Consider the following 57,671-nt stretch of genomic DNA (forward strand, 5'->3'; position numbering starts at 1 on the left):
ATTTACGGAGATTTCTCCCATACCGCGAATATCGTTATTCTGACCATCACCGCTGTCATTCAGGCTTCCCTGCAGCTGTTCCTGTTCATGCACATCGGGGAATCGGCCGATACGAAAAAAGAGCTGTACATCAACATCGCCTACGCGCTGTTCGTCGGTCTGGTCACCATCTTCGGCACACTTTACATCTTCGTTTGGGGCTGGTACAGCTAAGATCAAACGATAGGCGCGAAGCTTATAAATTCTTATATTTTGAAAAAAACGCCTTCGGCCGCTGCGGCGGACGAGGGCGTTTTTTATTTGCTTCCGCATATTTTGCCGCCCTCCGGCAAAGCCAAGCGGAGCGGAGCAAGACCAAAAAAGGCGGCGATCATAGCCCTGTGTGGGCCTGATCGCCGCCTTTTCATTTGAGGCTGTAAAGCCTCTGTTAGCCTTACAGCTTGAACCCGGCAAGATTCTTCTGCAGCTCCTCCGCCAGCGTGGCCAGATAGCGGGCCGAGCCCGACATTTCTTCCATCGCCGACATCTGCTCCTCGCTGGACGCGCTGACATCCTCGACGCCCGCCCCGCCTTTTTGCGAAATTTCGTTCACCATTTCCATAACGGCAACCAAATCTCCGGATTCTTCGGCCACATGCTTCACCGATTTACGGATCGATTCGGTCTGCCGGATGGCATCCTGTATGGATGTGACGATTTCGGAGAACGCCTCGGAAATTTCGCCGCTTCCGGCCATGCCCTCTGTCGCAAGCTTGGCCCCTTGAGCCATGGATTCGACAGCTTCTCCGGTCTGCTGCTGAATTTGTGTAATAATATCGGTAATATGAAGCGAGCTCTTGGCCGTCTCCTCGGACAGTTTGCGGATCTCTCCCGCCACGACGGCGAAGCCCCGTCCCACCTCACCGGCTCTGGCGGCCTCAATGGAGGCATTCAGAGACAGGAGATTCGTCTGCCCTGCAATTCCGTTAATCGTCGTAATAATATCGCTGATTTTCCCGGACAATTCGGCCAAGGAAACGATAATCCGCTGTGTTTCCGTCACGTTTGCGTTGATCTGCTCCATTTGCTCCGCAATACGGGTGACCTTGTCGGCTCCGTGGTCGGCGGAATCCGCCGCTTTGGCCATCAGCTCTGACATCTGCTCGCTCCCGCTCTCCACCGTCGAGATATCCTCGGCCATCGCCTGGATGGAGGCGTTCGTCTCGGCGATACTGTATATCTGCGTTTCAAACCCTGTCGCAAGCTCCGAAGCGGTGGACGCAATCAAATTGGAGGCCAGCGAGGTCTGCTCGGCGCTTGCGCTCATTTCCTCAGAAGAAGCGGACAAGGTCTCCGCGCTCTCCGACACGCTCTGCAGCATACGGCGCAGGCTTGCCAGCATGCCGTTAAACGAGCCGCTGATTTGACCGATTTCGTCCTTGGAGCTGTACGCCGCTTCAGACGTCAAGTCTCCCTGCTCCGCTTTCCCCATACTCTCGCGCAGGATGGCCAGAGGCATCGTAATCATGCGAACGATAAAGAAGGCGGCCAGCAGGGAAAGAAGGGTAAAGACAAGAATCAGGACGATATTCAGGTTCCGCGTGTTCTCAGCTTTGGCCATGGCGTCCTTGTACTGCTTCTCCGCATCCTGCTGAAGAAGACTTCCGGCATTGCCGAGGAGATTAACCATCTTGCCCCGCAGCGTGCTGAACTCTCCGGAAAAAAGGGCATAGGCCTCCGCATTGCGGTTAGCCTTGGCGAGCACAATGATCCGCTCTCGTTGGCTCCGGTATTCCGAAAGCAGCGTTTCGTATTCTTTCAACATGCCTATGGCATCGGCCTTGCCGCCGGAAGCTTGGAGCAGCTTTTTGGACAGGGCGTCGTTACTCGCCTTCTTCGATTTGACATCCTCGGCAAGATTAGCTTTGCTTGCCGCATTTTCCGTCATCATAAGCTCCAGCAAATCGGATTCGATCAACCCGTTGTTGATCCGGATTTGGGAGGACCATAGAACAGGCAGCAGATTCTCGTTGTACATAGCTTTGGAACGGTCCGCGAGCTGCTGCCCGGTAACGATCCCTACGACTCCCACACTGATCAGGGCAAACAGGACGATAAGCACAATCAGTCCCATTTTATACTTTAATCTTAAATCTTTCATTGCAATCCTCACTCTCCGGGTGACTTTTTACATATACAAATTGTTTATCGGCAAAACCCCTTTGTAAATTGAATGATTTGAATGAAAAAGCCGACAAATTACAACAAAAAGCCGCACGGATCGTTATCCGCCGGCTTGTCATGGGCCGTTCAGCTTGCGCTCTAGCGCAGCAGCCCGTATTTTTTGCGAAACCGTTCAAGCACCTTGATCCAGCCTCCCGCCAAAATAGACAGAAAGACAACGTTGGACAGCGCATGCGCCAGATCGAAATAAAAGCTTTGCCCGTATACTACGGCCACCAGTCCCCAGCTGAAAGCGTCGGGCAGGCCGATAAGGTGCCAAATATTCATGATCCAGCCGAATAAAAAGCCCCAAATAAAGCCGAACAGCAGCAGCCCGGATCTTGTTCTCATCCAGCGTGTGCTGCGCAGCCAGCCAGCGGTCAGCCCGACCATCCCCCAGGCGAACATCTGCCACGGCGTCCACGGCCCCTGGCCGAAATACAGATTCGAGACGAGCGCCGCAACCGCTCCGATCAGGAAGCCTGCCTCCGCCCCGAATACATACGCCGACAAAATAACAATGGCCGACACCGGCTTGACGCTAGGAAGCGCGGCGAACGGAATCCGGCTGACGGCGGCAAGCGCGGCCAGAACGGCAAGCAGGACCAGCTCTCTAGGCTCAAGCTTCCGGCGTTCCAGCCTCAGAAACAGCGGAAGGAGCGCGGCGCAGAGCAGCACCAGGCTCAGCAGCAGGTAATGCCGGTCCTTGAGCGCGGAAGACAGCGCCAGCGCGCCGATAAACAGGCCCAGTGCGATCAGGAGCGGGAAACGAATCTTTGCCAATCCGCCATCACATCCTCTACGGTCAATGCTTGCGGCAGCCGGTCGCGGACCATCCGGTTCACGGCTGTCGTATAGAAATAATTCGCGCCGAAAAAAGCCTCCGGCGTTCCTTCCGCCGCAATGCTTCCGTCAAACAGCAAGGCGCAGCGGGAAGCGTACCGGGCCGCAAACTCGACGTCATGCGTAACGAATGTCACGCTTTTTCCGTCCTCCGTCAAGGCTTGCAGCAGCTCCGCCAAATGCTCCTTGGCGCCGGGGTCAAGCCCCTTGGTAGGCTCATCCAGCAGCAGAATATCCGGCCGCAGCAGCAGCACCATCGCCAGCGCCGTCTTCTGCTGCTCGCCTCCGCTGATGTCATGCGGGTGGCTGCCGAGCACGCCTTCAAGCCCGAAAGCGCGCGTAAGCGAAGCAATCTCCCGCTCGCCCTCCGAAGCGGACAACCCGGCGTGCTTCGCCATATGCCGCAGCTCTTCCGACACCGTGTCATGGCTGAAATACAGCAAGGGATTTTGCGCCAGATAACCGGCGGTGACGCCCTTCGGCATCGCCGCCCGGCCCCGCTGCGGCTTCAGCAGCCCGGCCATCAGCTGCAGCAGGGTGGACTTGCCCGCGCCGTTGCCGCCAACGATGGCGGTCAGCTCCCCCCGGTGCAGCGAGAAATCCAGCTTCTTCAATATCTCGGGCCCGTCCTTCTCGTAACGGAAGCTTGCCTCCCGGCATTCCAATAGCGCCTCCCGGGCGCGGGAAGGCTTGGGCGCCCGCGCAAAAAAGCCGGGACCTGACCTGGGGGATAAAGCTCCGGCCGCCGACTCCAGCCAGCGTTTGCCCTCCCGCACGGTCAGCGGGATCGTATTGTGAGGCTCGGAGGCGGCTGCTCCGGCTGACAGCGCCAGAAAGAGGCGCGAAGCGGCGGGCAAATAGGCTTGGTGTTCTTCTCCAAGCCCGCTCCCCGCGGCGCGTACGATGCCCTGGGGGCTGCCGTCCGCCGCAATTCTGCCCTTCTCCATCAGCAGGACGCGGTCCGCCAGCGGCAGCGCTTCTTCCAGCCGGTGCTCGCTTAAGATAACCGTCATCGACAGCTCCTCGTTCAGACGGCGGAGCAGGTACATGAACTCGCGCGCCGCTACGGGGTCCAGCTGGGAGGTCGGCTCGTCCAGCAGCAGCAGCCGGGGATGCAGCAGCAGGACGGACGCCAGATTGACGAGCTGCTTCTGCCCGCCGGACAGCTCATGCACCGGCTTGTACAGCAGCGGCTCCAGCCCGAACAGCCCGGCCATCTCGGCCAGCCTTCCGCGCATGACGGACGGGGAAAGGCCCAGATTTTCCATGGAAAAAGCAAGCTCCTGCCACACCGTCTCCATCACGATCTGCGCCTCGGGATTCTGGAAGACCATCCCGATCTCCCCGGTGGCGGTCTCCGGCGGCAGCAGCGGCAGCTCGATGCCTTTGTAATAGATCGTGCCGCTTCCTTCCCCAACCGGCGTCAGCTCCCGCTTCAGATGCCGCAGGAGCGTCGTTTTGCCGCTGCCCGAGGGACCGCAGAGGACGACGAATTCGCCCTCTTTTATTGTGAATGATAGCCCGTCCAGTGAAGGCCTTTCTTCCCCCGGATAGAGGAAGGACAGCTCATGCGCGCGGACGATCTCCATAACCATTTCTCCTTTCCTTCTACCCAGAGAGGAAGCGCCGCGAACAGGCAAAAGGCGGCGTACATCGCCGCTTCCTGCCAGGTAAACACTGGCGGCTTCAGCCGGGGATACAGCATCAGCATGCCGTATCCCTGAGACCAGCCCCACAGGGTGCCCAGCGCGCCCGCTCCAAGCCCGGCCAAGACGCGGATATCGCGCCGCTCCAGCCGGTACACCGCATATGAGGTCCGGCGGCGAATGCCGTATCCTCGGGCCTTCATGGAGTCGGCGGTCTGCAGCGCTTCCTCCAGCGACCAGGTCAGCAGCGTCTTCAGCAGCGTCATGCCGTCCGACATGCGGGAGCGCAGGCTGCCTTCGCGGACCGACACGCCGCGCGCGCCCTGAATCTGCGCAATCCGGCGAAGCCGCCGCTGAAACAGCGGAACGAAGCGGAGCGTCATGAGCGTAATCAGGGCGCTCTTGGGAGCAGCGGACGCGAACAGGTACATGAATTTGTCCGGCGTTACCGTATAGTTGTACGAAAGAAAAAGAACAAACACCGCAATCAGCACGACCATCATCATCAGCCCGTACAGCACGGCTTCCAGGGTGATCGGCTGATCCAGAAAATAAAACAGGATAACGGCTCCCCTGTGCGAAAACAGCGGGTTCAGCAGCGCCGCCGGAACGGCGACGATCAGGCCAAATCCCAGGCTCCCCGCGATCTGCCGCCCTTGTCCCTGAAGCAGCATCAGGCCAAGCAGGGCCAGGATTTCGGTCAGCAGGAACACCGGGTGGAACAGCAGCAGCGTGAACAGCAGCAGACCGGCGTAATAGACGACGGCCACTGACGGATGCATGGACCGGAAGCCGCTCACCTTGAGGCTCCCAGGTCCTTGCCCATATCGAGCGTATACAGCCATTCCACCGTATCCCCGGGCTTCAGCTTGTAAGCCCCGGCGCTCTCGCTCAGGAACTTGCCGTTCACCCGGTACATCCAGCCGCTCTCGGCGCCCCGGTCCATCTCGTACAGGTTGGCGATGCCTTCCACATAACCGGCGGCCTTTGCGCCCCGGTACTCCATCTGGATTTTGTGCTGGCGGGTGATCCGCTTCAGCACATCCAGCGCGCTGTCGCCATCCTCCACCGTGGCTGTGGTCGGCGGCAGAATGGTCCCCAGCTCATCGTCACCGACTATGGACATGGTGACGGCCGCTTGCTCGGCGGCGGGCCGATCGCCGCCGGATGAAGGCGACGGGCTGGCCGCCGTCGCCGCGGGCTTCGGCTGCGCTGGGGCGGCCGATTTCGCGGCCGCACTTGGCTTCGGCGCAGCCGAAGCTGGCGGAGCAGCCTCCTGACCCGGCGGCTGCGCGCCCGTGGACGCCGGGGCGGGCGAAGCGGCCCCGGCGGTCTTGGCCGCCGCCGACGGCGCGGCGGCGTGGTCTCCCGGCGGCTGCGAAGCGCCGGGAGCCTGTGGCCGGGCCGTGCCGGCAGGCCCGGCCGTGCTTGGCCCAGCGGCGGACGCAGTCGCCGCTGCCGCCGTGCCCGGCGCGGGACTTGCGCCGGGCGTGCCCTTGGCGGCTTCAGGCGAAGCCGAAGCCGGGGCTGCGCCGCCTCCGGCGGCGCTTGGCGGCGGGGACACCGCCGCCTCGTCTGTGCCCGGCGCGCAGCCGGGCAGCAGCAGCGCGGCTGCGAGCAGAAGGGGCGCCAGGGAACGGGCGCCCGCTGTTCGGATGAACTTCAAGATGGGAACACCTCCGTCTAAAGGGAAAGAACGAGGGCAGCAGAGCGCCCCCGTTCATTGTATTAAAGCTTATATGATTCCATTCGGAATGGGCAGAGCGGAATTTCTCCCGCTTATCCATCCGTATAAGGGCCGCCGGCAAGATCAAATGGGAAAATCTCCATCTAAATCCGGGGGATTGGCCCAAAACAAAGGAAAACCGGCCGATTAACCGGAGTTTTTCCAGTTCGATTAACCGTAGACATCCTTTTAGCAAAAATAAAGGGGATATTTTCCTGCTTGTATCATCGGGTTACCTAAGATTGGGCCCTTTTCTTACGCTGCGGATCGAGCGCGAGGTACCGCTCCCGCAGACAATTGGAACGTCCTGCCGATTTAAGCACACACTCCGGCAGACTAAGGCAGCCGGACGGCCACAACGGCCGCCATTTCCCTCGTTACGGCGCCAGACGGATCAAACGAGCCGCCAAATCCGGTCATGTACCCCTTCTCGGTTACCGCGTTCACGGCGTCAATCGCGTAGCTGCCGATTGCGGCGCCGTCTTTGAAGGAGGCTTTGGACGAAGGCGACAGCTTATAGGCTCTCGCAATCATCACCGCCATATCCTGACGGCTGACCGGCTGGTTCGGCTTGAACGAGGTTGCCGTTACCCCGCCGATGATGCCAAGCTCTTTCGCTTTCATAACATATCCATAATACCATGATTCGGCTTTGACGTCGCCAAAGCCGGAAACGGCGGATGCGGCGCCAGGCGTGTTACCTGTCAGCCTTACAAGCAGAGCCGCGAGCTGAGCCCGGGTAATCGCCGCTTTCGGAGCGAACGCGGGCTTCGCGCCGCCGAGGCCTTCCATCAGCTTTTGATCATAGGCTTCATGCACTGAAGACAGCGCCCATGCCGAGATTTGCTTCTCGTCGGCGAATACGGCCGGAGCCGTAACCGGGGCATCGGCCAGACGGTAGAGCTTGCCTTGTCCGTTCAGATACAGATCGTATGCCGTCAGGGCCAGCAGCGCCTGCTCGGTGGCCAGTCCGCTGCTGCCGCCACTCACCGTATGGGCATACCCGCCGTCGCTGCGCTTGAACGATGCCAGGTTGCTCAGCAGGCTTCCCTTCGCTTTGACAAACCGGGCGTCCCCCGGTCCGATATCCACTGCGGAAAGGGCGATGATGACCTGCGACACGCTCTCGCTGTTCTCTTCGCCGGACAGCTTATAGCCGCCGTCTTCGAGCTGCTGCGCCGACAGCCAGGCGACCGCTTTGTCAATGGCTGCCTGCACTCCGGCTTCTTCCTTGTGTGCGGACAGCGCGGCGACCGCCATCGCGGTCAGATCCACGTTGCTCTCCCCGTTGTCCGTCAGCGGGAATCCTCCGTCCGTGTTCTGGATATCCGCGATCCACTTCACCAGCTTGGCTCTGGTCCAGGCCGCGTTCGCCGGAACGGAATAGTTCCCGCTGTCCAGCGCCAGAAGCGCAAAGATCGGTCCGTTGCTTCCCTGGTTCGTGAGGTTCCCGTTATTGTAAATCTTGGCGATCAGGTCATAGCCCGCCGCGTTTCTCGGGTCTCCGCCTGCGGCAGTTATGGACAGCGCCAGCCGCTCGTAATCGGTCACCTTGCGGAATTCGCCCTTGCTCTCCGCAATTTGCTTCAGCACGCTTTCCAGATAACCCGCCGGAAGCGAGTTACCGGAGCGGACCAGGCCGAAGGCCTGCCAATCGCTAAGCTCTCCCGTCGACAAAATCCATTTGGCCGCCGCCGAAATGTCGGCTTTCAATTCATTTCCGGCTGCTTCCCATTTGCTGCGGTCGACTACGGCATATTTGGTAAAATGGCTTACTTTGCCGGTAATCGTTCCCGTCGACAGATCCAGCACGGCCGGAACCGGAATCCATTGATTCGTCTTTTCATCCAGCCAGGCCAGCGCCAGATTTTGCGGGTTGCGCGTCCCTACGGGAATCTGGATGGACAAATCCGTAGGCTTGGCAAATTTCGTTCCGTTTGGTGTGAACTCGTACATGCCCGATACCAGCTCCGGCCGGGACGAAGGCTGCTCCTGCACGCCGATGGTAATCGCGATACCTTCCACCGCTCCCGCCGGAATTTGCAGCTGCACCTCGCCGGCCGCATCCTTCAAGGCAGCTCCCGCCGATGTAGCCAGCTGCGCAAAGGCTACACTGTTCGCAGTCAGCGTCTTGGCGAGCTCGGCGGACTTCTCAGAAGTCATCGGCGTGCCGCTGACCGCTGTTGTCGCGCCAACCTGATTCAGCGGCAGCGTATTGGCGGAAGTGATCGACACACCCGAAGCTGCCGGATCTTTTGTACCCGAAGGGCCGCCTGAAGATGTTTCCGTCAAAGAGGTCACATACTTCCACAGCACATCGTCTCCGTCCTTCAACACATACTTATCGGCGCTGAAAGGCGGTTCGTTTCCGTTGACGAAATACTTCCAGCCGCTCTCGCCGCCCCGGTCAAATTCGGCCAGACCGTCGATCAAATAGACATATTCGCTTCCCGAAATTGGCCGCGATTTAACTTTGCTGCCCAGTGCGCGGACAAGAAGACTGTACGGACTGTCCCCGGCGCTAAGCTCAACGGAGGTGCTTGGCAGAATCGTTCCTTTTACGCTGTCGCCGACAACGGAAAGGGTTGCCTTGGAAACTACTGGAGGCGCGGTAATGGCTGCCGGCTGTGTATACCGTACCACACTTGGCGCTGCGCCCGCCTGATAACCGGTCACTTCGATTGTATAGCTGCCGGCGGACAGGCCGCCGAAGGAAGCGACACCCTGTTCATTCGTTATTGCCGTCTGTCCTCCGATGCTTACCTTCACACCAGAAGCTGGTGAAGTGACAGGATCGGAGTTGAAAGTATTATTATTCCATACCCACCCAACCTGAGTGACTTTAACCGTAAAAGCCTGCCCCGGCTGCGGCTGCGAAGGCGACAGCTCCACAGTGCGGACAACCTGGGTAGAGAAGCCTCCATAATAGACCAGCACCTTATCCGAAGCCTGAAGCTCAAAGTCGCCTAATCCGACGCTCGGATTAATCCATTCGCCCCCGCGTTGAACGACAAATGACCACCAGTTGTTCATGTCGCCGGTGATTCCGCCGATACCGCTGATAAAGCTTCCAAATGAAGATTGCGTGATATCGAGCGCGGTATGATTCGCATCGGCCAGTCTTTGAAGAGCCTCAAGCGCTACCGATCCGTTTATGGAGCCTTCCATAATCGTTCCCTGCGGTCCTTCTACTGCCAAAGACACCGGCACTTCCTTCGGCAGAACCGTAACCGTCCCGGTGTAGCGCACAACTGTCGGCGCGGCATTGTCCTGGTAGCCGGTAATTTGGAGCGCCTGTGTTCCGGGCGTCAGATCCGTTCCGAATGAGGCGACTCCCTGATCGTTCGTAGCGGCTGTTTTGCCGCCGATGGAGACGGTAACTCCGGCAGCCGCCGCGACTATGGGATTTCCGTTAAAGTCCCAAGTTTTTTTATGAACCGTTACCTCAAGAGCTTTACCTTCCTTCGGTGTAACCGGCGACAACGATACGGAATCGACCAACTGGGTGACGCCGAAATCGCCGTAATAAACGTAGAGTCGATCTCCGTCCTGGAGCGCAAATTGGTCAATGGCGCTGTAACCGCTGACCCATTGCCCGCCGCGCTGAACGATATACATCCAGCCGTCATAGCCGCCGTATTTCTTCTGCTGGATACCGGCTATTTCGCTGATATAAGTGCCGTATTGGCTTGATGTGCTGACAACCGCAATTCCCTTGGCTTCCGCCAGCTTGTTTAGCGCATCCAGTGCGCTGCTGCCGTATACACTGCCCTCGCCCAAGGACGCCGTCGGCCCTTCGATCGCTACGGACACCCGGACAAGCGGACGTGCCGCCGGAGGGTTCGCAATAAAATCATACAGATTGCTGTCGCCGCCGGCTGTGAACAGGTTGTACGCGGTCAGCGCCTGCAGCGCCTGCTCCGTGGCAAAAGCGTCGCTGCCGCCGGACAGCAGGTGGGCAAAGCCCCCGTCTGCCGTACGGAAGCTCATCAGACGGCTGATCAGATTGCTGCCGTTCTTGGTGAAATCTTGGCCGGCCGGATTGACACCGTACGCCGTCAGGCCGATAATGGCCTGTGAGACGCTCTCGCTGCTCTCTCCATAACCTCCGTGAGCCGTATTCTGCTGAGCGGACAGCCACTGCACCGCTCTTTGCCCGGCGGTAGCAACAGCCGGATCACTCTTGTAAGGAGCCAGGGCAACCAGAGCCATACCCGTAAGGTCGGGCTCGCTTAGGCCTCCGCTGGTAAGGGCAAAGCCCCCGTCACCGTTTTGTCTGGAAAGAATGTGTTGAACCAGCTTGTCGCGGGTCCAATTCGCATCGGACGGCACCGTATAGCTGCCGGAATCCAGCGCGATCAAGCCATAGACAGCGTTGTTCAGACTTTGTCCGGCGATGCCGCTGCTGCTGTAGATCGGCTCGATCAGATTATAACCTGCAATATTTGCAGGATCTTCTCCGACCGCTTTAGCCGCCAAAGCGTATCTGGCATAGTCGGTAACGGCGGAAAAGACTCCTTTCGCCTTCTCTACCTTTTGTTTAAGTGCGGCAGTGTAGGAATCCGGCACTTTGTAACCGGCTTGAGCCAAGCCGATCGCCTGCCATTCCGAGACTACCTCCTTCTTCAAAATGGACTCGGCCGCGGAATACACGGCATCGGTTACGCCGATTGACGGCGAAGACGGGGTGGCCTCAGCCGCACCCGCTGCTGCTCCAGCATCTGCAGTCCCCGCCCCCTGGGAATCCGCCGCCTCGGCAAGCGCATGCCCCGCCGGTGCAAAGGAAACGCCCAGCAAGGAAAAAATCATCAATAATGCCATTCCCAGCGCCAGAATTCTGGAAGAAATCCTGCTCATTCTTCAACCTCTTTCTCTCTTGAGTATTATGGGAGTCTTCCGAAACCATAAAAAAAGACCGCCCCGGAGGGACGGTCTTTCGGAAAAACGAGCCGGGAATCCATGCTGTATAAGCCACTCCCGGCATCGGCCGCGCGCAAATGCCAGATGCCCTCACCCCCCGAAGGACACTGAACCTTGGCTGAAAAAAGGCAGGTCTCCTGGCTTATGCCTCATCGCCTCCCCTCTGGCCTTCCCGTTCGCCTTGAACAGTGGCTTGATTCAGAGGAGCGCTCCGCATATACAGTGGCGGGACCGCGCCGGATTCCAACCGGCTTCCCTATTAAGCGGGCGTGTGATGCCCGCACCTTTTTCAGACGTTATTCGATTTTGACAACCTTTATCATATCGGTTATCACAGGGGTTGTCCATACATGAAAGGCCATTAAGCCATGAAATTGAACGCGTCAATTCTCCGCTATTCCGCCGGAGAACTCGCGCTTGCCGAAGGGGATGGAGCCGCCTGCGGAGCTTCCATCAGGACCAGCGTGTAGTCTTCGGCTTTCACCGTGCTGCCGGCCGTCAGCTTAGGGGCGGAAACGAGCGTTACCTTCACCTGGTTAGGTGCGACAGCGGAAGATCCTCCGCTCCCGCCGGATGAACCCGGTGCCTTGGAGCCCGCAATGCTTGACCCGGCGGCTGGCTCTCCCGACGGCGACGGCGAGCTTGCTGGAACGGTCCCGCCGATAGCCGCCGACGGGCCGGCCGAGGCCGAGAGCGAATCCCCGGCGGCCTTGCTCTCATCGGCGGACGCCGTGTCGGCCTGGCCTTGGCCGCTGCCGGCGTTCCCGGCCGTTCCTCCGCTTCCGGCCGCCGTTCCCGAACCGGCAGTGCCGGCGGAACCCGCTGCTGCCCCGGCATTCGAAGGGCTCGCCGATCCCGGCAGCCCGCAGCCATGGACCAGGCTGTCCACTTTATATACTTCAGCCTGGCCGGTCCCGGCATCCACCTCAATCTCCGCCGGATTAAATTCGCGGCAGGCGTCCGGGGAGGCGAAGGCGAACAGCAGCGAGCCCCCGCCCCCGCCGCGCTCAAGATAGGCGGCGGCTTCGAGATAGCCCGCGCCAGCCGCAGACTGCGTGGGCGAAGGCTGCGGCGAGGCGGCCGGAGCCGCTTCGTCTCCGCCGCCCTTCAATAGGCGGGCCGCAAGGGCGCCTGCAACCAGCAGAACGATAACGGCCGCGCCGAAGATCATCAGCTGAAACCGGCGCCGGCGCACCCACTGCGCCAGCGGCGAGGCCGCCTGCGCCCGGGCCTCTCCATATACGTTTTGCAGCGCGGGTCCCGCCGGGGCCATATACGTTTTTCGGAATTCGCGGCTCTTGAACGCTTCGCGGTCATGGCTGGCGAAATACTTCAAAATCGCCCGCCGGTAGCCCGGCTGGAACTTCCTTGAGGAAATGGCGAACAGCGGATTATCCTGCGACCAGGCCAGAAAACGGTAGACCTCTTCCTTGCCGCCTTCCCCCTTCCTCCGGACATGCTCCAGCAGCGCATCATACTCGAGCGGCCCTCCCTCGCGGGTGCTGCTGTGGTAGAAGGCCAGCGGCAGGCGGGCGAAAGGCTCGGCTCCCGGGCTCTCTTTCAGCCAGCGCCGTCCCAGAAGCTGCACATCGTCCAGTTCCTGCGGAGACAGGCCGTCAAAAATATGCTCGTCCGGGTTCTCTTCCCCGAACCAGCGGTACGCCGTGCGCAGCACATTCGCCTTCCGCCTGCTGTGCAGGTCAAGCGGCGGGTCCCATTCGCCCATATCGAGGGCGTAGCGGACAAATGACAGCTCCAGCAGCTGCTCCTGCGTAATATCTTCAAGCGAGAGCCGCTCCAGCAAATACCGATCGGCCGCCGCAGCCAGCTCCTTCTGGAGCGCCAGCGCTTCGGGGCGGATGCCGGCTCTCCGACGGCGGTCCTTCTCCGCTTGTTCAATGCGGCTATGGATCGCTGCCACGGCTCCCACCGGATCGCGCTCCCGCTCCAGCTTCTCCGGCAAATAATCGAGCAGCGCGTCATGGACGGCCGGTTGACGCAGCGCTTCGGGCATGAACCGGTCCCAATGCCCTATCCACTCCAGCAGCCCCGCGGCGTTCGCGGCCGACGCCAGCCGGGATTCCACATAGGGCTGGAACAGCAGACGCGCAAAGACCGGGGTCGTCAGCAGCTTGCGGAAAAAGGCGGCAGCCAGCTCCCCGCCGCTCTCAACTACGCCGAACGCCTCCTCCAGAGAATCCGTGCGGCCGGCATTTTGCGCGTTCAGCATCCCGTTAATAAAGTAATCGACGATCCGCGTCCGGTAATTATGGCCCTTCAGCGAAAAATAATCCCGGAAGCTCTCCAGAACGGCCGGCTCCGGTATCGCCTTCTGCCGGACGGCGTCGAATTCGCGGTCGAAGCGCTCCAGAAACAGGTCGTTCAGCCGGATTTTCAACTCCAGCGCCCCTTCTCTGCCCAGATAGCTGAGCAGCCCGTTCAGGACGGCGCTTTTGTTCTCCCGGTATAACGCCTCATCTCCCTGCTCGATCCGGTAAAAAACCGCTAGCTCGTTATAAGCCGCCAGTGACAGCTTCCGTTCCGCGGGCTCGCCTCCCAGCATCATGTCAGCGAACCCGGCAAAATCGTCCGCAGCCCCTTTCCCGCGCAGCAGCAGCTCCCAAGCGAGCTCAAGGAACGGCTGGGACGAGGCCGGGAAATCGGCGTTCAATATCCGTCCGGCGGCAAGATCAAAAATAAAGTCCTTCTCGATCGCCCGGTCACCGGGACGCAGCGAGCCGTTCTCCACAAACGTCAGGTGGATGTACTTGCGGCTCTGGGGCTCTTTTGCATACGTGATGACGCCGAGTCTGCGACGGAATTCGAGGGGGAGACAGCCGAGGAGCACCTCGGTCAGATCGGCCGCCCGCGCCGACAGCTCACTCACGGGGACGTTCAGCGATATATACATTTTCTTTTTGCCGGACACCGACTGCATGATCGCCTGCAGCAGATTGCTAAAGATTGCTCTGTCGACGCCGAGCGATTTCAGAACGTCCGCCGGGTGGGGACGGTTTCGCCGCGACACCGGGATGCCGCTCAGCTCCGGCAGGGGTTCTCCCGGTTCTCCGCTGAATCCTCCGGAAAAATCCGCATGCAGATAGCCGCCGTAATCCTGCACGATTTCTTCGGCCCGCGAGGCGGGAAGCACATAATTATGGGTGAAAAAGGCGCTGCGCAGCCCCGTGAAATCCGCCGCCTGGAAGACGCTTTGTCCAAGCACGGTCTCCCCGCTGTCCGGATGAAACAGATGAAGCGCGGGCGGATACAGCGACTCGTTCTTCTCGCCTCTGGCCGCCAGCTCCGCCGGAGCGTCGTACAGGCAGAAGGGGTGTAGGATTTTTTTGACGAAATTATCGTCCAGACTCTCCGACTTCGCCACCGTGTCAAAGCCCTCCGTGGAGCGGTAAACGCCGCGCCGCTGCCGCGTATACATCTGCTGGGCGACGCCGGCTTCCGAATGAATGCTCACCGTTTAATCGCTCCCTTCGATGAACTTCAGCTTGTGCAGCAGCCACAGGAACGGCTCATCCACCCGGATGGGGCTGACGACGCCTTCGATTTTCTGATCGACGGGATTGCTGCCAAGCGCCGAAACCGCGAAATAGGCGGTGTTGGAGAAATAGACATCCATCGTATCCTTGAACGGACGGTCCACTTTTCCGATAAAACGGCTGATTTCGCCGTCGATATTACCGACCTCGTCCAGATTCAGCGTCCCGCGGTGCACGTAATTGTTGAACACATTGCTGTTGGCCTTGATGTAATCCCCGTCCTCGTCCTTCAGTGAGTGCAGCATGTCGCTCTTGGTCAGCACAACGGCGGTCGGAATGTCGGTCTTGCTCTTCTCCTGATAGGCGATAAAATCGCCGAACAGCGTCAGCACCACGTCGCGCGGCTCATCGTACTGCGAGACCCATTCGCCGGGGCGGTCGCCGATATTGATGCGGATTTTTTCGCGGATGGAGCGGATTTGCAGCGGATCGACCATGAACAGGATGCCCGCCGAATTTTTGATATGCTGGCCGTGCAGCCCGAGGTAGTCCTGATCGACCATGCCCTCGCCCGCGACATCGAAGAAGACGAGCGTCAGCGGCGGCTTGTCCTCATTTTTGAACACGAATTGAAAAATAAACGGCTCCTGCATCTTCTCTTTCTGGGTCGAAGACAGCAAATCGCCGCGCTCAAACAGCGGGTCCTCGTACAGACTGCGAAATTTGCGGCTGATTTCAGCGTTCAGCGGCATGCAGGCGGCCTCGAAGTGGCCGGCGGTCGTATGCTGCAGCGTGTGGATGAGCGAGGTCATGTAGACCGATTTGCCGACCTGGGAAGCGCCGATAATGGAGATGATGTTGCTTGGCACCTTTCCCGCCGTGACCGGCAGCTCGTTGTGGCAGTGAGGGCAGAGACGTCTGCGCGTAAGCACCCCGTAGCGGTCGGTCAGCCCGGTCAGCACATGATCCGTATAATGATGATGCTCCTCCGGAATGTCGGACGGCCGAATAATCGCTTCAAGATCGTCCACCGAATCGAGCCCGAACCGCTCGCGGTATTTATTGAGCTCATCATCCTCGCCCAGCGCGTAATCCTCGTCGTCCTCCCGGCTGTGCATGGCCCGGAAGAGCACTTCCGACGGGTCGAATTTGCTGAAGCAGTACGGACATACGATATCGTAAAAAAGCGGCCGCGGCTGCGGCTGGTTCTTCTTCAAAAAGCGGCTGAAAAAAGACATATGCTCATCCTCCCAAGAAGAAACTCCTGACGGCGTCTTTTTAAGACGCAGGTACGTTTCTCGTAGAAATAGAAGTCAAAATAATAAACGCCGTTAAAAATAGCAGAACAGGTAATCGGGCTTAGCTTGCACCCGGGCGATTCGGTTCTAAACCTTCCTCCGTGTACCTCACCTGAAGCTCTCTGCTGTATCAATTGTGCAGGCCTTCGCGCCCGGTCTCATTCCGGCACCAGTTCATAGTAGCGTCCGTATTTCGGCCCATCGGTAAAAAAGATGCGGATCCGGTCGTCCCTGCCGATCTCAATCGGCGGAAGGGCGTTGCGGCCCGGCGCGAAATCCTGCACGAACGGAAAAAGAATGCCATCCTCTTTGTCGGCCGGATAACCGCCGTGCTTCTTGACATAGCACAGCACTTCCCGGCCGACGGGAACTTCCGCCGTAATCGTCATATGTACGGTCTGCTCCTTGCGGAACAAGCCCCGTTTGGCGTGAATCGCGTATCGGATGAGCGCCTTGCCCGCGCTGACGGTCGCAAGGTTCGCGCCGTCACGCTGCCGGACGAGCAGCGTCTCTCCGTTCTCCGTCACGCGGGCAAGCACGGTGTAGACCACCAGACCGATCTCCTCCAGCCGGTCGTGATAGCCGCCGTTTGCCTTGTATTCTTCACGCGTGTACAGCTTCAGACCTCCGGGCGGGCAACTGTCCTCTTCCGGGTGATCTCCGCCGCCCGGGCCTTTATGGATATAGACGGCCTGCAGGCCGTCGGGCCAGCGCCACCGGAGCGTGCAGGTCCGCTCCTCCACGCGCGAGATGATATCCGTGATGCCCGGCAGGTCCGGTGAATGCTCGATATATCTCATCGGCGCACAGCCCCTTTCCTAGTGATCTTTGTCAGCGGTCCGGAAGCCTTTGCTGCTCCGGTTCCCGCGGGGCGAATAGCCCTGTGACGGACGCCGGGACACCTGCTCGGCTCCGTGTCCGCGGCGGGTCAGCCGCCCTTCTCCCACCGGAATGACTGCGGTGAACAGCGCGATCACTCCGGCAAGCAGCAGTACGGCAAGCAGCCGCACCATCGCGTTCACGAAGGCGTGTCCGCCGAGGCCGAATTCCAGCGTGAGCCCGGCCAGCAGGCCGGACACGATGCCGCCGAGGCCGAAGCTTTTGGCCAGATGGCGGTTGTCGAAGACAATGCCGAGCCCGATTCCGAGCGCAGCCCCGATCAATACCAGCGACAGAACGCGCAGTGCCGCGTAATAAGGGCTGTTCTGCGTGTTATCCGTCCGCTCTGTAAGCAGCGTCCGGTCGCCGAGACGGTCGTAAATCTGGCGGAAGATATCGGCCAGACGGTTCGCGTCAGCGACATCGTAATATTGCCCGCCGGTCGTCCCGGCGATGGCCTTCAGCAGGGCTGGGCCGGAAGGATCGCTGATACTGAGGCCGATCGTGTTAACCGCAATCCCGCGGTCCACGTAATCGCGGAGCTCCGTAGAGGTGTCCAGCCGGCTTACCCCGTCCGACAGCAGAATGACCATCGCTCCCCGGCCGGAGGAACTGTCGCCGTTAATGACGTTCAGCGCCTCCGACAGCGCCCCGCTAAGATTCGTTCCGCCCTGGGTCGTCCGCAGAGTGTTAATCGCAGTCGTCACCTGCTCCCGGTTCCCAGCCTTCCCAAGCGAAGTCAGCGGCTGAACGACCGCCGCCTGGTCGCTGAATGTCAGCACCGCGACCCTGTTATCCCCGTCCATCCGCATCACTAGGTCCCGCGCAGCCGTATAGCGGCTGTTGCCTGGGTCGCTCTGCTCCATGCTGCCGGAATCATCGATGACCATCACGATATCCTTAACCGGCCTCAGGCCGCCGAAATTGAGTTCATATACGAACTCCATCAACGTCCCCGCGCCCAGCAGCAGGGCGACGGACAGCGGAAGCAGCTTCCAAGACAAGCCAAGGTACCGCCGACGCCACGACCAGCCGTTTAGGCGGGGCGAAATCATCTCGGCCAGCAGACAGCCGAGCCCCGCGCCAAGCGCCACAACGCCAAAGTACAGACCGACGACCAGAATGGACGGCCAGTCTCCAAGCAGGCGGCCCAGCAGCAGCTCGCCAATCACAAAAGCGACCGCTCCGCCGATCAGACTGAACAAGAGGAGAAGCAGATTCAATTTGCGCTGCATCGATTCATCATCCTTTCGGAAAGCCTCTAGCGCAGAGCGGGAAGCGACTCTTCATCCACGCCGTGCAGCTCGTAACCGTTCTTCATATAAGTCTCATAATAAATCCGGCCATTGCGGTAGTACAGCAGATCCTCCAGATGGAATCCGCCCATCAGATTCAGCTTCTCTACGCCGCTTCGCCGCCGCTCGTGCACAACGCCCAGCCGGTAAATGCGCGTCGTCTCGTCGGCCGAAAGCGCGTAACGCAGAAATTCCGAGCCGCTGTCGCCGAAGAAATATTTTTCCTCATGCCGGTGCTCCTGCGTGTACTCGAAGAGACGGACATGGATAGCCGCTTCCTCTTCCAGCGTCCGGTACAGGCGCCGGAACAGCTCTTCCTTCGATAATACCTCCCGGTTGTCGTACGCCGCCGCGACATTTGCCCGCCGCAGAAGCTCCTCCTCGAACGAAAGGGCGAAAGGCTCAGCAGTCAGAATCTCCCGCTCGCACACCCCGATCAGCCGCTCCAGCAGCGCCTCGCCCCCCCGGTCCAGCAGATCCGGAACGCTTCCCATATACCGCTCGCCCAGCAGGGCGCCGGGGCCGCGCCGGGACTCGATCTCGCCGATCACCTCATCCGTCACGGCGCGGAAATATTCCATAATGTTCCGGCCGATATCGCCTTCCGCCCGGCCGATGCTGTCCAGCACTGCCGCTTTAAGCTCCTCCTCCAGCCGCTCCATCGCCTTCACCCGCTTGACGCTCGCCGAATGCAGCGACTCCAGCGCGGCTTCGAGCCGAAGACACAGCGCAAGCTCGCTCTCCAGCAGCAGCAGTTCATACTTGGCGCCGTACACCTCAGCGAACAGATAGTGAATAAAGTTCCGGACTGTCCGCTTGTCCATAAGCGGCACCTTGGAGAAGGGCAGCCGGTCCACGCTATCCCCGTACAGCAGCTCCAGCTCCTCCCGCGATAAGGCAATCGCGGCTCTGAGCCCGGCCATATGTTGGCGGAGCCCATAAAGCACACTGCCGGCATCGTCACTGTCGGCGGTCCACTCCGCAAGCTGGAAGAACGTAACTCCCTCGCTTCCCCCTTCCGGAGCGGCGAGCAGCGGCTTCCACTCCCGCAGCGGGTCGGCGGCTTCCAGCCGCTTCGCTGCGGGCAATGCGAAATTACTGCTGAAGTAAGCTTCGCCGCCTCCGCCAAACAGCCGTTCCTCCGCTTCGCGCAGTGACAGCTTCTTAAGTTCACTGTAGGAAGGACGCCCATGACTCATCAGGCCGGTCATTTCGAGAATGCCCTCCTTGTCAGGAAGCAGCTTCTTGGCCCGCTCCCGCAGGCTGCCTTGGCTTAAGCCAAGCCGTTCCAGCCGTTCGCGCGGGCCGAGGCGGCTCTCGCCGGACATCTCCTCCGTGATCCGGCGGAAAGTATGGTACAGCACGGCCAGGGCGATCTGCCGGTTCGGCCGCTTGACGCCGGAGAAGCCGGCGGAAGCGTATCCCTGCCGGCCCGTGCTGCCCCTGATCCCGCTTTTGAACGCCATATTGTTATATCCGGCCTGTTCCCGGCTGTCGCCGGAGGGCCGCATCACGTTCTTCAGCAGACTGATGTGGGAAATGATTTCGTAATTGTCGTCCATTCCGCCCGCCGGCGACGTGCCGCGCTCATTCTTGTCCGACAGGACGTAGACAAGGTCGAACAGCGGCGCCGGACCGTGGCTGACCGGAATGGACAGTCCGTCCTCCGTCACGAGCAGCGGAGCGGTGCGTTCGTAATCCGGCGACTGCATGCCCTCCAGTTCGCGCAGGAAGGCCATTCCCGCCGAGCTGGACAGCCCGAAGCTCTCGGCCTGGTCCCGTTCGCTGATCAGCGTGAACAGATCGGTCTGCACCGATTTGAACGACTGGCCGAGCACGGCACGGGTCAGCAGCGTGATTTCCGGCAGCAGCACATTTAGCGGGTCGTCGACCCGTGTAATGACGGTGAGATGAATGACGTCAAAGGAAGAGTACAGCCTGCCGTAATCCGCCATGCTGTCCGTCAAGCGCCGAAGCGCGGTGTTCATCTCCGCGAGATAACGCTGTTCCCCTTGGAACTCAAGGAACAGGTCCCGGCGGACCGTACGGGGATCGCGCCCTTCGGTCCGGGGAAGGATCATCGTCCGGAGCCGGTCTGTCGGCCCGCCGGACAAGAGCGGCGCCGAAGCCCCGCTTCGGGAGGAAATCCCGGAAGCGGGGCTCTCGGATGCGAAGCCGCCGGACGCCGGTTCACCTTGCGGGACGGCGGATTGCTCCGCCTTCCCGCCTTCGGGAACGGCGTGCAGCGCCATAACGCCGCCGGCGTTGTCCCATTTGCGGCGGCAGCTGTCTAGCACGGGGCCTATAGCGGGCGCGGCCTTCTCGCCTACGAACAGAAACAGGGCGGGGTAATGGATGCTGCTGCGCCCGTCCCCCTGATCCTGCAGCCGGTCCTCACGGGCGGCGTACTCCGCCGCATAACGCATTGCCAGCGATCTGATCATAGGCCTATTTCAACTTTCTGCGGATGCTGCCAAGCTTTCCGGTCATGCCTTTGTAGAAGGCGTACATCTCGTCGCCATCGGCATGCTCCACCCGCTCGTATTCGAGGCTGTCCCGCGCCTCCAGGACGCTCACATACAGGCTATCCAGCTTGTAGAGCAGCGGAGACACATCCTCGGACGCGGTCAATTCCGCGGCGCGGCGCGCGCTTTTGCGCAGCAGCACGCTGCGGCTCTTCTCGTCCAGCGCCCGGAAATGGCGGTAGACCGCGTATTCCACATAGCTGCGTTCCTTCATCAGGTTGGCGAACGGCTCCCAGCTCTCCTCTTCCTCGTCCTTGTCGTACACGAACAGCGCGCCCTTCTTCACGATCGTATCCGTGTACAGAGCCTCCAGGAACTGATCCATCCATTTTTCTTCGTCCAGATACTGGCGGAGCACCGCGTTCAGCTCTTCCGCTTTGGCGGTGAGCGCTTCGTATTTTACCAGCTCCTCGCGCAACCTTGCTGTAAGCTGCGGCGTACGGATCAGATTCTCCTGCGCCAGCTCTCGGTTGATGCTGCCGAAAATATCCTTCACGCCCTCGCGCTCCAGCCCGTTCTCACGGAGCCTCCCCAGCTCGTCGGCGGCTTTCTTCACCTCGCCCAGATTCGGGCGCGGCGCTTCCAGTTGAAGATCGTATCCGCGCAGGAACGCGTCAATATCGAAGGGCTTTGTGAACACGACCGAATAGCGGTTGCTGGTGTTCTCGTCCAGACCTTTTTCCGTAATGACTCCGGCCTCCAGCGCCTTGGCAAATTCTCCGCGCACCCTTGCGTTGTACTCCTTGACTCTGGCGTTGCTGTACGTGTCGCCCCAGGACTGCTCCGGAATCGGCGACGGCAGATACGTCCAGTTATTCTTTTCGGTCTGCACCAGATGGCGACCGATGCCTTCCTTGTCCAGAATGGTCCGCTCATAGTTTTCTTCATACACCCGCAGCGGCGTATAGACGAACAGCGGCACCCCGTTGCGCGTATTCAGCCAGAAAATCCGGTTCTTGACCTCGCTCTCCTTAACCGTGAACTGCGATTTGCCGAGCGCGTTATTCTGGTAGTTGCGGATGCCCTTCAGGATGCCCGGCGCCTTCACCGGCACCGACACGAAGCCCCACGAAGGGAAGTGCAGGCTGCCCGAGCTGTTGCTCAGGTGGAAGACCGGCACGGCTTCCTCGTCAAGCTTTCCGGCGATCGTACGTTCCACAAGCTTGTCGAGCGGCTCTTCGCTGCCGTATTTCATCACGAGAAAATCCTCCATCGACCGGGTGATCAAATCCCCGAACTTGTCGCTGAGGAATTCGGAAATGGAGCGGACGACGTCAATCTCCTGTTCTCTGACCCAGCGGCTGGAATTCCGCAGCATTTCCCGGGAAAAGTCGCGGATCAGGTCGTCGCCGTCTTTTTGATCCATAATCTTCGAGATCGTCTGCGAAATGTCCGGCACGCTTACAATGTTCCAGTAATACGTCTTGTTGCCCCTGTGATCCGTCTGTTCTTCGCCGCTTGTGAGAATATGCCCGTTCTTGGCGAAGATTGAGCTCAGCGCGTTCAAAATTTCCGTAAACACGCCGTAAATCCGGCTGTTCTCGTCGTTCAGCAGCTCGAACAGATCCTCATAGAACTCAATCATCCGCTCCGTCCGGTCTACATCGGCATGCAGCCAGTATTCGTTGATTTTCGCGTCGATATAGGCGTTCTTCTTCTTTTCCTTCGAGACAAAAGCGCTTCGCGCATCGCCCAGCTTATCCTCCGCCGCTTCCCGGGCCGTCTCGATATCGCGCGGCAGACGCAGCAGATTCTCCCGCAGCGCTTCAATGTAGGACCGGATCAGCTTCAGGAGGCAGAAGCCTTTTTCCGTAAAGATCAGCCGCGACACATAGAACGGCCCCTGCTCGGGATGCAGGAACGTCCGCTCCATCTCTTCGCCAAACCGTCCGACGATTTCGCCCGGGAGCTGCTTTCTTACCTTGATGTACTCTTCTCTTGCGCGCGAAAGGAAGCTCTGCTCAAGCTCGGTGTCCATATCGACGACCTGATGTTTGATGACGTTGGAATGGCTCAGGCGCTCGCTGTTCTCAAAGCCTGGCAGCGGCTCCGGCACACGTGCTTCAAAAGCTTTGATCATGCTCTCCAGATCGATCCCGAGCTTGCGGGCTATTTTCTCGACATCCTCCTGGCCCGGCGCCTGATGGAACATTTTCTCCATTTTGTCGAAGAGGCGGTATGCCAGGTAAGTCGTCATTTCTTCAATCGGCAGCACCGCCGAAGACGCCCCGATAATGTTGTATTCGTAGTTGGCGGGGTAGCTCTTGTGCATCTGCGCGATGTTCGTGCGGATGTTGCTGATGTAGTCGTGGATGGCGAACTCCTCGCCCGACTGCTTCTCCTCGCTCGCCATAAAGTTCGTAATGTTCTCGGCCGTCACGTTCATGCAGTAGTCATATGCGTTCTCCAGCAGCTTGCCCTCGGTGTTCGTCGCCGAAATAAGGTGGCACAGATTGAACGGAGGAAGCGGCGAATTGACGGTCAAAATATTGCCGTACTGCTGGCGGAAACGCTCGCCCCGGCTGTCCACGTTCATCCAGTAGTCCAGCTCCTTGAGCGCTGCGTATCCGTTCTTGCGGATGTATTCGCGGGTATGCTCGCTGAGGCTCTTGTTCGACAGGTTCACGTCGGGCGTGAACAAATACCCGAGCGTGTTGACCCGGTCGATTCCGGCGGAGCCGTAGTCCCGCTCGATGATGCCGCGCACGATGTAGGCGATGTCGAGAAAAGCGCCGCTTCCCGTGCCGCCGGACAATCCGGTCAGCAGGAAGACCATGAGCTTTTTGTTCGTGCCGACAGACAAAGTCTTGATCTTCTTGTCGATCGCGCCCACGACCTGGTTGATCTTCGTGAACAACAGCAGCCGTCCCGCCTGACGCACCCCGGCTGCGCCGTTCATGCCGTCCGTAATGCTGAGCTCGGGCGACAGCCATTCCGTAATGTAAGGATCGAGAATGCTGCGGTTCTGCAGCAGCCCGCCGATCTCGGCGTTGGCCAGCAGCACGAATTCGTTCTGCGGGTCAAGGCCGATGCCTTTGTACTTCTTGCCGCGGTCCTGTTCGTTCGTCTCGAAAGCGAGGAACTCGACATTGTCCGGCTTATCCCGCTTCTTCTTGGAAATCGGGTCTTCCGGCAGCTTGAAGCGGCGGTTGATCTGGTATTTCAGCCGAAGCAGGGCATCGATGCCCGTGCCGCCGAGACCGATAATAAGAATCGGATTGTCGATCGTGTCGACTCTGATTTTGTCGCTGACGATGCCTCCGCCAAGCGATACGTCAAGCTGCTGAATATGTTCTCTTACGACCGGTTTCATGGTTATCCCCCTAAAAGTTATACGATGATATACTTCCTCGCATTATTTCAGTAAAACTCGCTTCGGAAGCATACGCCTTATACCAAATACTCCAGCATAATCGTCTTGTCTACGCTGCTGAGCGGAACCGAGACGCGGTCTCCGCTCTTCAGCTCCAGTCCCCGGGCGGTGTCGACCGCACGGCCCGATTTCTCGACCGCAATCCCGTCGCCGCCGCGAAGCTGCAGCCGGTCATTGCTGCCCGGCGTGAAGACCAGCTTCTCGCTTTCTTTAAGCTCAGGGGCAAGCTGCAGCAGCTGGTGCAGGTTGAACTTGCCTCTGAAGCCCGTCAGCTTCTTGTACTGCGGATACGTCTTCTCGCCGGTATTTCCGTCAATCACCTCGATCACGAGCTGTCCGACGAAACCGCGGCTTGCTTTCTTCCACAGCATCCAGATGACGAAGGCGGCGGCCAGAACCAGCAGCGCTCCGGCAATAACCAGAATCAGCGTCCACGGAGTGCCTTTGTCCTGTGCTTCACTTCCGGCTCCGGCGGGCGCCTGGGCGGCCGAACCTCCCGCATTGATCTGTACAGCATTGCTCTCGCGGTAGAAGCTTCTCTCTTCGGCCCGGATTTTCAGCTCATAGTTATGGCTGTCCTTCACCTCAAAGCTGCCTTTAAACTCGCCGCTTGAATTGTCCAGCGGAAGCTCCGCGGTCTTTCCGGTGTCAAGGTCGGTCGCAAGCAGCGTCGCCTTCATGTTCTTGTACAGCTCCGCTTCCTGTACCTGCGCGCCGCCCGTATACAGGCGGGCGGCGATGCCGATCTTGTCGCCTTTCTTGTATGTCTTGGACGCCGGAACGTCCATTTTAAGCTCCATGTCATAATTGAAAATCAGATTGATATCGATTTTATCCTTCGGCACGCCCTTGATCTGAAGCTTCCAGTCGCCTTCCTTCGGGGACAGCAGCTTCAGCAGGCTGTACGTCGAGGACTTGGACAGCAGCACATTGCTCGATGGAATCGCCACGCTCGCCCCCGACGGGTCGGTCAGCTTCGCCGTTACCGGCTCCCGGGACATAATGGAAATGTTCGCTTCCAGGACGCTGGCGTTCGGAACGTTCACCGTCACCTCCTGATAGCTGCCGTTCGCCGTAATCGACTGCACCGGGACGACCTTCAGTTTCAGATGGTCGGCAAAAATTTCACTCAAAATATCGGGCAAATCATCCGCGGTATCGGTAGCGAACGCCTTGCCGCCCGTCTGGTCGGACAGCTTCGCGAGACTGGCCTTGTTCAGCTTGCCGTTCGCGTTCAGACCAATCGTGTAAATCGGATATCCGTTCTTCTTGGCCGTCTCCACAGCCGTGCCGAGCATTTTGTCCGACTCGCTCTGCGTCCGGCCGGACGCTTCGTTCAGATCGTTGTTGCCGTCGGCAAGGAGCACGATCATCGGCTCGTGGGCAGGGTCGCTGCCGTTCTGCAGCACCTTGACCGCTTCATTGACGCCCACGGCAATATCGGTGTAGGCGCCTTTATCCAGGCCATCGATAAAAGCCTTCAAATCCTGTTTGTCAGAGGCCGAGTTAATGGTCAGCAGCGCCTTCTCCCGCTGCACCTCATCGGTGTAAGCGACGACCCCAACCTTGTCTCCCTTTGCGGACAGCATATCTATGAACATCTTCATCGCCTCGCCGGCGATGTTGCTCTTGTCGCTCGTCTTCATGGAATTGCTGACATCAAGCACCAGAACGGCGTCGATCTGCGACGACGCTCCCGGAGAAGAGGACGGAGCAGCGGATACCGGAACCGCCGCGAACGGTCCGGCCGCGAGGCTCAGCGCCAGCAGCAGCGCGGGAAGGCACCGGGCAAAAAACGATAAAACCTTTCTATTTTGAACATCGTTACGAAGCATGACTATAACTCCTCTTATGATTTGATAGGGCGGCGGGAAAGACCGATCAGGACAGCTAAATTCTGTCAATAGCCTGCCATTATGATATAATTAAACCCTGTAAACTTCAACTTAAGGAACGCTGAGCGAGCGGCAGCGGGCGGCGCCCGTCAGCCTTTTTCGAACAATGTTCGAAGACAACCGTTCTCCAGGAAAGGACAGCTCCATGATTTCATACGTTATACTTGGAATTACGTTTCTTTATACCGTTATTCGAGTTCTCGGCTACTTCCTCCGGGGACGCAAGCCGGTTAGCCGGGAAGAGATCGACGAGCGGCTGCTGGCCGCGCTGAACGGAGGCGACCGCACCCATGGCTAAGAAAAAACCGGTCGTCCTCCGCCCCTTCAACGCCCCGCGCTATTCCTTCGACAAGCTGCACGTCTGCAAACGCTGCGGCACGTTCACCGCTTTGTCCGGAGAACGCTGCAAGCACTGCGGCAGGGCCGCCTTGGTCACCGTGGAAGGCCGGGCGGCTTCGCTTGCCGGACGCCGCATGGCGGCCGCGCTGCTGGCCGGCGCCCTGCTGACGCTTGCCTCGGCCTATTTCGCAGCCAGCGGCGCGCAGCTTGCGCTGTGCCTGTCCGGCGGGCTCGTCCTGCTGCTGGCGCTCGTCGCCGCCCAGCGCAAGTCGCGGGCGACCGAGAACCTGCGCGCGCTGGACGAGCTGCTTGGCCGGCATATCGGCGCGATCAGGCAAGGCCTTGAGAGCAACCGGCAGGAGGCCGTGTCCGTGCTGCGGGAGAACGATACGCTCGCTTACGAGAAGCTGCGCGAAATCGCCGTGCTGCTTCGCGGCGACCGCATCGCCAGGCAGCGCGTCGCCCTGCTGCACGGCTTCCGGCTGCGCAAGGACATGGATCTGGAAATGGAGCAGCTGCTGCTGAAGGATTTCGAGCCGCTGCTCGCGGAGTACATCGGCGAGGTTGCGAGATTGCGGCGGGATCTGATCAAGGACCGCACCCTGCGCTATGTCCAGCGGTATGAAGCGCAAATTCTTGAAATGAAGGACGGCGCCTCGCTTCTCGCCGCGGTGGCCGGATCGGCGGTGCGCATGAAGCGCTACGCCCTGCTCTACTCCGCCTTCATCGGCCGATACGCCCATCTGCTGCCCCGCGACCGTTTCCTCCGGCTGCATCAATTGATCTGCGCTTATCCGCATGAGGCCTGGAACGGCCTCGATGTCCGGGCGAAGGAAATCCGGGCGGCCAAGTACCGCTGGGACCCTGATTTTGGACAGGTTTAGCATTTGAGGCGCCAGGGACAGGAGAAGCTACTCTATTTGACGATCGAAATTCGGCGAAACCTGCGAGAATATATGAATTTTTGAAGAAAAGTGCGGAGTTATGTTTTTGCGAGAGGTGAATTTATGCGGGCAATCTCTTGAACTTGACTGTAAAGGTCGTGCCGGCCGGTCCCGTAACGACGTCGATTTTAGCGCCATGCTTGTCGGCAACATTGAAGCAGACGGCCAAGCCAAGGCCTGAGCCGCTTTCTTTGGTCGTGAAGAACGGTTTCCAGATATGCTCAATTTGATCGGAAGGAATTCCTTTGCCGTTATCCTCCACAGACAGTACGATGCTGTCATCTTCCGTATAGGTTCTGATGATTAAATGCCCTTCCGGAGGCATGGCCTCCAGCCCGTTCCGGACCATATTCAAAATGAGCTGGCGGATCAGCTTTTCGTCCATAAGCATGAGCGGGACCGGACCAAGCTCGGCGGTTACCGTCTTGCCCGCAACCGTCGCGTCCGCTTGAATCAGAGGAAGGATTTTTTCAATCAGCGCGTTCAGCTCGTTAGATTTCATATCGATTCTTTGATTTTTGGCCAGCCCTAGAAATTCGGAGATAATGGAATTCGCCCGGTCCAGTTCCTCGATCATGACGTCGAGATAGGGTGATTTTTCAACTGCCGTTTTCCTCATAAGCTGAAGGAACCCGCGTACCGTAGTCAACGGATTTCTTACCTCATGGCCGATTCCCGCCGCCATTTCGCCTATCAGATGAAGCTGGTCGAGCCGCACCATTTCCTTCTCGTACTCCTTGTGCTCCGTAAGGTCGCTGAAGACGGCCAGCATGCCGGGGGTTTGGTTGATATCGACGGAAACGGCATTGCACAGACAGATCTTCATTTGACCGGAGGCATCGGAAAAAGACACTTCCATATGGCTCTTATGTAAAGCCTTCATGGAGGCGTCCAAAATCGGTTTGATCAGTGAATCCGGACGCTGCCGCTCGGCCCAATGCCGGTTAAACAGCTCTTCCCGGCTGATGTCCAGCAAAGCTAACAGCGCGTCATTGCACGCAATGATCTGCTGCGTCTCCAGGGAAAGGACAAGCACAGGACTTGGAATGACCGAGAAAATGGTGGCCAATTGCTCCTCGGAATGTTTGAGCTCCTTGTTTTTTTGGGCCAGCTCCCGGTTCTTGCGCTTCAGCTCCGAAATCAGCAGAACGCGATCCAGCACGATGGACGCCTGACTGCAAACCGTCTGCAAAATATCCAATTCCAGATCGGAAAAAAATAAACGTTTACGTGAACCAAAGGACAGCGTGCCCACAAATTTCCCATAAGAAATCAGCGGATGGCTGACGTATGATTTAAGGCCGAACCCCTTGATCAGCCAGGCTCTCGGATCACTTGAACACTGAACGTCCTCAATGATGATCCGGGAACGCCGCGTGGCCGCTTCTCCGCAGACCGAGTCATCCAGGCTTAGCCACTCGATCGGCACATGTTCACCCGGGCCAATGCCGTGATAATTCATCAAATGGAGCCGCTGCGTCTCTTCGTCAAAAATATAATTAAAATAAACATCCAGATCCAAATGGACGGACAGTCTATTGAATACATTATCCAGAAGCTTCTTGGGGTCTTCATTCAAGATGAATTCCCGCCCCGCTTCCGACAAGACAATGAGCTTAAAATTTTGTTCGTCCGTAGTCATCTTGAGTCCCCTCCCAAACCGGTCTATTTCCTTCTCCGTTTCCGAAAAAAAGAACCGATCGCATTCCCCGCCAGCGAGATCACGCCGTAGGCCGCCGAATAGACAAAACCGGTGACTTGGCCTTCAAACACCGTCAGCACCGAAAGCGTAAACAAAAGAACCGGCAGAAGCGCCGCCAGCGGAAGAAACCCTGCCCGATAACCAAGCTCTCCCGATAAAATAAAGACCGCCGCCGGACAGATCATCACCAGCAGCATGACCATCCTGCCCAGATCCTCCATCGTTCCCGGATGGCTCCGATAATACAGAGGCAGCACAAAAAACAAAACAGCATAGATGGCGATGTGGAACAGCATTCTATAGCCTGTCTTCTGCAAATTCCCACTCCTTATTGGTATTCTTTCCTATATCTATCATACCGTCTGCGGACGGCAAATTATATAACAAAAAGAACATTCTTACAGGCTTTCATCGTCCGCCGGGTTCCAGACCCAGCTTCCGCACAAACGGAAGATCGGCGGGGGCAAAAAGAAACCGGTCCAGCTCCCCCGGATGCTCCCAGCGGCAGTCGTCATGATCCGTCAGGACGATCTCGCCTCCCCAGTATTCCGCCTTCCAGGCGATCAGCCGGATAATCAAGCCTTCGCCGTAGCGGTGCTCGTTAACGCCAAAATAGGCATATGGCATAATGTCAATGCCCATCTCTTCCCTCAATTCCCGCCGCAGGCAGGCGCAGGCATCTTCGCCTTCTTCGATCTTGCCGCCGGGAAATTCCCACAGTCCCGCCTGGGACTTGCCTTCCCTGCGGCGCGCAATCAGCACTTTGCCTTCCGAATTATAAATAATGGCCGCCGCCACTGGAATCAATATAGCCACCTCCGTCATGTTATAAATGGAATATAACGCCGCATACTGTTATTATCCAGTGGATGATATCGCTAATTCAAATCTATTTTTCCACATTATCCACATTTTACACTACGGATATGGGGATAAAGCTCCCTAGGCGGCGCGAAGCCCCGGGGCATGCTATAATCAGAAAGCGAAAGCCGGGGATAAACGCTACTGCCAAGTCCCGGCCGAACCGATTCGATCAACGGAGGCTGACCGCATGCTTACTTTTCAACAAAAAATCGAGATTCTAGACTCCTACCCGCAGCTTCAGCGTAAAGACGTTTCTTTGGGAAGGGTTAACTACCATTATGAAGGAAGCCAGCACGACAAAAAAACGGTCGCGTTTCATCTTCACCCGAACGGCAACGGTTATGTATACGCAGGCCTGCTCAAGGGGTACCCCACCGACGACAAGGGCCTTGTCAACATCCGTGATTTCACGGAGGACGAACTGCGGCGCCTGCTGGACGCCTCCATCGCTTCGCTTTCCGAGCCTTTGCCCGAAGCGGCGCCGTCAGCCAAGAAGCGCAAGCGGCTTGCGGCCGAGACGAACTGGGTGAACGCCAAAGGCGAGAAGCTTACGCTTAAAGCCGAGGACGATCTGTGGTATCTCTATTCGGGCCTCAGTCTGGAAATGGCCTTTGAAACGCCTGACGAAGCGAGAGAATATTTGGCGGAAGAAGGCTTTTCGCAGATACAGGATTAGCTTCTCTTGTCCGGGGCTTTACGTCTTGAAAAAGCGGAAGCGGCCAGTGGCCTTGGATAGGGCCGGGCGGCTTCCGCTTTATTTTTTTGCCGAGCGCTGCTTCCTCAGCAAAAAAAACGAAGTCAGACTATGAAGTCAAGCCAAACTGGCTTATATTAAATTTGAAGGCGATTACATAACAGGAAGAAGCGTGCGAAGGATGGCATTTGAAATTGTGGAGACGACGATTACGAAGATTCAGGCAGCGCTGGACTCCGGCGAAATTACATCCAGACAGCTCGTTCTGATGTACCTTGAACGCATCGCGGATCATGACAAGAACGGGCTGACGGTAAACTCGGTGATTGAGATTAATCCGGACGCTCTGTTTATCGCGGATGCCATGGATACGGAGCGCGCAAGGCTCGGCGCCCGGGGGCCGCTCCATGGCGTGCCCGTCATGCTCAAGGACAACATCAACACGGGGGATAAAATGCGTACGAGCGCCGGGTCGCTTGCGCTTACGGATTCTTTTGCCGGGGAAGACGCCTTTATAGTGTCCCGGCTGCGGAAAGCGGGAGCGGTGATCCTTGGCAAGACGAACATGACCGAGTTTGCCAACTTCATGACCATGGGCATGCCGTCCGGATACAGCTCGCGTGGCGGGCAGACGCTGAACCCATACAATATTTCGAAGCCGACGGGAGGCTCAAGCTCAGGCTCCGCCGTGGCCGTCGCCTGCAATTTCTGCGCGGTCTCCGTCGGAACGGAAACCTCCGGCTCGATCCTCAACCCCGCCAGCCTCGGCTCCATTGTCGGCATCAAGCCTACGGTCGGGCTGCTCAGCCGCTCCGGCATCCTGCCGCTGTCCAACTCGCAGGATACGGCCGGACCGATGGCAAGAACAGTTCCCGACGCGGTGCTGCTGCTGAATGCCATGCTTGGCGAGGACGAAACGGATGCCGCCATGGGCGCATCGCTCGGGAGAACCCACGGGGATTACACCGAATTTTTGGACGGAAACGGCCTTCAGGGCGCAAGAATCGGCATTCCGCGCGATTACTATTTCGAGGAAGTCGGCGAAGACCGGATTGCGCTGTATGAGGCGGCCGTCCAGCTGATGAAGGACCACGGGGCGGTGATCGTCGATCCCGCAAATGTTCCGACGGCGCGTGAGGTCCGCTATTCCACGGTTCTGCTGAACGAGTTCAAAAATTCGCTGAACGCCTACCTGGCGAAGCTCGGTCCGGGCGCGCCCATGCGCACGCTGAAAGACATCATCGCCTTCAACCACGCCCATCCGATGGAAACGCTCCGCTATGGCCAATCGACGCTGCTTGACGCTGAGTACAGAACCTCCGGCGCTTTGACGGAGCCGCAGTATCTCCGCGACAGGGCGGCCGACCTCAGGCTGTGCAAGGAAGAGGGCATCGACGCCGTCATGCGGGAGCACCGCTTGGACGCCCTGCTGTTCCCCGCCGATTTCGGCTCAAGAATTATGGCCCGGGCGGGATACCCGTCGATTGTCGTGCCCGCCGGTTACACGCCGGACGGCGAGCCCTTCGGCGTGACGTTTGCGGGTATGGCTTACGCCGAGCCGACGCTGATCAGGCTGGCTTACGCGTTCGAGCGGCACTCCAAAGCCCGCAAGCCGCCGTCGCTGCGCAGCTTTATCTAATTATAGGCGATGAGGGAGACACAGGTCCGAATAGGCCTGCATCTCCCTCTCTTTTCGTTGAAAAAAAATTTCCCCAAACCGCGATACATGTGACAATTTCCCTAGCCTTTGACTATATAATAGCCAACAGGTTGACATTTCCATCTGTTAATGGGGGGAGTAGGGAATGTACATTTATGTGCTGTTTGTCCACATTGCCGCCGCGGTTATGGGGCTGGGTGCGGCCTTTGCTTTTCCTCTTATCGCCAAAAGCGCAAGAACGGTCAGTCAGGCCAAGTTTGTCCTGTCCATGCTGAAAAGGGTGGAAATCCTCCCGAAGATCGGCAGCATCCTGCTGCTGCTAACGGGCATTGGCATGGCGATTCTGGAACCCTCGTTGTTTAAAGCAGGCTGGTTTATCGCCTCCATCGCCATCTACCTCGCCGTTCAGGTGATCGTTGCGGGCATTCTCCCGAGGCAGATGAACAAGCAGCTCCAAATCCTCCATGCAGAGAACGGGGAGCGCCTGCCGGAATCGTATAAGCGGCTGTCGAAGCTCTCGGCGAGATGGGAAAAGGTCACCCACGCCGCCGCGTTTATTCTTATTGTGCTGATGGTATTCAAGCCTTTCTGACGAGGTTGCCGGGCGGCTGGCTACAGGGCGAATCCGGTCATGGGGGAGCTACTTTGGCGGCTCTCTTTTTTGTATGGGTTCCCGGTGGCAACCTCCATATGTCTGAACCGGATTTAATCGTACTGCGACTGATTGTCCTCATCCGCCATGCTTTGGATCTCGTCCATCGAAATCGTGAGCAGCGGGTATCCCGTCTCTTCCTGCAGCTTTGCCGCTTTTTCTTTAAGATATTTCGGACTCCCCTCCGCCGCCTCTTCATCGTATACCAGCAGCAGGCCGTCGCTTTTGCGCATCAGCAGCTCGTCCCTCGCCCGGAACTGCCAGCTTCCTTCATAAGGACGGTTGCTGACCGCTCCGTAATAATCCGCCGCCGCCGCAATCCGGCGAAATTCCTCCTGCTTCTCTTCCTTCCACCTTTCCTCCGGGGCGGCATGAGCCGCGATAATGCCCAGCTTCAGGCCGGGGTATTCTGCTTTAAGCTCAAGCGCAGTTTCGCATGCCCATAGGTCAACGCCGTACTGTCCCGGGGTGATGATCCATTCCAGGCCCTCTTCCAGCAGCGGGAGCATACGGGATGCGAGCGCTTTTTTGATATAGGGAATACCGGGGTGCTTATTGTCAAAAATACCGAGTTCATGCGCACGGTAGCCGGTAACGAGCAGTGTTTTCATGTCGTACCTCTTTCCTGTTTCCAATAGGTCTTTCCATTATACCAGCCGCCACCACACTCTGCCCGTCTTCGGGAATAAAGGAACCGTCCCGCCGTACTCTCCCATCCCACGCAAAAAAAGCGGAGTGTCCGCAAGGTTCCACGAACCCTGCGGACATGCTCCGCTCAAGCGCTAGGCGCCATTTCAGTCAATCCAGCCGTTTGCCTGAAGCACGCGGTGAATCAAGGCGGCCGCTTCCGCTCTTGTCAGCGTATCCTTCGGTCTCAGCTCGCTGGTGCCGTCTCCCAGGACTATGCCGCTTTCAATAAGATAGGCTGCGGCAGCCGAAGCCCATGGAGACAGCTCGCCGCGGTCCCGGTAAGCAGACAGGCTATCCGCCTTCTTAGCGGGGTCAGCCTGAGGATGACCGCCCTTGATCAGGGAGATGGCGTTGTAGACGATCACCATAGCCTGCTCCCTGCTCACCTCGCTGCCGCCGTCAAAGACGCCGCCGGGATAGCCGGTAACGAGCCCGTATTGATGCGCAAGCTCCGCCGGGCCGTATGCCCACGAGGACGCTGGGATATCGCTGAAGGCGGGGGAAGCGATCTCCCTGCCCATTAGCCCCAGGCTTCGGACGGAGAGCGCCGCCAGTTCCGAACGCGTAACCTTGCGATCCGGCGCAAACTGGCCGCTGCCGTCGCCCGCGAGCATCAGGCGGTCCGCCAGGTCTTGCGCGATGCCCTGAACCCAGTGCCCCGGGGTGTCGGAGAAGGACGTTCTGCCGCCGAGCAGCGCGTACGTCCGGTAACCGGCCGCCTCGTGGATCACGGCGTACCGGGTGTTATCCACGGTCCTAAGCGCAGCCGGGACCGCGAACAGCTGTCCTCCATCCTGAACCGAAACGGCGGCAATTCCATCCTTCGTTCCCCCCTGTTCCGCCGGAAGCGGCAGGAGCAGCTCCGCCGGAGCATTCAAGGGCGCTGACACATTTTTGTCCTTGTAGCTTAGCGTCAGCTTCACCGTCAGCGGATCGGCCAGCAACCGATAGCCCTGACCGGCGGCGGTCTTCTCCGCGCTTGCGGCGTCTCCGCTCCGCTGAATGGACAGGCGCACTCCGATGTCCTCCGCCTTCACATTGCCGCCCAGCTCCTTGATCGCATCGCTTAGCGATACCGGCGGCAGCGTCAAGGTAAGCTCCGGCGTGCCGATAGTGAGGCGGCTGCCGCCTTGAAGCAGCCCGTTCCACTCGGCGGCCGACAAGCCGCTTACCACAACGTCCTGCTTCACGCCGACTTTGATCTGAAGATCGGCCGCCTTGCCGTCGGCCAGCTGTTTCAGCGCGCCGCCGTCAAGCGTGATCGCCAGCGCCGATCCGCCTCCCTGCTCCGTCTTGGCAGCGGTGAAGAAGGCTGCCGAAGCCTGATTGACGGTGCCCGTCACGGCATCCCCCGGCTGAAGAGAAGCCGAGGGCGTCTGGGCCGGAGCGGGCGCCGGTTCTGGCGCCGGGGTCGGCTGTGCCGGCGACGCGGACGGCTCATCCGACGCCGACGCGGACGGCGCGGCCGACGGGGCGGCCGATGGTGCCGCCGATGGTGCGGCCGATGGTGCCGCCGACGGAGCAGCCGACGGCAGCGGCTCAGGCTCGCCGCCTCCGGCCTCCACTTTCACGGCGCGCCATTTCTGCCGGTCGGAGCCGTCGACGGCGCCAAGCGTCACCGTTCCATCCTCCCGGGCTTCCAGCGCCCGGTCCGGCTGGAATTTGGACAGAATCGTCAGCGTTCCGTCCGGGTTCCCATTCACCAGCCACCGCTGATTGTCATAGCCGAGATAAGCGTACAATTGAACCTTATTCGCCCCCGTATCCCAGTCGAGCGATTTGCCGCTTCCCCCTGTCCGGATCGTGTAGGCGTTATTTTTGATCGGGTAATAGCTCCAGTATTGATTGACCGATTCCTGTTCAGGCGCCGTTCTGAGCATTGCGAGGGAACTTTGGCTGTCGGCCGCGAGCGCCGCTTTGGTACCCTCGTTTATGAAACGGTATAGCGTATCGTCCGCCTGTGTTGCCCCGGTTACATTGACATTCTGGTAATAGGCGTCCCCTCCGAATACATTTACGCCGAATGCGCCCTGAAGATAGGTGTCGTCATCGACGTCGATAATCTGCCGGCCGTCCAGCTCGATGGTAATTCGAGTGCCTGCGGCGGTGATTTTGACGTGATGCTTCACTCCCGTGGTCACGGCCATCGGCACTTTCGCCAGCACCTGCCGGTCCTGGAATTGGCCGTCCGCCATGTAGAACAGCCGCGCCGCCTTCAAATTGGGATCAAGGTTGAAGTAATAGGCGCTCGTACCGTCGGCGTTCGACCGGAACAGCATCGATCCGGCTCCCCCGGTGTCCGGGAGCATCATATCGGCTTCAAAGGTGAAGTCCGCCGCCCGATCCCCCGACATATAGTTGGAGTCGCTGTCAAAGGTTCCCCGGATACCCTCGGTTGTCACCGCCCAGCTGGAATTCGGCTTCCAGTTGTTCAGATTCGTATGGAATACTCCCACCGTCACTTGAATGACGGACGACAAGCTTCCATCAGACGTCTGTACGGTAACGGCCGCAGTCCCCGGCGCCACAGCCTTCAGCACGGCGCTGCCGGTACCGGTCGGCTCGGCCTTGACGACCGATTCGTCGCTGGAGGTCCAGGTCAGCTCCCGGGCAAGTTCATGCGGCATCACATTCGCGTAGATCTCCTTGGATTCCCCGGAGCCCAGCTCCAGCAGGCTGCTGTCCAGAATAATCCGGCCGGCCGAATCGCCAGGTTGAAACTCGCTGTTCCAAATATTTTTCAGCGGATATACCTTGATGGACTTCACCTTAACTGCGCCGCCCTTGGCGTAAAAGCTCATGCCACTCCGCGCCGCACCCGGGAAAATCACATCGGAGAACACCACCGTGCCGTCTGCCGCAAACACCTCGATGGAGGATTGGTCCACAAGAATGCGCAGCTTCAGCTTGGAATTTACCGCCGGCACATGGGCCTCATGCTGGGTGGAGAACTTGGATGAGAAATCGGTCCGTCCGGAAGCTGTGCGGTCAACGAATAATGTGCCTTCTCCGGTCCGGTAGCCGACAGCGGTCCGCTGTTCGCCGCCTTCCCGCAGGTAGAATCCGAATTCCGAAGCGGCCCCCGTGTCAGGCAGCTCAAGCTGGGCCTCGATTTCATAAGCATTGCCGAATGACGAGGCCAGAATATTGCCCGTATTCCCGGAGACGACTGTGCCTTCAACTGAGAATGGCGCGCCCCGCAGGGTTTCAAGCTCCGCAATCGGTGCCTGCGCCAGACGAAGGCCGTCCGCTGTCGTCTTCAGCGACAATTCGCGCGGCACCGTCAGTTCTCCCTTCCACGGAGAGGTCGGGAAGCTGAACGGATAGTCCCAGTTGGTCATCCAGGCCAAGGCGATCCGCCGTCCGTTCGGCTCGTTGGCGAAGGAAGTCGTAGCGTACATCTCTTTGCCGTAGTCGGTTCGCAGCACCGTTCCTGCCGGATTATCGTTTACGAATTTGCCCTCGGGCGTCAGGTCGCCGATGAAATACTCCGCGTCCGAGCCGTCCGTCTTCGGATTGGCGCCAGTGCTGAGCATCAGCACCCACTTCAAACTCGAGGCGTCGCCGTCCACCGGAAGCGGGAACAGATCGGGGCATTCCCACACTCCGCCTCTGATATAACTGCCGTAGCCAAAATTGTCAGTCAGCGTCCAGTCGATCAGATTCTCCGAGGTGAAGAAGCGGATGTGATCGCCGCCGGAAACGACCATGACCCAACGGTTATTCGCATCGTCCCGGACGACCTTCGGATCACGGAAATCCCAGTTCCCCGGTTCATTGGGGCTTACATAGCCCGGATTTTGGATAACCGCACCGTCCCCGTAATACTGCCAGGTGCGCCCCTTATCCTTACTGTAAGCCAGCCCGATTTTCTGGTTGCCGCCGGTCTTGTCGGGATTGAAGGATGTATAGTAGGCGATAAGGCCTTTGCCCCCGGAGCTCCCGAACAGCCCCGAGGCGTTCGTCTCGTCCGCAATCGCCGATCCCGACCAGATATGGCCCATGTCATTCCATTTCAGCGCAAGCGGCAGACGCCGCCAGTGAACGAGATCGGTGCTGACCGCATGGGCCCACTGTCCGCGGTCCTGATGAAACAGATGGTATTCTCCTTCAAAATACACCAGTCCGTTCGGATCGCTAACCGAGCCGCGGGCTGGAGTGTAATGATAGGCCGGACGGTAGCTTTCGTTGTAATATCCGCTTGACGGCGTCAGATAGACATTCTGGAAGTAGGCGCTGCCGCCTTTTACGGCCAGGCCGGTCAGACCTGAAGCATAGCCTGCGTCCTCGGCACTTGCTGCCGGTTGGGCGTAGCCGTCCACATAAACCGAGATTTCGGGTCCCGCGGCATGAATTTCAACATGGTGCTGCTTCCCGGCTGCCAGCGGAATATCCGAAGAGCTTGCCAGCACCTCCTGCCCTCCCGCTCCGGACTTGATCAGCTGTACCGTGCCGTTATCCGCATTCAATTCAAGCAAGTAGCCCTCCGAGCCGTCGGCGCTCGCCCTAAGCAGCAGTCCCGCTTCGGCGGAAGGAGTATCCGGAGCGATGGTAACGTCACCCTCCAGCACGAAGTCGTTCGCCTGCACCTGGGAAAGATGCCTGGACCACTGCTCGCCCTGCGCCGTTCCCTTCATACCCCGAAGATCCTTCGTCCAGGACGTCTCCGCGACCGTCAGACCTTCTATATTCGTAAGCAGATCACTCACTTCAATATTCTGAAACACCGCCGTTCCCGCCGCGCGAAGGCCAAGGCCCCCATTTACGGAATACAGCTCCGTTTCAGCGCTGATTATGGGATCGTATTTGCCGTTCCAATAGACATGAATTCGGTTACCTTCTGCTTTAACCTTTACATGGTAGCTGACATCCGGGAGGACCGCGATGCTCTTCTCGATCCACAGGCGGTCCGCCTGTCCGCTGCTCGCATCGGCCAGGCGGATTTTGCCGGCTTTGCCATCGACCTGAACCAGCAGCGCCTTCCGCCCTTCTGCATCCGAGCGCAGAAGAAGGGAGCCAGACGAATCGGCGGATTTCAGCGTAATATCGCTCTCATAAGTGAAGTCGCTGGCGTAGGTATCCGACATGACCGTTGCAGCTCCCGCTCCGGACAGCTGAAGGCCTTCCGGGCTTGAGAAAACGCTTCCAAATCCTCGCTGCGTCCATCCCGTCAGATTGCTGCTAACGCCAAACATGTCAATCAGCTGCGGATCGCCGATCGGGCCGGCATAGATATTCTGGAACACGGCTGCGCTGTTCCAGACATGCATGCCGAAATAACCGCCGGTGTAGGCGGAATCGCTCACCTGAATCAGAGGTTCGCTTTCGCCGTTCCAGTACACCTTCAGCGAATCGCCGTCAGCCGTTACCTTGAGGTGGTACGTCTGCCCGGCTTCCAGCGGGACGCTCTCCGCTTTCAGCACCCGGTCGCCGTCCGCATCCTTCAGCTTCAGGATGTCCGCTCCCGGATCAAGCTGCGCCATATACGAGCCCCAGCCATTATCGTTCGAGCGGAAGACGAGCGACACGCCCCCGCTGTTCTGGAGCAGCGTTACGTCCGCTTCGTAGCTGAAGCTTTCTCCCTGCTCGGCGGACAGCGCGAAGCCGTTCTCGGAAGATGACAGCCTCAATCCGTCAGCCGTCTCCTCAATGTTCCCTTTGTCCTTCGCCGCCCAGCCGCTCAGGTTGCTGTTCACCGTTCCCGGCCTCGTCTCCGTGTTGATGACCTGCATATCAATATTCTGGAACACCGCCGCGCTGTTCCAGACATGCATACCGAAATACCCGCCGGTATAAGCAGAGTCGCTTACCTGAATCAGCGGCTCGCTTCCCCCGTTCCAATACACCTTTAGCGACGCGCCCTCCGCTGTTACCTTTAGGTGGTACGTCTGCCCGGCTTCCAGCGGCACACTCTCCGCCTTCAGCAGCCGGTCGCCGTTCGCATCCTTCAGTCTGAGAATGTCCGCGCCCGGATCAAGCTGCGCCATATACGAGCCCCAGCCGCTGTCGTTCGAGCGGAAGACGAGCGACACGACCCCGCTGTCCTGAAGCAGCGTTACGTCCGCTTCGTAGCTAAAGCTTTCTCCCTGCTCGGCGGACAGCGCGAAGCCGTTCTCCGAGGACGACAGCTTCAGGCCATCCGCCGTCTCCTCAATGCTCCCTTTGTCTCTTGACGTCCACCCGCTTAAGTTGCTGATCACACCACTTGTTGAAGCGCTCTCAGAAATGTTTTCCCCATACGTAACGTCTGTTACCGACGCCGCCGACGCCACCGAATAGGAACCCGGGAATATAACCGTTCCCAGCAGCAGTACGGCAACCCACGCGTTTAACCAGACTTTCCCCCGAAGCTTCTTCCCTCTTCCCAACGCATTCACTCCCATTCTTGATATCATGTAAGCGCTGTCCATTACTGCTGAAGAAAAGCGACCCAAGTTTCAGGCCGCTTTTTCCTCTATATAAGCCGAACTTGAATTTTTTACATCAGATATCAGTCGTAACTACGAGGAATGTTTGGACTTCCGGCCGCTGTTGTCACCAGATTTCTTAATTAAAACCGCTATTCGCGGATGAAATCTGGTGACAAAGGCGATCGCTATCGCTCCTACAGTTCCAAACTTCCCCTTCGTTACTCCTTACCCTGATGCCATTTTGCAAGTTCATCCTATAAAGTTCATTCTGTCTTGCTATGCTCAAGACTTCTAGTCGTCTTCCACAGCAGGCATACCCCGGGGCCAATTATTCTCCTGCTGCTTCCGCCTGATCCGATTCCAACCGCCAGATATTCAGCGTTTCAAGCAGGGTATCTCCGCCTCTTGAGAACAGCTTGAGGCCGAGGCTGCTTTCCAGCGGGTAAATCCGGTTCGTAATCGTCCGGCGTCCGTCATTGGCGAACAGCTCTACCGAAGAGCTGTCGAGGAATACGCGCAGCTTGATCCGTCCGTCCTCCGTCTGAGCGAGCGTCACATCATTGACGCCGCCCTCGCCCGCTCCGGCATGGTCACGGTTCATCCGCAGTACGCCTTCGGAGGCTTTATAGGAAATTTCCGTATACTGCAAGCCGTCTTCCGAGCAGCGTACGCGCAGGCCGAACTCGGCATCGGACGAAGAATCGGCCGCAAAAACGGCTTCAATCTCCAGCGCGTTTCCTGCCGCTCCACCCGGAATGAAATCTTCACTGTCCTTCAGCAGGACGTTGGCCGCGTCCACATGGCTGCCCCGCAGCGCCTTCAGTTCCTCGGCAGGGTTAGCCAGCAGGCTGCCGTCTTCCGCGAGCGTAAGCACGCGCGGCAGAGTGAAGGCGCCCATCCAGCCGTCTTCCTTCTCCGGCATCTCCGCTCCCCAAATATTCATCCAGCCGAACATAATCCGGCGGCCCGACGCATCCTCGAAGGTCTGCGGCGCGTAGAAGTCGAAGCCGTAGTCCACCCGGTCCTTATGCTGATTGCTGAATTTTCCCGTATCATAGTCGAACTGTCCGGACAAATACAGCGTCTTGACGGGCGCAATATTCATCGGAGAGAAGATGAGCACATGACTGTCCGCCCCTTCTCCAAGCGGGAACAGATCGGGGCATTCCCACATATCGCCCATCGTTCCGTCACTCTCGGCCGCAATCCCTTCGTAGGTCCATTCATCCAGATCGGCTGAAGTATAGTGAAGCGCCTTGCCTTTGCCGTCCTTGCCGTAACCGACAACCAGATGCCATTTGTCGCCGCGCTTCCACACTTTCGGATCGCGGAAGCCGAAGCACTCCGCATCCGGAGGGCCATCAATGACGCTAACCGGCCCTTTTTCAAAATGAATGCCGTCCGTACTACGTGCAATGCACTGCACCTCGACCGGATTGTTGCTTTCCACATGTCCCGTATAGATCAGCGTCAGCACGCCGCCATCGTCCACCCCGCTGCCCGACCAGCAGCCGTACACCGTATTTTCGCCGCTGTCGTATGGCATCGAGGGTGTCAGCGCGATCGGGAGATGCTCCCAATGCACGAGATCCTTGCTCTTCGCATGTCCCCAGTGCATCGGTCCCTGCCAAGGGCCGTAAGGGTAGTGCTGGTAGAACGCGTGATATTCGCCTTTATAATAAATGAGTCCGTTTGGATCGTTCATCCAGCCGACAGGCGGCATTAAATGATATTGAAGCCTGTAGCGGCTATTGGTGATTGGCACCGTTTCATTTTGCAGCGTATTGCTCACAGAAGGTCACCATCCTGTTCCAAAATATTTTTTCTATAATGTGCTTATGTCCAAACCGATTTCAGAGGATAAACCGTAAAATGGCTGAATGTGGCGTTTCCGCCGCGGGCGAACAATTCCAGTCCTCCGCTCTCCGGGCGGGGGTATACAAGCGATGTGAACACTTCCTCGCCGTCTCCGACGAACCACTCGATGACCGAATCATCGACAAAGCCCCGCAAGAACAACCTGCCGTCTTCACCGCTTCTCGGCGCCCGGAATACCTTGGCAAAATTCGCCGTTCCGCCCGTGCGCTTCGGCAGTTCGCTGAAGCCTGACTTGCGGCGGTCGAGAAACAGCTCTTCGCGTTCCGGGCTGAAGCCCAGCACGGTATGCTCCTCGCCGTCATCCGAGACCCTGACGCGGATTCCCCATTCCGCCGCGCGGTCCCAGCTTACTTCTGCCTCGAACTCGTACGACAGCCCCGAGAAAGGCAGGCGGAGAATTTCATCCTTCACCTCCACCGGACCGAAGCGGACCGGCTCTTCACGCAAATTCTCAAGCTCCTGAACCGGCTGCTGCGCCAGATGAAGCTCGCCGGCGCCGTTTCTTGCAAGCCTCAGCACCCTTGGAATCGACATGCCGCCTTTCCAAGGCTCGGTGGGCGAATGAAACGGATACTGCCAGTTGGAGGTCCAGCCGAGCCAGATCGTCCGGCCGTCTTCCCGGGGAATATCCGAATAGGAAACGGCGGCATAGAAGTCCTGCCCGTAATCGGTCCACCGGGGAGCGCTGCCCTCATGCTCACAGACAAAGCGGCGGCCGTCGAAGTGTCCGACGAAATACTGGGCGGTGGAGCCATCCGTCACCTCGTTGTCCCCGATGCTGACATGCAGCACCCAGCGGCTCTGGCCCGGCTCTCCCAGAAGGGGAAGCTGGAACAGATCGGGGCACTCCCATACCGCATCCTGGCAGCCGGTACCTTCAAACACGCTTTCAAACTGCCATTCTCGCAGATTGGGCGAGCTGTAGAAGTGAATGGCCCGGTCCACGCTGACCGCCATCGCCCAGCGGCCCGTCTGCTCATGCCAGAGTACCTTCGGATCGCGAAAATCATTCAGGCCGGGATTGGGAATGACCGGATTGCCCGAATACTTCACCCAGGTCCGGCCTTTGTCCGGGCTGTAAGCGATGCTCTGGGACTGTAAACCATCCTTGAAGTGGGTGAAGATGGCCACCAGACCGCTGCCGCCGCCGAAGAAACCGCTGCTGTCGTTCCAGTCCACCACGGCGCTTCCAGACCAGATGTCGCCCAGCTCATCGGTTACAAGCGCCAGCGGCAGATGCTCCCAGTGCAGCAAATCGCGGCTTACCGCATGCCCCCATCTACCCGTAAATTGATAAAACTGATGATACTCCCCTTCATAGAACACCATACCGTTCGGGTCGCTCATCGGCCCCTCCGGCGGTGTCAAATGATATTGCGGGCGGTAAAGCTCATGGTACGTTTCAGTCATCGTTAACCTCCATTGACCCGACTTCCAGCTCTCTCCACAAGCATGTTTAATAGACATCTCTAATCTCAATTTATTTACATTATTCATTACAAATGTAAAGAACTTTGACGCAATTGAAGTATAGCGCTTCCAATTCCAAGTGTCAATCACTTTTAAAGCGCTTTTTCACAAAAAAATTTTCTCTTGATCCGTTCAAATCCTTGCCTGTCTGAATGAAAGTCCGGCCATCAGCGTCATCTTCAGGAAAACGCCTCCCAAGCCGATTCCATGGGCAAGTATATCCTATGCAACCGCTGAAAAAGGTTATATAATAAGATGTTAAAACGAGTAAATTCGTCAATACTAGATAGAAATCTGCTGCTTGTGCTTTTTATTCTCTTGTTTTGGGCATTTTTGTTTACATTTCCCCATCACATTTATCCTTTACATTTTTATTTGCACTCGCACACAAAAATGATAAAAAGATATATTTTGAAAAAACCATGAGTCAAAAAGGAGCATGCTGTCTATGGCTGAAAGAGTGACCATTCAAGATATCGCTGATGCTTTGGGATTGTCACGCAACACGGTTTCCAAAGCGCTGAACAACCATCCGCAAATCCCCGAGGGGACCCGGGAGAGGATTCTCCAAAAGGCGGCCGAGCTGAAATACAAAAATTTCTCCAGCATAAACATGGGGAACATCGCGCTGCTCACCCGCGGCGACATTAACGTCATCAGCTTCTACGCCGAGACGATCAAAGGCATGGAAACGGCGCTGAGCGCCCGGGGATTCAATCTGATTCTGACCTTGGTCAAGCCCGAAGATATCCGAAACAACGCCCTGCCGGCCAACATCAATCCGTTTAACATCGACGGGATTGTGTGCATTGAGATTTTTCATAAGCCTTACATTGAAACGATCCTCGGCGCCGGCATTCCGACCGTATTCATCGACTCCCTGCCCAACACCGTCTTTGACAGCCACAAGTATGACATCCTAATGGTCGAGAACGAGTTCGCCACCTATACCCTTACCAAAACGCTGATCGATGAAGGGCATGAGCATATCGGCTTTATCGGGGATCTGCATCACTGCCGCAGCTTTTACGAGAGATGGCTCGGGTTCGAGCGCGCGATGAGGGCATCCGGATATGAGCCAGACCCCGCCTTCAGCATCACGCCGGACGACACGCAGCCTTACCTGTCCGTCGAGTGGATGACGGCCCAGCTGAAAAGCCTGGCCACGCTCCCTACCGCATTCGTATGCGCCAATGATGATATCGGCATCTCCGCGGTCCGTGCGCTCAAGGAGTTGAAGGTTCAGGTGCCCGAACAGATTGAAGTGACAGGATTTGACGACATTGCCAACGCCAAAATCATTGACCCGCCGCTGACCACCGTTCATACCTATCCATACGAGCTCGGCACCCGCGTCGTCGAGGCGCTGCTGAACAGGATTGAACAGCCGGACCGCCATAAGGAAACCATCTATCTGGATACCAGCGTCGTTCTGCGGGGATCGACCCGGCGGCGGAATGAGGCCAGCGAAGCCGCGGGTACTGCCTCAGTAGCCAGCCCGCCGTTTTGACCGCGGAACCATCCCGCCGTTATCTCGGGCGCCCGTTCCATTACCCGGCATTTCGCAAAGTCCCAAACCAGTCCATCTGTCAAAAAGAAAAAGGACAGCTTCGCGCTATCCCTTCAATATCCTAACGCCCTTCGCCGGAACGCGGACCGTGCCCGTTACCTCCTCGCCTGTCAGCAGATCATGTATCCCGGCGGAGCCGATCTCCGTCGTCAGTTCCCCGCCCGTGTGGTTCAGCAGGAACAGGTACGGCGTTCCGTTCTTTATCCGGCGCGCGGCTTCGATTCCCTGTGGCGCTTGGACCAGCGGCTCGATATCCTTGTCCGCGCACAGATTGCCAAGGAAGCCTTGCAGAAAATCGGCATTCGGGCTGGAAGCGATATAGTAGGCTTTGCCCTCTCCAAACCGGTTGACGGTAAGCGCCGGCATGCCCTGATAGAAATCGGAGCCGTAACGCGCCAGCGTCTCCGCGTTCTCCGTATGGATCAGATCGCACAGGATGCCGCATTCATAGCTTCCGCTCAGCTTCTTCCATTCCCGCTCCATCACGATTTGATTGCTCATGCCAGGCAGCAGCGCGTCAATCTCCTCCGCCCATATGCCAAGCAGCGGCCGCAGCGGCCCGGGGTAGCCCCCCAGCGTAACAAGATCATGCTCGTCGACGATTCCGCTGAAGAAGGTCGTCACGAACGTGCCCCCCGCCTGGACAAAAGCTTCCGCCCGCGCTGCAAAGCCCGGCTTCACCATATACAGCACCGGCGCGATGACGATTTCGTACCGGGTCAAGTCCTCCTCGGCGCCGACCATATCCACCTCAATATGCTGGGCAAACAGCGCATCGTAATACTTATGCACCTCGTTCACATAGTTCAGCGCGACCGTTGGCCCGCTCGACAGCTCGAGCGCCCAGCGGTTCTCCCAGTCGAACAGGATGGCGACCTTCGCCGCGCTGCGGGCGTCCAGCAGCTCGCCGCCGAGCAGCTGCAGCTCCCGGCCCAGCTCCGCGCATTCGCGGAACACCCGCGTATGCTCATGCCCGGCGTGCTCGATCACCGCGCCGTGAAACTTCTCGCAGGCGCCTACCGAGCGGCGCAGCTGGAAGAACAGGACGGTGTCCGCTCCTCGCGCCACCGCCTGGTAGCTCCAAAGCCGCATCACGCCGGGCCGCTTGAGCGAGTTGTACTTCTGCCAGTTCTGCTGGCTCGGCGTCTGCTCCATCAGCATGAACGGCTGGCCGCTTTTCAAGCCGCGCATCAGGTCGTGGGTCATCGCCGTAAAGCTGACGGGCGTGTCCAGCGAAGGATAATTGTCCCAGGACACGACATCCAAATATTTGGCCCATTCGAAATAATCCAGCTCCTTATAAAAGCCCATCAGATTCGTCGTAATCGGCACATCCTTGCTGTGCTCCCGGATCGCGTCGTATTCCAGCCGGTAGCACTCCAGCAGGCTGTGCGACATGAACCGGCGGTAATCGAGCGAAATGCCCTGAAAGTTGGTCCGGCTCCCGTTCCACTCCTCGGTCAGTTCACTGGGGAGAACAATCTCCTCCCAATCGTAGAACGTGTGCCCCCAAAAGCGCGTGTTCCACGCCCGGTTCAAGGCGTCCAGTGTGCCGTACCGCGCTTTCAGCCACTCGCGGAAGGCCGCCTCGGACTGCTCGGAGTAGTCGTAACCCCCGTACTCATTCGAGACATGCCAGGCCACGAGCGCAGGATGATCCTTGTACCGCTCCGCCAGCTTGCCCGCCAGCCGGGAGGAAAATGTACGGTAGACCGCGCTGTTCGGGTTGGAGTTATGCCGTCCCCCAAACTTGCGTTTCCTGCCTTTGGCATCAACCCGGGTCACCTCCGGGTACCGGCGCGCCATCCAGGCCGGATGCGCCCCGGTACCCGTAGCCAGGCATACATAGATTCCGTTGCGGTACAGCCGGTCCATCGTCTCATCAAGCGCCGAGAAATCATAGGTATGCTCATCCGGCTGAATCATCGCCCAGGAGAACACGTTAATCGTAGCTACATCAATCCCCGCCAGCCGGAACAGGCGGTCATCCTCCGCCCATACTTCGGGCTCCCACTGCTCGGGATTGTAATCTCCTCCATACCAAATCTTCGGCAGTTTATCGTTGATCACGTGCGGCACATCCTTTACAGTATAAGTATATTCTCATTGTAATCGCTTAAAATTGGCGGTTAAATATAATATTTCCGCATCACATATAAGAATATGGAACCAGCACAGCTCTGTGCCGCTTCTCTACTTACCCATTTCGCAGGAGGTTAACCGCATGGCAACCCATGGACACCGCCGAATTATTTTCGCTCCCGAAGCCGGAAGCCGTCTGCCGATTGCCCTCGACAGCATCGGGTATAATCCCGAGCAGGAGCGGGTCAGCCGCCCGGACGGCTATCCGGCCTACCACTGGCTACAGACGGCCGAAGGGCAGGGGCTGATTCTTTTCGGGGAACAGCGGATGTTCCTTCCCAGGGGCAGCGGCGTACTGCTCCCTCCCCGATTACCCCATCGCTATGAAGCGGTGCGGGACGGCTGGCGTACCTATTACCTGACCTTTGCTGGCGGCTCCGCGGACAGCATTTTGCTATCCCTGGGCTTAAGCGGCCCCTCCTTTCACCAGTGGGAAGACGACGCGCCCGTGGGCAATATGGTCGAAGCTTTGCTGAACCTCCAGGAGAAGGAGGCCGACCCGTTCGGGCAGAACGCCTCGGCGGGCGCCTACCGTTTTCTGCTCGCTTTAAGCTCCTGCGGGAGCGCAGATGACCGGAGGTCCATCTCCGGCAATCTCGGCAAGCTTCAGCCGCTGCTCGCCTGGATGGAAGAAAGCTACGGCAATCCCGATATCGGCCTGAACGACCTTTCCGGGCGTATCGGGGTGTCCGGCCGCTACCTGAACAGCCTGTTCCTGCATACATTCGGCTTATCTCCCTACGCCTATTTCATCCGCTTGCGCATCCGCAAGAGCAAGGAGCTGCTAATCGGCCTCCCGGAAGCCAGCGTCAAATCCATCGCGCAGCGGGTCGGATTTCGGGACGCCAGCCATTTTGTCGCCACCTTCCGCAAGCTGTCCGGGACGACTCCGGAACAATTCAGGAGCCTACATTAGCGCATCGCGTTTCGGGCGGGATAGCCCTATCCGCAAGCTGTCCGGACGAGCGAAAGAAACGCTCCTCCCTTCAGCTCACAGCGCCAAAAAAAGCAGCCCCCCCTATAAGGGGACGGCCTTGGCCGCACCCCGTTCACCGGGAGGAGCTGCTTTTATATTTTTGAAGACGCAAATGCGAAATAAACGCCGAATGCCAGACACAGCATTCCGATAAAGCCGTAGCCCCCGAACACATCCCAGCGGGATGAAAAATAGCCGAACCCGAGGCCGGCGGCGATAAGCGCCGCATTAAGGCCCAGCGACTGAAACGAATCCAGCGTCGCTCTCATGGACGAGCCGATCCGGTGATGCAAATATCCGGCCGCAAGCGGTTCGATCAAGCCGCCGGCCAGACAGATCAGTAAGATCGCCGCCAGACCGCTGGCGTTCCGCGCCATGGACAGATACAGGAAGCCCGCGGCAAGGACGGCGGTAACCGCCGTCAGCAGCAGCCTGCTCCCCAGGCGGCTTTTCAGCTTGTAGGCAAGGATATTGCCCGGAAGCCTGAGCAGAAAGATCGACGCCGAGAACAACCCGAAGGCTGCTGGCGGAATCCCGACCCGGTCCAGATATAGCTGCCAGAATTCATCGATGAAGTTCAGCGACGCCCCCGTCACCATTCCGGACAGCATAACCATGAGGACGCCCCGATTACTTCTGAAAAAGCGCACGGAGTCCGCAATAGATGCCGAGGCAGGCATCCCCTTCTCCCTCTCCGCCTCGCCGCTTGCGGCAGGTTCAACCAGCATGAACGTGAAGAAAAGCGCGGCAATCGAACTGGCCAGCGAAATCCAGTAGTTCAGCCCATAGCCGAAGCGGCCGGCCAGAACGCTTCCGCACATGGCGGCGAGCATTGTGGAGGCGATGTCGACGGCATTCAGGCGGCCCAGCGCCTGCTCAAAGGACTCCTCTCGTCCGGCCGCCTTCAGCGAATCGTAGAGCAGCGCATTCTCCGCGCCGCTTCCCGCCGTTCGGCCCACCGCCGCGAGAAATACGGCCAGCGCGAAGTGCCGGAACGAATCCGCATAGAGCAGAATCAGAAACTCGAAGCAGCCGAGCAGCGAGGCCAGAACCAGCATCCGCTTGCGGCTCCATCTGTCCGCAATAATACCGGTCGGAAGCTCCAGCAGCACAACCGTCACCGCAAAAATCATCTCCGTATATACGACCAACTGAATGCTCATACCCCGTTCTTCCCAATACAGCCTCTCGATCACATAAGCCGGAATGAGACTGCCAAAAAAACGCACCGCATACAGCACCCGTAAATTGCGCAAACCCGTCATGCGTGTATCTCCTCCCGATTCGGATTGGACGGTTCCAACCGGAATCTTGGGCGGAGCGCGCTCTAGGCCCGATTTTAGAGATTAACAGGGAGGTCTTGCTTTCGACATGTTCATCGTCTCCTTCCAGCGCAAAGCGGAATGTTCCACATGACCAGCTACTCCAATTATATAGGCAATGTCACAAAATAGACACAACCATAAAGCCTTGCCCCGGGTTTTTTTTCGCTGAAATTCGGGTTATATCTCATCCCTGCCCAGCGCTTCGATCACCCTGTCGCACCATTCTATATAGCTCTCCTCATTCCGGATGCCCATCTCAATGACCGCAATCGAGGAGAACAGCGGGTCCCTGCCGGGAAAGACGGCCTGCTGCTCGCGGAAGCCCGCGATTTTGGCACGGTAAATCTTCAGACGTTCTTCATGCTCTGTTCGTTTCGCCCGCAAAACACCGATCATCGCCTCCGGTTCCACCAGCCAGGAATTGTACTGCTTTAGCATAAAATCGTCCAATGCTCGCGGCTCATCCGCCTCCAGCACCCAATCTTTAAGGAATTCAACTCCTTTGTCCGTGATGCTGTACACTTTGCGCGCCGGACGGTAGGACTCACGCTCATGCGATTCCAGTTGAACCAAGCCTTTCAATGATGAAGCCTATTCTTTTGAACTGCTGCGGACGATAAGCTATGCGCCATACGGTGGAGCGGATATCGGCGAATGGCTGGTGACCGCCTCCCGCATTGTTGAGGGCGATTTCGAGAGCTGGCACAAGGAATGGTTCCGGGTCGCCGAACGCGCACATGCGCTGGCGGATGAAGCACTGGCCGCCGGCCAGCGCATCGGCGCACGGGAGGCGTATCTCCGCGCTTCCAACTATTACCGCACCTCGGAGTTCTTCCTGCACGGGAGCCCCGAAGATCCGCGCATGCTCTCCACCTGGAAGCTGAGCCGCGACACCTTCAGACAAACGGCGAAGCTGATGGACGCCAAAGTGGAGCAGGTCAGCATTCCGTACGAAGGAACGACGCTTTCCGGTTACTTCTATACAGCGGCAGACGCCACGGAGCCCCGTCCAATCCTGATTATTCACGGCGGCTATGACTCCACGGGCGAAGAGCTGTATTTCGGCGGAGCCGCCGCCGCTCTCCAGCGGGGCTACCACTGCCTTACCTTCGAGGGTCCCGGCCAAGGCTCCGTGATCCGCGAGCAGCGGATTCCTTTCCGTCATGACTGGGAGAAGGTCATTACGCCGGTTGTCGATTATGCAGTCAGCCGTCCCGAGGTGGACCCCGGCCGCATCGCGCTGATGGGCATCAGCTTCGGCGGCTATCTCGCGCCCCGGGCAGCGGCCTTTGAGCATCGCCTTGCCGCCTGCATCGCCAACGACGGCGTGCACACGTTCCGCTTCCGGGAAATGGGCCAGAAATTCATGGCGGGCCGAACGGACTATACCTTCGAGGAGTACGAAGCAACCGTAGCCAAGATCATGGAGCATCACAGCAGCGTCCGTTGGGCGGTAGACAATGGAATGTTCACCTTCCAGGCGAACTCTCTCAGCGAGCTGGCCTGGAAGACAGAGCCCTGCACGATGGAGGGCGTCGCGGACCAGGTGCTCTGCCCTACGCTCGTCTGCGAGGCGGAAGAGGATCATTTCTTCGCCGGGCAGCCCGAGAGACTGTCCGATGCATTGTCCTGCCCGAAGACCTATCTGAAGCTCACCAAGGAGGACGGCGGGGAAGAACACTGCCATTTCGGCGCCCTGCTGCTGTTCAATCACCGCGTCTTCTCCTGGCTGGATGAGACGCTGAAGATCAGCGCCGAACCGGCAGGCGTACTGCATTAATATTAAAGCCTCCAGCTAACGCGGCGGATCGGGAGTGACCCCTGTCTCACTAACAGGGTCACTCCCGTTCCTGAACCGCGTTGTTGCTGGAGGCTTTTTGTTGTTCTCAGGGCGGCTTTAGGCCAGCGTCAGGTGGAACGATACGGCTTCGGCACCCGCGGCAACAGCAACGGCGGTTTCACCGGTCCGCTCCGCCCCCCACACCGAGGCAATCGTTCCGAGTCCGTGCAGCTCCAGGCTGAACGGCTTGCCGCTGCCTTCAGCCTCTACGGCGATCGCGCTGCCGTCGCGGCTCGCGGTGACGCGCAGCTCCGGCATGCCGCTCAAGGAGCGCACGGTCGCGGAGGCCGAAGCTCCGTCTTCCAGCGAGTAAAGACCCAGCGTCACGCCGTCCGCATACTCGTAATCCGGACGGTGATCGGTCCGGCCCTCTGCGAGCAGCGTATTCGGCCGGATGAACAGCGGCAGACTCAGGAAGCCATGCCGTTCCCTGCGTCAGGAACCGCCCTCCACCGTCTCGCCGGTCAGGAGAGAGGTCCATCGGCCTTCCGGCAGATAGTAGACGGCCTCGCCCGAATCGTCGAAGACCGGGGCCGCCGAGATCGTGGTTCCCAGAAGCCGGAGCCGGACAGGCCGAGCTGCAGGCTGCTGCGCAGGGATTCGGCCATTGATTCGTAGTCGGCGTAGAAGTCGCCGCCCCAGTGCACGGGGAATTTCTGTCCCCCGGCCGTGGCGGAACGGGCGAAGACAGCCGCGCGGATAGGGCTAAATGAAGGATGGCAATTGACTGGTTGGTGGAAGTTTATGAGTACATATCATTTATGAGTACATATCATTGCATAGCATTCGGCTTTATGTTATATTGCGATTATTCTGTAGTTCGATTGTCATCAAACTTAAGAATGAAATGACATTCTGGATTTAATGTACTGGGGGTACAATTAATGAACAAGGGGATCCTTTATGCGGTCCTATCCTATCTGGCATGGGGGTTTTTGCCTTTATACTGGCGCCTGTTTACCGCGATACCCGCGTGGGAAATATTGGCGCATCGTATTGCCTGGTCCTTTGTGTTTGTGGCCGTTCTCGTGACCGCCTCGAAGCAGTGGCAGCGGCTAAAGAGCGTAGGCTCCAGCCGAAGAGGTCTCATCGCCGTAGTTCTCTGCTCCATTCTGATCAGCTCGAACTGGTTTCTGTTCATTTGGGCCGTCAACAATAATCATGTGATCGAAACGAGCCTCGGGTATTATATGAATCCCCTGATCAGCGTTTTGTTCGCGGTGGTCTTCCTGAAAGAACGGCTGTCGCCGGGACAGTGGCTGTCCATCGTTCTGGCCGGCGTCGGCGTTCTGATCATGGCCCTTCAATACGGACAGATTCCGTGGGTAGCCATTTCTTTGGCCGTTACTTTTTCCTTATACGGACTTGCCAAAAAAATAGCCAACCTGGATGTCCTGCTGGGTCTGACCGGAGAAACGATTATCGCGCTTCCCGCCGCAGTTGCCTACCTGATCTACGTTCAGTCCCACGGAGCGGGAATCTTCGCTTCCCTGGCGCCTTTCTCGGCTGTGCTGCTCCTGCTCGCGGGCGTAGCGACAGCAACACCTTTATTCTTGTTCGCCAAAGCCATGCAGCTGCTCCCGTATTCACTCGTCGGGTTTATCCAGTATATCGCTCCGACGACAAGCCTGCTGCTTGCCATTTTCCTGTTTAACGAACCGTTCTCACAGATCGAATTGGTCAGCTTTTCCTTCATTTGGCTGGCTTTGATCATCTATTCCTTCGTGACGTTCCGGAAATCGAAAGCGGGGGTTATCCCCGTCAGGCAGGTGGACGTACAAAAGAACGCAATCGCTGGCAACAAATAACGATAGGAGGTTAATGCGATGAAAGTGCTGAATCACCCGGACCGCCAGGATATTCAATTGTCCTCGGTCCTGTATGCGCTCAGCGATCCTATCCGGTTGTACCTTGTGGATGTGATCCATAAATCGGGCGAACGGAGATGCGGCGATATTGCCGTTCCCGTCGTCAAATCGACGCTTTCCCACCATTACCGGACACTCCGGGAAGCCGGCATCCTTCACGTTCGGGTGCAGGGCACCCAGCGCATCTCCAGCGTCCGCACAGAGGATCTGGAAGCCCGCTTCCCCGGCCTGCTGGCCTCGGTGTTGAACGCCTATCACGCCTCTGGGGAGGCGGAACGGTTAACAGCATCGATCGAAGCCTCTCGCAGAGAAGCGACGCAGAGCTGAAACGTCCGGCGGGTTACAGCGGTACCGGGTAATCGTTGAAAGCCAGGGAATCCACATAACTGGGGAGCGGTTCCTACTCGAGTGACTGTTTTCTGCCCAAGTGTCGTTTCCTAATCGAGAGACCGTTTCCTATTCAAGTGCCTGTTTCCTAACCGAGTGACCATACCCTACCCGGACGAGGCAAGGACTGCATCCTTTCTTCAGTCGAACGGGAAAAACTCCCTTTTATTATCGCAAATCGAGCCTAACCCGGACCATGAGCAGGAAAAACTCCAGCTTATTTGCCGGTTTTGATTCATTTTCGGGAAAACGCAGGATTAAGAGGGAGAAATTCCAGTTTATGCTTGGCATAAGGTACTCTAGGGAAAAATAAACGGGAGAAATTCCGTTTCACGCTCTTTAAATCCATCCACGCAAAAAAACCTCTCCGGGTTAAAATGGAAGGTTCGCCAACCCATTCCAACCTAACGGAGAGGTTCTTTTTATATTCAATCCTATCGCTGGACCCAATCATTAGATACAGCAGCAGCAATCCAGGCGAATCGCCTCGTTCATAAGGCACACGCCCCAGCAAGCCGCTGGCCGGCTCCTGCGATCATAGTCGCCGCCCTGCCCGGTTCACCCGAACCGCTGCCGGTACCCGCACCGGCGGCACAGCTCCTCCACCGCTTCCCTGCGAGAGAAGCCGTAGAACAACCGGTTCGCCCGTTCTCCCTCCACGATGTCGGAGAACGGCGTCTCGTTGACGTTGCCGAGGTTAATGACGCCTTCACCGTCCAGGCAGCAGGGCACCACCGTTCCGTCGACCAATATGGCGGCCTGGCTGCGAAGGGCGTGACAGAAGCCTTGGCCATCATCCTCAGGCGCGGTAAGACTGGGCCACTGAAACTCATGGTCCTGGTTCAGAAAGATCCGCTCGGCAATCTTCACGCTGCTGCCGGGAACGATCTTTTCCTCGATCCGGTAGTCCAGGCCGAATGCAGATTCCAGCACGGACAGCGTCTCACGGTTGCGGTTTCTCTGCAGATTCGTCAAATTGTCCAGCGTGAGATTCCACAGCCGGAAGGAGATGAAGACGCCCTGCGCAGCAGCCTCCTTGGCAAATGCAATGATTTGACCAAGATAGCCATCGCGGTCCTCAGAGCCCTCATGCCCGTCGAAGCTGTGCAGCGAGAAGTTCATCTGCCGCAGCGCCGGCTTCCCGAGCAGCTTGGGCCCCGCCTTGCAGATCAGCGTGCCGTTGGTCGTGATGTTGACCTTGAAGCCTTTGTCATGCGCGGCATCCAGCAGCTCGTGAATTCGCGGATGCAGCAGCGGCTCGCCTTTGACATGAAGATAGATATGCGACGTATGCGGCCTGATCTCATCCAAAATGGCATTGAACGTTTCCGTGTTCATAAACTTCGCTTGCCTTGCCGTTTGCGGGCAAAAGCTGCAAGCCAGATTGCAGACGCTTGTAATCTCGATGTATACCTTTTTAAATGTCTTCAAGCTCCGCTCTCCGTTTCTCTTACCATTGATCCGCGGCGTAGCGGAGTCCAAGCTGTCGCCGCGCATCCTCCATAATTTCCGCCGTCGCCAGCGAGCTCGCATGCGAATTGACGGAGCTCTCGCGTTCTCCCGCCTTCAACAGGCGGATAAACTCCTCAGCTTCGTAGTACATCGACTCATAGGTCTGCGGCAGGGTCAGTTCCTCGACAATTCCGTCTCTGTAGCGAATCTTGACCTCGTACGGCTGACTGATCTTGTCAATGATCATCGTGCCGTTCTCGCCCTGAATTTCCGCCGGCAGATAGGATTCGGTAATTTTGGAGTACATCACGACGGCATCCATATCGCCGTAACCCATAACGATGCTGCCCTCGCCGTCAACGCCGGAGGATAGCATTACACCTGTCGCCTTCACCGTATCCGGCTTCCCGAACAGCACGACCATGGGATAAAGACAGTAAGTGCCGAGGTCCATCAGAGAGCCGTTAGAGAACGCCGGATTGAAGGCATTCAGCACCGTCCCCTGAAGGAAAGCGTCATACCGTGAGGAATACTGGCAGTAGCTGGCGAAGTACCGCCGAACCCGGCCGATTTTATAAAGGTTCTCCTTGATAATGTTGAAGTTGGGAACGAGTGTCGATTTCATCGCTTCCATGAACAGCACATTATTGCGCCGCGCGGCTTCGATAACGCTTCGCAGCTCGGCCGCGTTGGATGCGGCGGGTTTCTCGCACAGCACATGCTTGCCGTGATTGATGCATGTAATCGCATGCTCCGCATGGAGCGAATTGGGACTGGCGATATAGACGGCATCGATTTCGTCGCTTGCCGCCATCGCCGCAAGATCGGTGTATACGGAGGCTCCGGCGTATTTCGCGGCGAATGCTTTCCCCTTCTCTTCGCTGCGGGAATACACGGCGGTCAGCAGAAAATCTTCATTTTCCAGTCCCGACTCCAAAAAGCGGTCCGTAATCCAGTTGGTTCCGACTACGCCAAAACGAATGGTCATGCAGCTATCTCTCCCTTGAATGGCATTCTTTTATTCCTTATCCGATCTCGGCGGATAGCGTATAGAACGCCTCGAGCTGTCTTGCGATCTCGGCCTTGTCATGCTCCACCACGGTCATATGCTGCGGCAGCGCCGACAGACCGGCGATCTGCGCCGGGAATTCCTGGCTGATCTTCAGCAGGGAGATGGCTTCGTCGAACTTGGCAGGATGCGCGGTCGCGAATGTAATAGCGATCTCGCCCGGCCCGTTATACGCTTCGTAAGCGGCAATGCCGCAGGCGGTATGCGGGTCAAGCAAATAGCCGGATTCCTGCTTGTACTTGCCAATGACGTTCAGACACTCGTCATTCTTCACGCCAAGCGCGGCAAATTCGGTCTGTACCTGCTCAAGCAGCGCCGAATCAACCGTAATGACTCCTTCACGCTGGAGTTTCGCCATGTAATCGGATACCTTCGCGGAGTCCTCGCCAAGCAGATAGTACAGGTACCGTTCGAAGTTGCTGGCCACCTGGATGTCCATCGAAGGGCTGTGCGTGCTTTTGAAATCGCCGGGCTTGTACTCTCCGGTCTTCACGAACCGCTCCAGAATGTTATTCTCGTTCGTGGCGATGATCAGCTTGCCGATCGGCAGACCCATCTTCTTGGCGAGATAGCCGGAGAAAATGTTGCCGAAGTTACCGGACGGCACGCTGATATTGACCGTCTTGCCCTGCACGCTCTGCGGCAGATGCAGATAGGCGTAGAAATAATAGACAGTCTGGGCCAAAATCCGTACAAAGTTGATCGAGTTGATCGCCCGCAAATGGTACTGGCTCTTGAAGTCCAGATCTGCGAACAGCTCCTTGATGACTTGTTGACAGTCGTCGAAATTGCCTTTAACCGACAGGTTAAGCACATTGGCATCGTCCACCGTCGTCATTTGCAGCTCCTGCACCTTGCTGACCTTGTTATGGGGATGCAGAATGCAGATCTTGATGCCTTCCTTGCCGCGAACGCCCGCAATGGCCGCCGCTCCGGTATCGCCGGAGGTTGCGCCAAGGATATGAATAATTTCGCCCCGCACTCTGGAAATATAAGAGTACAGCTCGCCCATGAACTGCAGCGCGACATCCTTGAAGGCAAAGGTCGGCCCGTGGAACAGCTCCAGCACATACAGCGAATCATTGATTTCCTTAAGCGGTGTCACTTCCGGATGGCGGAAGGAAGCGTAGCTCCGCTCGACCATATCCTTCAGGTCGCCGTCCGGAATTTCGCCGTTCGTATAGTAGGAGAAAATCTTCAGGAACAGCTCCTGAAAGCTTAAGGAGCGCCACTCCTCCAGTGTCTGTGCGGACACGGAAGGAATCACGTCCGGAATCATCAATCCGCCGTCATCGGCCAGGCCCATCAAGACCGTATCGATAAAACCTTTCGGTTCGACCTTGCCTCTAGTGCTAATATATTGCATTTTTCTACTCAGCCCCCTGAATTTCGCGCTTTCGAATTTACCTTATATATTAACACGTTTATGTGTTAAAGTCCGGTGAATATTACACGATTTCGCCTGTTTTGCGCTTTTTAACGTTTCGCCGCCTTTACAGGTCCGTTTTCTGAAGCTCTTTCCAGACAGTCTTGTTGCTGTACTGCTTCTCTTCGCTGACGTCCTGCCCGAACCAATCCGGCGCTTCGAAGCTCTGAGCCTCCTCCAGGGAGTGAAATTCGACTTCGACAACCGTCAGCTTCAG

40 protein-coding genes, 1 pseudogene and 1 riboswitch (2 of these 42 only partly in view) are annotated in these 57,671 nt (G+C 58.1%); of the genes and pseudogenes, 13 read left to right on the forward strand and 28 right to left on the reverse strand.

Annotated features, from left to right (window positions below; all coding sequences use genetic code 11):
* Positions 1-213 carry the 3' portion of a cytochrome aa3 quinol oxidase subunit IV gene (gene qoxD / locus G5B47_RS21205; RefSeq protein WP_165102445.1) on the forward strand. Its footprint begins 81 nt before the window's first position, so only the last 213 of its 294 coding nucleotides appear in the window; its start codon lies beyond the left edge, outside the window; the stop codon is at positions 211-213.
* Positions 214-433: 220 nt separating this feature from the next.
* On the opposite strand, the gene G5B47_RS21210 is transcribed toward qoxD, so the two are convergent.
* The 5 genes from G5B47_RS21210 to G5B47_RS25745 form a co-directional block, all read right to left on the reverse strand.
* Positions 434-2,140, reverse strand: a complete 1,707-nt coding sequence (locus tag G5B47_RS21210) for a methyl-accepting chemotaxis protein (RefSeq protein WP_165102448.1) — start codon at positions 2,138-2,140, stop codon at positions 434-436.
* 161 nt (positions 2,141-2,301) lie between these two features.
* The gene (locus tag G5B47_RS21215; RefSeq protein ID WP_165102450.1) at positions 2,302-2,985 is read right to left on the reverse strand and encodes an ECF transporter S component; all 684 of its coding nucleotides are present in this window, start codon (positions 2,983-2,985) and stop codon (positions 2,302-2,304) included.
* Entirely contained in the window at positions 2,958-4,634 is a 1,677-nt protein-coding gene (locus G5B47_RS21220) for an ABC transporter ATP-binding protein (RefSeq protein ID WP_165102453.1), read from the reverse strand. The genes G5B47_RS21215 and G5B47_RS21220 overlap by 28 nt, the downstream gene beginning before the upstream one ends.
* The gene (locus G5B47_RS21225) at positions 4,550-5,491 is read right to left on the reverse strand and encodes an energy-coupling factor transporter transmembrane component T (protein ID WP_165102455.1); all 942 of its coding nucleotides are present in this window, start codon (positions 5,489-5,491) and stop codon (positions 4,550-4,552) included. Before G5B47_RS21225 ends, G5B47_RS21220 begins: the two co-directional genes overlap by 85 nt.
* The gene (locus tag G5B47_RS25745) at positions 5,488-5,817 is read right to left on the reverse strand and encodes a DUF4430 domain-containing protein (protein ID WP_235957259.1); all 330 of its coding nucleotides are present in this window, start codon (positions 5,815-5,817) and stop codon (positions 5,488-5,490) included. The genes G5B47_RS21225 and G5B47_RS25745 overlap by 4 nt, the downstream gene beginning before the upstream one ends.
* Between G5B47_RS25745 and G5B47_RS25750 the strand changes: the two genes are divergently transcribed.
* On the forward strand, positions 5,783-5,971 hold the full coding sequence (locus G5B47_RS25750) for a hypothetical protein (protein WP_235957260.1): 189 nt from the start codon (positions 5,783-5,785) through the stop codon (positions 5,969-5,971). The two genes, G5B47_RS25745 and G5B47_RS25750, sit on opposite strands and share 35 nt — an antisense overlap.
* A gap of 18 nt (positions 5,972-5,989) precedes the next feature.
* A complete protein-coding gene (locus G5B47_RS25755) occupies positions 5,990-6,568 on the forward strand; it encodes a hypothetical protein (RefSeq protein WP_235957262.1) in 579 nt (192 codons plus the stop codon).
* A 185-nt stretch (positions 6,569-6,753) separates the two neighbouring features.
* Here the strand turns inward: G5B47_RS25755 and G5B47_RS21235 are convergent, their stop codons facing one another.
* The 8 genes from G5B47_RS21235 to G5B47_RS21270 form a co-directional block, all read right to left on the reverse strand.
* A complete protein-coding gene (locus tag G5B47_RS21235; RefSeq protein WP_165102458.1) occupies positions 6,754-11,274 on the reverse strand; it encodes an S-layer homology domain-containing protein in 4,521 nt (1,506 codons plus the stop codon).
* A gap of 173 nt (positions 11,275-11,447) precedes the next feature.
* Positions 11,448-11,640, reverse strand: a riboswitch (cobalamin riboswitch).
* 91 nt (positions 11,641-11,731) lie between these two features.
* On the reverse strand, positions 11,732-14,809 hold the full coding sequence (locus tag G5B47_RS21240) for a GAP1-N2 domain-containing protein (RefSeq protein WP_165102461.1): 3,078 nt from the start codon (positions 14,807-14,809) through the stop codon (positions 11,732-11,734).
* Positions 14,810-14,812: 3 nt separating this feature from the next.
* Positions 14,813-16,069, reverse strand: coding sequence for a hypothetical protein (locus G5B47_RS21245; protein WP_165102464.1), 1,257 nt, complete (start codon positions 16,067-16,069; stop codon positions 14,813-14,815).
* Positions 16,070-16,287: 218 nt separating this feature from the next.
* A complete protein-coding gene (locus G5B47_RS21250) occupies positions 16,288-16,929 on the reverse strand; it encodes a beta-mannanase (RefSeq protein ID WP_165102467.1) in 642 nt (213 codons plus the stop codon).
* Positions 16,930-16,947: 18 nt separating this feature from the next.
* Positions 16,948-18,243: a vWA domain-containing protein gene (locus G5B47_RS21255; protein WP_165102469.1), complete on the reverse strand. Its 1,296-nt coding sequence runs from the start codon at positions 18,241-18,243 to the stop codon at positions 16,948-16,950.
* Positions 18,244-18,269: 26 nt separating this feature from the next.
* The gene (locus G5B47_RS21260; protein ID WP_165102471.1) at positions 18,270-20,747 is read right to left on the reverse strand and encodes a transcription initiation factor TFIID; all 2,478 of its coding nucleotides are present in this window, start codon (positions 20,745-20,747) and stop codon (positions 18,270-18,272) included.
* A gap of 4 nt (positions 20,748-20,751) precedes the next feature.
* Entirely contained in the window at positions 20,752-24,141 is a 3,390-nt protein-coding gene (locus G5B47_RS21265) for a tubulin-like doman-containing protein (RefSeq protein ID WP_165102474.1), read from the reverse strand.
* A gap of 77 nt (positions 24,142-24,218) precedes the next feature.
* A complete protein-coding gene (locus G5B47_RS21270; RefSeq protein WP_165102477.1) occupies positions 24,219-26,036 on the reverse strand; it encodes a vWA domain-containing protein in 1,818 nt (605 codons plus the stop codon).
* Between the two features lie 205 nt (positions 26,037-26,241).
* Here G5B47_RS21270 and G5B47_RS21275 point away from each other — a divergent pair, with 205 nt between their 5' ends.
* Positions 26,242-26,394, forward strand: coding sequence for a hypothetical protein (locus G5B47_RS21275; RefSeq protein WP_165102480.1), 153 nt, complete (start codon positions 26,242-26,244; stop codon positions 26,392-26,394).
* Positions 26,387-27,319, forward strand: coding sequence for a hypothetical protein (locus G5B47_RS21280; protein ID WP_165102483.1), 933 nt, complete (start codon positions 26,387-26,389; stop codon positions 27,317-27,319). The genes G5B47_RS21275 and G5B47_RS21280 overlap by 8 nt, the downstream gene beginning before the upstream one ends.
* A gap of 121 nt (positions 27,320-27,440) precedes the next feature.
* On the opposite strand, the gene G5B47_RS21285 is transcribed toward G5B47_RS21280, so the two are convergent.
* From G5B47_RS21285 to G5B47_RS21295, 3 genes are all read right to left on the reverse strand, one after another.
* On the reverse strand, positions 27,441-29,021 hold the full coding sequence (locus G5B47_RS21285; RefSeq protein ID WP_165102486.1) for an ATP-binding protein: 1,581 nt from the start codon (positions 29,019-29,021) through the stop codon (positions 27,441-27,443).
* Between the two features lie 23 nt (positions 29,022-29,044).
* A complete protein-coding gene (locus G5B47_RS21290) occupies positions 29,045-29,398 on the reverse strand; it encodes a hypothetical protein (protein WP_165102489.1) in 354 nt (117 codons plus the stop codon).
* Positions 29,399-29,489: 91 nt separating this feature from the next.
* Positions 29,490-29,879 (reverse strand): (deoxy)nucleoside triphosphate pyrophosphohydrolase, encoded by a 390-nt coding sequence (locus G5B47_RS21295; RefSeq protein ID WP_328804616.1) that lies wholly within the window; start codon positions 29,877-29,879, stop codon positions 29,490-29,492.
* Positions 29,880-30,132: 253 nt separating this feature from the next.
* Between G5B47_RS21295 and G5B47_RS21300 the strand changes: the two genes are divergently transcribed.
* The 3 genes from G5B47_RS21300 (at position 30,133) to G5B47_RS21310 (ending at position 32,891) form a co-directional block, all read left to right on the forward strand.
* Positions 30,133-30,621 carry a hypothetical protein gene (locus G5B47_RS21300; RefSeq protein ID WP_165102494.1) on the forward strand — a complete coding sequence of 163 codons (489 nt, stop codon included), beginning with the start codon at positions 30,133-30,135 and terminating at the stop codon, positions 30,619-30,621.
* A gap of 199 nt (positions 30,622-30,820) precedes the next feature.
* Positions 30,821-32,278: an amidase family protein gene (locus tag G5B47_RS21305; RefSeq protein ID WP_165102497.1), complete on the forward strand. Its 1,458-nt coding sequence runs from the start codon at positions 30,821-30,823 to the stop codon at positions 32,276-32,278.
* A gap of 166 nt (positions 32,279-32,444) precedes the next feature.
* On the forward strand, positions 32,445-32,891 hold the full coding sequence (locus tag G5B47_RS21310) for a DUF2269 family protein (protein ID WP_165102499.1): 447 nt from the start codon (positions 32,445-32,447) through the stop codon (positions 32,889-32,891).
* Between the two features lie 113 nt (positions 32,892-33,004).
* On the opposite strand, the gene G5B47_RS21315 is transcribed toward G5B47_RS21310, so the two are convergent.
* From G5B47_RS21315 to G5B47_RS21330, 4 genes are all read right to left on the reverse strand, one after another.
* On the reverse strand, positions 33,005-33,562 hold the full coding sequence (locus tag G5B47_RS21315) for a DUF1273 domain-containing protein (protein WP_165102502.1): 558 nt from the start codon (positions 33,560-33,562) through the stop codon (positions 33,005-33,007).
* A 183-nt stretch (positions 33,563-33,745) separates the two neighbouring features.
* Positions 33,746-40,009: a GH32 C-terminal domain-containing protein gene (locus tag G5B47_RS21320; RefSeq protein ID WP_165102505.1), complete on the reverse strand. Its 6,264-nt coding sequence runs from the start codon at positions 40,007-40,009 to the stop codon at positions 33,746-33,748.
* Positions 40,010-40,379: 370 nt separating this feature from the next.
* Positions 40,380-41,843 (reverse strand): glycoside hydrolase family 32 protein, encoded by a 1,464-nt coding sequence (locus tag G5B47_RS21325; RefSeq protein ID WP_328804608.1) that lies wholly within the window; start codon positions 41,841-41,843, stop codon positions 40,380-40,382.
* A 44-nt stretch (positions 41,844-41,887) separates the two neighbouring features.
* Entirely contained in the window at positions 41,888-43,339 is a 1,452-nt protein-coding gene (locus tag G5B47_RS21330) for a glycoside hydrolase family 32 protein (RefSeq protein ID WP_165102507.1), read from the reverse strand.
* A gap of 508 nt (positions 43,340-43,847) precedes the next feature.
* Here G5B47_RS21330 and G5B47_RS21335 point away from each other — a divergent pair.
* On the forward strand, positions 43,848-44,909 hold the full coding sequence (locus G5B47_RS21335) for a LacI family DNA-binding transcriptional regulator (protein ID WP_165102510.1): 1,062 nt from the start codon (positions 43,848-43,850) through the stop codon (positions 44,907-44,909).
* Positions 44,910-45,014: 105 nt separating this feature from the next.
* Here the strand turns inward: G5B47_RS21335 and G5B47_RS21340 are convergent, their stop codons facing one another.
* Positions 45,015-47,039: a beta-galactosidase gene (locus G5B47_RS21340; RefSeq protein ID WP_165102513.1), complete on the reverse strand. Its 2,025-nt coding sequence runs from the start codon at positions 47,037-47,039 to the stop codon at positions 45,015-45,017.
* A gap of 154 nt (positions 47,040-47,193) precedes the next feature.
* On the opposite strand from G5B47_RS21340, the gene G5B47_RS21345 reads away from it, so the two are divergent.
* Complete coding sequence (locus tag G5B47_RS21345) at positions 47,194-48,027, forward strand: helix-turn-helix transcriptional regulator (protein WP_165102516.1); 834 nt, start codon at positions 47,194-47,196, stop codon at positions 48,025-48,027.
* A 152-nt stretch (positions 48,028-48,179) separates the two neighbouring features.
* Here G5B47_RS21345 and G5B47_RS21350 read toward each other — a convergent pair whose 3' ends face one another.
* Positions 48,180-49,352, reverse strand: coding sequence for an MFS transporter (locus G5B47_RS21350; RefSeq protein WP_165102519.1), 1,173 nt, complete (start codon positions 49,350-49,352; stop codon positions 48,180-48,182).
* Positions 49,353-49,589: 237 nt separating this feature from the next.
* Positions 49,590-49,994 carry a PadR family transcriptional regulator gene (locus G5B47_RS21355; RefSeq protein WP_165102521.1) on the reverse strand — a complete coding sequence of 135 codons (405 nt, stop codon included), beginning with the start codon at positions 49,992-49,994 and terminating at the stop codon, positions 49,590-49,592.
* A gap of 79 nt (positions 49,995-50,073) precedes the next feature.
* Here G5B47_RS21355 and G5B47_RS21360 point away from each other — a divergent pair, with 79 nt between their 5' ends.
* Positions 50,074-51,192, forward strand: a complete 1,119-nt coding sequence (locus G5B47_RS21360; protein WP_328804609.1) for an alpha/beta hydrolase family protein — start codon at positions 50,074-50,076, stop codon at positions 51,190-51,192.
* A gap of 117 nt (positions 51,193-51,309) precedes the next feature.
* Here the strand turns inward: G5B47_RS21360 and G5B47_RS26220 are convergent.
* A pseudogene (locus G5B47_RS26220) lies at positions 51,310-51,947 on the reverse strand (TIM-barrel domain-containing protein); the annotation flags it as partial.
* 189 nt (positions 51,948-52,136) lie between these two features.
* On the opposite strand from G5B47_RS26220, the gene rarD reads away from it, so the two are divergent.
* Both rarD and G5B47_RS21375 read left to right on the forward strand, forming a co-directional pair.
* Positions 52,137-53,060, forward strand: coding sequence for an EamA family transporter RarD (rarD, locus tag G5B47_RS21370; RefSeq protein WP_165102524.1), 924 nt, complete (start codon positions 52,137-52,139; stop codon positions 53,058-53,060).
* A gap of 18 nt (positions 53,061-53,078) precedes the next feature.
* Entirely contained in the window at positions 53,079-53,447 is a 369-nt protein-coding gene (locus tag G5B47_RS21375; protein ID WP_165102527.1) for an ArsR/SmtB family transcription factor, read from the forward strand.
* Between the two features lie 618 nt (positions 53,448-54,065).
* On the opposite strand, the gene G5B47_RS21380 is transcribed toward G5B47_RS21375, so the two are convergent.
* From G5B47_RS21380 to G5B47_RS21395, 4 genes are all read right to left on the reverse strand, one after another.
* Positions 54,066-54,938: a radical SAM/SPASM domain-containing protein gene (locus G5B47_RS21380; RefSeq protein WP_235957265.1), complete on the reverse strand. Its 873-nt coding sequence runs from the start codon at positions 54,936-54,938 to the stop codon at positions 54,066-54,068.
* Between the two features lie 19 nt (positions 54,939-54,957).
* Positions 54,958-55,947 (reverse strand): Gfo/Idh/MocA family protein, encoded by a 990-nt coding sequence (locus G5B47_RS21385; protein WP_165102533.1) that lies wholly within the window; start codon positions 55,945-55,947, stop codon positions 54,958-54,960.
* 37 nt (positions 55,948-55,984) lie between these two features.
* Positions 55,985-57,394 carry a threonine synthase gene (thrC, locus tag G5B47_RS21390; protein WP_165102536.1) on the reverse strand — a complete coding sequence of 470 codons (1,410 nt, stop codon included), beginning with the start codon at positions 57,392-57,394 and terminating at the stop codon, positions 55,985-55,987.
* A gap of 127 nt (positions 57,395-57,521) precedes the next feature.
* On the reverse strand, positions 57,522-57,671 hold the final stretch of the coding sequence (locus tag G5B47_RS21395; RefSeq protein WP_165102538.1) for a CYTH domain-containing protein. Its footprint extends 351 nt past the window's final position; the window shows 150 of its 501 coding nt (coding positions 352-501); its start codon lies off the right edge, out of view — the gene reads right to left on this strand; the stop codon is at positions 57,522-57,524.

Source organism: Paenibacillus apii (assembly GCF_011043685.1).
Taxonomy (GTDB): domain Bacteria; phylum Bacillota; class Bacilli; order Paenibacillales; family Paenibacillaceae; genus Paenibacillus_AQ; species Paenibacillus_AQ sabinae.

Coding starts and splice junctions, on each gene's coding strand:
- G5B47_RS21210 (WP_165102448.1), bottom strand. CDS start 2,140: ATGAAAGATTTAAGATTAAAGTATAAAATGGGACTGATTGTGCTTATC.
- G5B47_RS21220 (WP_165102453.1), bottom strand. CDS start 4,634: ATGGAGATCGTCCGCGCGCATGAGCTGTCCTTCCTCTATCCGGGGGAA.
- G5B47_RS25750 (WP_235957260.1), top strand. CDS start 5,783: ATGGTCCCCAGCTCATCGTCACCGACTATGGACATGGTGACGGCCGCT.
- G5B47_RS25745 (WP_235957259.1), bottom strand. CDS start 5,817: ATGTCCATAGTCGGTGACGATGAGCTGGGGACCATTCTGCCGCCGACC.
- G5B47_RS21235 (WP_165102458.1), bottom strand. CDS start 11,274: ATGAGCAGGATTTCTTCCAGAATTCTGGCGCTGGGAATGGCATTATTG.
- G5B47_RS21245 (WP_165102464.1), bottom strand. CDS start 16,069: ATGTCTTTTTTCAGCCGCTTTTTGAAGAAGAACCAGCCGCAGCCGCGG.
- G5B47_RS21250 (WP_165102467.1), bottom strand. CDS start 16,929: ATGAGATATATCGAGCATTCACCGGACCTGCCGGGCATCACGGATATC.
- G5B47_RS21255 (WP_165102469.1), bottom strand. CDS start 18,243: ATGCAGCGCAAATTGAATCTGCTTCTCCTCTTGTTCAGTCTGATCGGC.
- G5B47_RS21260 (WP_165102471.1), bottom strand. CDS start 20,747: ATGATCAGATCGCTGGCAATGCGTTATGCGGCGGAGTACGCCGCCCGT.
- G5B47_RS21265 (WP_165102474.1), bottom strand. CDS start 24,141: ATGAAACCGGTCGTAAGAGAACATATTCAGCAGCTTGACGTATCGCTT.
- G5B47_RS21270 (WP_165102477.1), bottom strand. CDS start 26,036: ATGCTTCGTAACGATGTTCAAAATAGAAAGGTTTTATCGTTTTTTGCC.
- G5B47_RS21275 (WP_165102480.1), top strand. CDS start 26,242: ATGATTTCATACGTTATACTTGGAATTACGTTTCTTTATACCGTTATT.
- G5B47_RS21280 (WP_165102483.1), top strand. CDS start 26,387: ATGGCTAAGAAAAAACCGGTCGTCCTCCGCCCCTTCAACGCCCCGCGC.
- G5B47_RS21285 (WP_165102486.1), bottom strand. CDS start 29,021: ATGACTACGGACGAACAAAATTTTAAGCTCATTGTCTTGTCGGAAGCG.
- G5B47_RS21300 (WP_165102494.1), top strand. CDS start 30,133: ATGCTTACTTTTCAACAAAAAATCGAGATTCTAGACTCCTACCCGCAG.
- G5B47_RS21305 (WP_165102497.1), top strand. CDS start 30,821: ATGGCATTTGAAATTGTGGAGACGACGATTACGAAGATTCAGGCAGCG.
- G5B47_RS21310 (WP_165102499.1), top strand. CDS start 32,445: ATGTACATTTATGTGCTGTTTGTCCACATTGCCGCCGCGGTTATGGGG.
- G5B47_RS21315 (WP_165102502.1), bottom strand. CDS start 33,562: ATGAAAACACTGCTCGTTACCGGCTACCGTGCGCATGAACTCGGTATT.
- G5B47_RS21330 (WP_165102507.1), bottom strand. CDS start 43,339: ATGACTGAAACGTACCATGAGCTTTACCGCCCGCAATATCATTTGACA.
- G5B47_RS21335 (WP_165102510.1), top strand. CDS start 43,848: ATGGCTGAAAGAGTGACCATTCAAGATATCGCTGATGCTTTGGGATTG.
- G5B47_RS21345 (WP_165102516.1), top strand. CDS start 47,194: ATGGCAACCCATGGACACCGCCGAATTATTTTCGCTCCCGAAGCCGGA.
- G5B47_RS21350 (WP_165102519.1), bottom strand. CDS start 49,352: ATGACGGGTTTGCGCAATTTACGGGTGCTGTATGCGGTGCGTTTTTTT.
- rarD (WP_165102524.1), top strand. CDS start 52,137: ATGAACAAGGGGATCCTTTATGCGGTCCTATCCTATCTGGCATGGGGG.
- G5B47_RS21375 (WP_165102527.1), top strand. CDS start 53,079: ATGAAAGTGCTGAATCACCCGGACCGCCAGGATATTCAATTGTCCTCG.
- G5B47_RS21385 (WP_165102533.1), bottom strand. CDS start 55,947: ATGACCATTCGTTTTGGCGTAGTCGGAACCAACTGGATTACGGACCGC.
- thrC (WP_165102536.1), bottom strand. CDS start 57,394: ATGCAATATATTAGCACTAGAGGCAAGGTCGAACCGAAAGGTTTTATC.